The sequence below is a fragment of the Hyphobacterium sp. SN044 genome (assembly GCF_021864465.1).
GTDB lineage: Bacteria > Pseudomonadota > Alphaproteobacteria > Caulobacterales > Maricaulaceae > Hyphobacterium.
Genome location: NZ_JAKKUV010000002.1, coordinates 395065 through 451463, shown reverse-complemented (window position 1 = coordinate 451463; position 56399 = coordinate 395065). Strand labels below are relative to the sequence as shown.

Genomic DNA, 56399 nt, shown 5'->3' with positions numbered 1-56399 from the left:
GCCGCGCCGCGTTCTGGCGACAGGCGGCGGCCGCAAGAACCCGGCGATGATGGAGGCAATCGCAAACGCTGCGGGCTGCCCGGTCGAACCGGTCGAGGCGGCGGGATGGAACGGGGATCTGATGGAGGCGCAGGCCTTCGCCTGGCTTGCCGTCCGCTCTGTGCGCGGCGTGCCATTGTCGATCCCGACGACCACCGGCGTGCCGGAGCCGATGACCGGCGGCGAGATCGCGCGGGCCTGAGCTACTCCGTGGCGCGTTCCCGGAACACGATGGGCAGGCGCTCGTCGAGATAGTCCTCGATCCGCTTTTCCAGCTGCTCCATGTGATTGGTGAACATGTGCCCCGCGCCGGGTTCGATCTGGCGGCGGATGTCGATGCCCTTCTGGGCGCGCACCTTGCTCATCACGCGCTCCATGTCGTCGGCCGGGACGATGCGGTCGTCGCTGCCGTGGACGATCAGGCCGGAGGCCGGGCAGGGCGCGAGGAAGGTGAAGTCGTACATGTTGGTCGGCGGCGCGACCGAGATGAAGCCGGCCACTTCCGGGCGGCGCATCAGAAGCTGCATGCCGATCCATGCGCCGAAGGAATGCCCCGCGACCCAGGAGAAGGGTGCATTGCCGTTATAGGTCTGGATCCAGTCGAGCGCGGTCGCCGCGTCGGACAATTCGCCGAGGCCCTGATCATAGGTGCCTTCGCTGCGTCCTACGCCGCGGAAATTGAACCGCAGCGTCGCGAAGCCGCGCTTGCGGAAGATGTCGTACATCATCAGCGAGGAGACATTCTCCATATGCCCGCCACCCAGAGGGTGAGCATGGAGAATCAGCGCGATCGGCGGGGTCTCGCCCTTGCCGGGGCTGTACTTGCCTTCGATGCGGCCGGCCGGGCCGGGAATGATGACGTCAGGCATGCTGCAAAAGGTCCGATCTGTGATACCCTACCATTCCAGTCAGGTAAGCGGCTCATTCACTGCGCCAAGGTGCGCTAATCTGCCGCGTTAATTCTTGACTCCAATGGTCAGATAATTAGTTCCTGCGATGAAGCCAGCGGAACGCTGGTTGAGATGGCGGGCCTGATAGCACAGGCGACCCGGGCGATGCGAGCCTTTAGGGGAGGAATGTCATGAAGTTGAGCACCAAGGGCCGTTATGCGGTGATGGCGATGGCCGATCTGGCCTCTCGCGATGCCGAAGGTCCGGTCACGCTGGCCGACATTGCCTCGCGCCAGGCAATCTCGCTTTCCTATCTTGAACAATTGTTCGCCAAGCTGCGCCGCGGCAATGTCGTGGCGTCGGCCCGCGGCCCCGGCGGCGGCTACAGCCTGGCGCGTCCTGCCAATGAAATCCGGCTGTCGGACGTCATCAAGGCGGTCGAGGAAGACATCGATCCGCGCCGCTGCGCCGGCAATCCGAAGGGTTGCATGAAGACCGGCATGCGGTGCATCACGCACGACGTCTGGGACGAGCTGGGCCGTCACATCTTCCTGTTCTTCAATTCGATCACGCTGGAAGACGTGGTTGAGCATCGCGTCATGGGCGCCGCGAGCATGGCGTTCAGCGATCCGCGCATGCCGAAACCCTCGAAAGCTTCCGTCGCAGGCATGGCTGCGGAGTAGATTTTGCCCGTCTATCTCGATCATAACGCAACCTCGCCCATCCGGCCCGAGGCCCGGGACGCCATGCTGAAGGCGATGGCGATCGGCGGAAATCCGTCTTCCGTTCACGGGGCCGGGCGCTGTGCGCGCACCCTGCTGGAAAACGCGCGCTCGGCGATTGCAAAGGCGATCGGCACGCGGTCTCAAGATCTGACCTTCACCTCCGGCGGCACGGAATCGAACAATCTGGCGATTGCCGCGGCGCTGACCTGCCCGGACGTAAAGCGCATTCTCGTTTCGGTGCTGGAGCATGACGCGGCCTGGATGGGCGCACACGCGACCGGCTATCCGGTCGAAATCGTTCCGGCCCTTCCGAACGGCCAGATCGATTTGCGCTGGCTCGAACAGCGGCTGACGAACTGGGATCGCGATACCGAGGGCCGTCCCTTCGCCTGCCTGCAGGCCGTCACCAGCGAAACCGGCGTCATCCAGCCGATCGACGAGGCCGGCGCAATGATCCGCGCCGCCGAAGGCCTGCTTTTGGTCGATGCCGTGCAGACGCTCGGCAAGACCGGCTTCCATTTCGGTCGCTCCGGCGCGCATTACGCCTCGATCTCGGCGCACAAGGTCGGCGGCCCGCAGGGCGTCGGCGCGCTGATCGTGTCGTGTGATGCACCATGCGACCTGCCGCGCCGCGGCGGGGGTCAGGAGAAGGGCCGCCGTTCCGGCACAGAGAACGTTCCGGGCGCCTGCGGCTTCGCCGCTGCGGTCGAGGCCGCTGTACGTGACGAGGAACAATACACCGGGCTCGCCGCGTTGCGGGACAAGGCGGAAATCGCCATCCGTGCCGCCGCACCGCATGCGGTCGTCATCGGCGGCGATGTGCCGCGTACGCCCAACTGTCTGGCGATCGCCATTCCCGGCTGGGATGGCGGCATGCAGGTGATCGCGCTGGACCTCGCCGGGATTTGCATCAGCGCGGGCTCCGCGTGCTCGTCCGGCAAATCGACCGCGCCCCGCCCCTGGACAGCGATCGTCGGCGAAGACCTCGCGCGCTGCGGCATTCGCGTCAGTCTCGGTTGGAGCACGACCGAGGCCGACATCGATCAATTCATCAAGGCGTGGACGCGCGAATATGCGCGGGTCGCGCCCAGGCTGAAGGAGATTGCCTGATGGTTCAGGTCAAGGACTCCATCGCCCGGGAAACCGTCCGCGACGTCGAGGCGCTCGAATCCTCGAAGTACAAATACGGCTTCACCACGGACATCGAGCAGGAACGTGCGCCCAAAGGGCTGAGCGAAGAGGTGATCCGCTTCATTTCGGCCAAGAAGGAAGAGCCGGAGTGGATGCTGGACTGGCGTCTCGCCGCCTATCGCCGCTGGCTGCAGATGGAGGAGCCGACCTGGGCGAAGGTCCGCTACACGCCGGTCGATTACGACGACATCTATTATTACGCCGGGCCGAAGTCGGGCACGAAATACGAGTCGATCGACGACGTACCGCCGGAAATCCTCGCCGACTTCGAGAAGCTCGGCATTCCGCTGCGCGAGCAGGAAGTGCTTCTCGGCGTGAAGGGCGCGGCGGAGACCGCTGCGGATGCCCGTGAGACGCCGAAAGTCGCGGTCGATGCCGTGTTCGACAGCGTCTCGGTCGCCACGACGTTCAAGAAGGAACTGGCGAAGGCCGGCGTCATCTTCATGTCGATCTCCGAGGCGATCCGGGAGCACCCGGAACTCGTCCGGAAATATCTCGGCAGCGTCGTGCCGCAGAGCGACAATTTCTTCGCGACGCTGAACAGCGCCGTCTTCTCCGACGGCACCTTTGTCTACGTCCCGAAGGGCGTCCGCTGCCCGATGGAGCTGTCGACCTATTTCCGGATGAATGCCGAAGGCACGGGCCAGTTCGAGCGCACGCTGATCATCGCGGACGAGGGCAGCTACGTCTCCTATCTCGAGGGCTGTACCGCGCCGATGCGCGACGAGAACCAGCTGCACGCCGCCATCGTGGAACTGGTCGCGCTCGACGACGCGGAGATCAAGTACTCCACCGTCCAGAATTGGTGGCCGGGCGACGAGAACGGCAAGGGCGGAGTCTACAATTTCGTGACCAAGCGCGGCGATTGCCGCGGCCGCAATTCCAAGATCTCCTGGACCCAGGTCGAGACCGGCTCGGCGATCACCTGGAAATACCCGTCCTGCATCCTGCGCGGCGACAATTCTGTGGGTGAGTTCTACTCCATCGCCGTCACCAATGGCGCGCAGCAAGCCGATACCGGCACCAAGATGATCCATCTGGGACGCAATACGCGCTCGCGCATCATCTCCAAGGGCATTTCGGCGGGTAGGTCGGACAACACCTATCGCGGCCTCGTCTCGGTCCACGCCAAGGCGGAAGGCGCGCGCAACTTCACCCAGTGCGACAGCCTGCTGATCGGCGACCGCTGCGGCGCTCACACGGTTCCTTATGTCGAGTGCAAGACGCCCAAGGCGGTGCTGGAGCACGAGGCGACGACGACCAAGCTGTCAGAAGACCAGCTCTTTTACGCCCGCCAGCGCGGTCTCGACGAAGAGGCGGCGACCGCGCTCCTCGTGAACGGCTTCGTGCGCGAAGTGCTTCAGGAACTGCCGATGGAGTTTGCGGTCGAGGCCCAGAAACTCCTCGCCGTCAGCCTCGAGGGGAGTGTCGGGTGATGACCTACTGGTTCGCCCGCCTCGACCCGGCGAAGACGAACAGCGCCTTCGCGCCGATCGCGGCGGCTGGCTGGATCGTCACCTTCGCGCTGGCCGCTGCGCTCGCGATGTTCGTGGTGATCGTGCTCGACGCGGGCGGTTCGCCACTGATGCAATTCGTCGGCATCGCTGCCGGCGTCCTCATGGGCATCGGCGCTTTCATTCTGAGCGTGCGTGACAAGGTCGATCCGGAGCGTTCGCTCGCGGATTACAGGGGAAGGGCAGGGTCATGATTTCCATTTTCGCCGCGCTGGTGCTTCAAACCGCTTCCCTGCCGTCCTGCGCCGATCTGGAATACGGAGGCACGCATCAGGATTGTGTGCTGACCACAGCCGATGGCGCGACCGCGACCTTCACCTTCGAGCCTGGCGAGTGGGGCGAGAGCGGTATCCTGATCGTTACGAACGCCGAAGGTGACTGCCTGTGGACCGATGAGTTCGAGACCGAGAGCTTCTTCTATCCTCGCCTTGAAGACCTCGACGGCAACGGGTTCGACGACATTCTGGTCCCGCTGATCACCGGTAATGTGAACACCGAAATGCTGCTGATCATGGGCGGCGAGCGCGGCTATACCGTCGCCAGCCGCGAAATCAGCGGTCACACCTTCGAGGCCGTCGCGCCCGGCCTGTTCGTCGTTCAGGCACGGTCCAGCGCGATCGAGCACTATGCCAGCTTCTACGCCTGGGATGGCGAGGCGCTCGACCTCGAAGCGGCCGTCTCGATCACGTTCGACAGCGACGAGTCGGCGACCTGTACGCTTGCGACCGGCGCGGTCGGCCGCGGCGTGGACTTCTATTGCGCTGCCGTGATGAACCAAGCGGATTCAATCGAATAAGAGGCGCACAGACCGCCCGGAAAGACCTCCCCATGCCGATGCTTGAAATTTCGAATCTCCACGCTTCCGTCGATAATGGCGCAAAGCCCATCCTGAAGGGTCTGGACCTGTCCGTCCCGAAGGGCGAGGTGCACGCCATCATGGGCCCGAACGGCTCGGGCAAGTCGACCCTGTCCTACGTCCTGACCGGCCGCGACGGTTACGACGTCACAGAGGGCAAGGTCAGCTTCGAGGGCGAGGATATCGGCGATCTCGAACCGGAAGAGCGCGCCGCGCGCGGCCTCTACCTGTCTTTCCAGTATCCGGTCGAAATCCCCGGCGTGCCGACCCTCACCTTCATTCGCGAGTCGTTGAATGCCCAGCGCAAGGCGCGCGGCGAGGAGGAGGTTTCGGCCCCGGACTTCATGCGCCTGATCCGTGAAAAGGCAGCGATACTTAACGTTTCCATGGATATGTTGAAGCGGCCTGTGAATGTCGGCTTCTCCGGCGGCGAGAAGAAGCGGATGGAAATCCTGCAGGCGCTGGTGCTCGAACCGCGCTTCCTGATCCTCGACGAAACCGACTCCGGCCTCGACATCGACGCGCTGAAAGTCGTGTCCGAAGGCGTCAATGCGCTACGCTCGCCGGACCGCGCCATGCTGGTCATCACCCACTATCAGCGCCTGCTCGACTATATCGCGCCGGACAAGGTGCATGTGATGAGCGCAGGCCGCATCGTGGCTTCTGGCGGTCCGGAACTCGCCAAGGAGCTCGAGGCCGAGGGCTACGACAAATATGTGAGGGCGGCGTGACTTCAGTTTTCGACAGTCACCCCACCCTGACCCTCCCCTCAAGGGGAGGGAATGGCCTCGGCGTTTCTTCTCCCTCCCCTCGCGGGGGAGGGTTGGGGTGGGGGGTATTCGTATGACTCTCCCGTTGAAACTCACACCCGCCGAAACGGCCCTGCTGGACGCGCTCGACGGCGCGACCGGCTGGCGTGCGGCCACGCGCGCCGCGCTGGAAAACCGCGGTCTGCCGAACAAGCGCGACGAAGCCTGGAAATGGACCGATCTGCGCCGCCTGACCGGCAACATCACCGAGGCAGGCACGATCGCGATCACCGGAACGCGTGAACCCGATGCGAAGCTGCCGATCAGACATGCCCCAACCGATATTCTGCCGCGTCTTGCCGGCGCGCTCGGCGGTGAGGCCCGCATCTACACACTGAGCGAGGGCGAAAGCCTGTCGCTCGAAGTGACAGCATCTGTCGGCGTTGGTCACGCCATCTACGTGGTCGAAGTGCCGACGGGTGTCTCGGCGCAGGTGCGTGAACGACTGAGCGTCGCGGACGGCGGTTTCGCCAATATCGCGGTGCTCTACCGGATCGGTGAGGGCGCCTCGCTGGATCGTATCGTCTCGATAGGCGATTGCCCGGGAATCCTGGCCGTCTCCAGCGGGGTCGATCTGGGTGAGGGCGCGTCCCTGCGCCAGACGACACTGACCTTCGGCGGCAAGCTGGTGCGTCTCGAAACCCATCTCGCCCATCCCGGCGCCAAGGCCGAGGCGGTGATGGACGCAGTCTATCTGCTGGCGCCGAACCGCCATGCCGACCTGACGACGACAGCCACTATCTCCGGTCCGGAAGGAAACCTGTCCCAACTGACCAAGGGCGCGGTGGCCTCGCACGGCCACGGCGTCTTTCAGGGCAAGATCCATGTCGAACGCGAGGCGCAGCGCACCGACGCGCGCATGACGCACCGGGCCCTCATGCTGGGTGATCGCGCCGAAATTGACGCCAAGCCCGAGCTCGAAATCTACGCCGATGACGTGCAGTGCGCGCACGGCAACGCGCTCGGTGCGATCGACGAGACGGCGCTGTTCTACATGCGCCAGCGTGGCCTGCCCGAGGCACAGGCCCGGGCGATTCTGATCCGCAGCTTCCTTGCCGAACCCCTTGATCGGATTCGCGATCCGCAGATCCGTGACTCGCTGCTTGAAGACCTGGTGACGGGTCTGGAGGCGCTGTCGTGAACAGCTCTTTGATCCTTCACCCCACCCTGACCCTCCCCTTAAGGGGAGGGAATGGGTATGGCGTGTCTTCTCCCTCCCCCGTCGGGGGAGGGTTGGGGTGGGGGGCATTCCAATGAACGCGCCCGTCAAAGTTCCCACCCTCGATGTCGCCGCGATCCGGGAGCAATTCCCGATCCTGAAGCGCGAAGTGAACGGCCAGCCGCTCGTCTATCTCGACAGCGCCGCCTCGGCCCAGAAGCCGCGCGCGGTGATCGATGCGGTCAGCGGTGTCTACGAGCATAGCTACGCCAATGTGCATCGGGGGCTGCATACGCTCGCCAACGAGGCGACGGCGGCCTTCGAGGGGGCCCGAGAGAAGGTCGCGCGCTTCATCGGTGCGGACCGGCCCGAGCAGATCGTGCTGACTCGCGGCACGACCGAGGCGATCAATCTCGTCGCCTACAGCTTCGGCAGCACGCTGAAGCCCGGAGACGAGATCGTCCTCAGCCAGATGGAGCACCATTCCAACATCGTGCCCTGGCTCCTCCTCAAGGAGCGCGCGGGCGTCGAAGTGAAATGGGCTCCGGTCACCGATGCGGGCGAACTCGACTACGCCGCGCTTGAGGCGCTGATCGGGCCGAAGACGAAACTCGTCGCCATCACCCACATGTCGAACGTGCTCGGCACGGCCACCGACGCCAGCCGCATAACGGAACTGGCGCACGCCAGGGGCGCGGCTGTTCTGATCGATGGCTCCCAATCAGCGGTTCACATGGCCGTCGACGTGTCGGAGATCGGCTGCGATTTCTTCGCCCTGACCGGTCACAAGCTTTATGGCCCGACCGGGGCCGGGGCGCTCTACGCGTCAGGCGACTGGCTCGACCGGTTGCCGCCCTTCCTCGGCGGCGGCGAGATGATCGCCGATGTGTTCGAGGACGGCGTGACCTTTGCCGACGTGCCGCACAAGTTCGAGGCGGGAACGCCTTCCATCGCCGATGTCATCGGCCTAGGCGCGGCCATCGACTGGATGACCGGCCTCGACCGCACGGCGGTGATGGAGCACGAGAAGGCGCTGCTCGATCGCGCGACGCAGGGACTGTCCGCGATGGACGGTGTTCGCATCCTCGGCACGGCACAGGAAAAGGGAGCGATCCTGTCTTTCGCGGCCGACTGGGCGCACCCGCATGACATCGCGCAGATCCTCGATCGCTACGGCGTGGCGGTGAGGGCGGGCCACCACTGCGCCCAGCCGCTGATGCGGCGCATGGGCGTCAGCGCCAGCGCGCGCGCCAGCTTCGCTGTCTACAACACCCCTGAAGATGTTGACGCCTTTCTCAGCGCCTTGAACAAGGCGCGCGAGTTTCTCACCTAGATGAGTGCCATGACCGATACAGTGAAACGCGACGTGATCGACCTGTCCTCTCCGCCTTCGAGCGGCGGCAGCGAGCCTGTGCCCGCTGACGAGATGACCGTGGGCAGCGTTTCGGCCATCCCGCCCGAGGAAATCGAACGGATCACCACCGAAGTCGTCGCGGCGCTGAAAACCGTCTTCGACCCGGAAATCCCGGTCGATATCTACGAGCTCGGTCTGATCTACAAGGTCGATCTGGACGACGATTATTCGCTGAAGATCGAGATGACCCTGACCGCGCCCGGATGTCCGGTCGCCGGCGAAATGCCGGGATGGGTGAAGGACGCCGCCGAAACGGTCGAAGGCGTCACCCGCGCCGATGTGAACCTTGTCTTCGATCCCCCCTGGACCCCGGACCGCATGACGGACGAGGCCAGGCTCCAACTCAACATGCTCTAGGCGACACCATGACCCGCGAACGCCCCAAAGCCCTCAGCCTGACCGACTCGGCCGCTGACCGCGTCAAGGAACTCATGGCCGGCCGTGATGCCGGTTATCTCCGCGTCGGCGTGAAGAATGGCGGCTGCGCCGGCATGGAATACGTTATGGATTATGTCACGGAGCCTGACGCACTCGACGAACGCGTCGATGACAAGGGCGTCTCCATCGTGGTCGACGGCAAGTCGCTGCTTTTCCTGCTCGGTTCCGTTATCGATTACGAGACCACGACGCTGCATTCGAAATTCGTGTTCCGCAATCCGAACGAGACCGATGCTTGCGGGTGCGGCGAAAGCGTCACGCTGGTTCCGGCAAAGCTGGATAGCTGACACTTTTCCTCAGTTATTCGCTGACTGCCGGATTCCCTTTCGAAGGGCACGGGACTATCTGTGTCCGTCAGGCGCGCCGCGCGCCTCAAGGGACCGGCCATGAAGCTCTACATCTCCGAAACCTCGCCCTACGCCCGCAAATGCCGCGTGCTGCTGCGTGAGAAGGGCTTGACCTCTCGGATCGAGGAGATCGTTGCGCACCCGTTCGACAATGGCGCCGAGCTTCTGGAGAACAACCCGCTCGGCAAGGTGCCGGCCCTGACCCGCGAAGGCGCGACGACGCTCGTCAATTCGCCGCTGATCTGCGACTTCATCGATGCGCAGTCCGATCCGCGCTGGATCCCCAAATCCGGCCCGGCCCGTTGGCGGGTTCTGCGCTTCGAGGCGCTCGCAGACGGCATGATCGACCTGACCGTCGCGCGGCGGGTCGAGCTGACCAAGCCGGATGCCGAACCGTCCAAATTCTGGATCGAGCGCCAGGAAAATGGTGTCCGCCGTGCCCTGGATCAGCTCGAGTCCGAATCCGACAAATTCGGCGGTGCGGTCGATCTCGGGGCCGTGGCGATCGCCGTCGCGCTTGGATATCTCGATTTCCGCTATCCGGAGAGCCACTGGCGCACTGGGCGGCCTGGCCTTACCGCGCTCTTTGACCGCTGGTCGGAGCGGCCGTCCTTTCAGGAAACCGCGCCGCCGCTGGCCTCGTAGGCCTCAGCCCGCTTGCGCGCCCGGCTCGACAGCCAGGCCATCACCGGACCAATGAAGAAATAGACGCTGCCGGCGAACGGCGTGAACCTGGCCGGCAGCGCCAAGGCCAAGGCAATGGCGCACAGCGATATGGCGACGGAAGCGATGCCTTGCCGAACTTCCAGCCGGGTCATTTCCTTTTCCGCATCCGACAGTTCCAGAACGTCCGCCCGGTGTAGCGCATGGGCGTAGAGCAGCGCGAAAAGACCGAATACGGCGGCGTAGCCGGCGGCATAGATCGTCACCATCATGCCGGTCTGTTCAAACGTCATTACGGCTCCGATTTCATGTCCGGAAGCGTAACCGCGCGTGAAGAAGGTCACGAGGAAAGTCGCAAGGAATTTCAACGGATAGGCAAAAACCATGATCAGGAAGAGCACGGCCGAGTTCAGGAAGAGTGTGATCCCGTCCTCAAGATCGTAGCGGCGAAAGAAGGCGTGGTGCTTCGACCAGATCAACAGAACCAGCGCGAAACACATGCCGACCGCGATCACCTCGCGCCAAAGCGCCTGCAATTCGGCAAAGCTGGCCGGTACGGCGGAGGCGACGATCAACGTCAGCGATAATGCGAAGACGATGTCCGAGAGGTTTTCGAGGCGCGTGACGTCGCGGCCCCGCCACCGGAAGAAGCGCTCTCCGCGCAAACTGCGTTTCAGCGTGTGATCCGTGTCCAAAACGAGTCACTCCCCCTTGCGGGGGAGTGAAGCAGTCTTTCCCGGTCTGGTCGAGAGACGTCTAGGCAGCGTTGGCGACGTCGGCCGGATCTTCGGTCGTGACCCGGTTCCGGCCATTCTGTTTGGACTTGTAGAGATTGCTGTCGGCACGCTCGATCAGCGATTCGACGGACTCTCCGGCGCGGAACTGGGCGACCCCCATGGAAATGGTGATATTGCCCAGGTCCTCATTGGTCGACTTGCGCATCAGCTTCTTGGATTCGACCGTCTTGCGGATCTTCTCCGCGATCGCCGCGGCGTCGGCCAGCTTGGTCCTCGGCAGAACGATGCCGAATTCCTCGCCGCCATAGCGGGCGACGGTCTGGTGTTCCTCTGCGTGACGGGTCATGCAGCCAGCGACGAAGCGGATGATCTGGTCGCCCGTCTGGTGGCCCCAGGTGTCGTTGAAGCGCTTGAAGTGGTCGATATCGCAAAGAAGCAGGCACAGGGGCTGACCGTCGGCTTCGGTCTCGCGGCGGCCTTTGCGCAGCATCTCGTCGAATCGCTTGCGGTTGGCGATGCCGGTGAGGGCATCGGTCATCGCTTCTTCGCGCACGCGTTCCAGATTGCTGCGAAGCTGAGTCACCTCGCTCGATGTTTCGTGCAGCCGGCGTTCGAGATTGCGAGAGCGTTCCTGCATCTTCGCCGTGGCATCAATCAGCGTCTGCACCATCTGGCGCAGCGCCTCGGGGTCGGTCTCGCCGTCCAGATCGCCGGTCGCGCCCTGCAGCGTCTTGCCATAATCGATCTGGTCGCGATGGGCGGCGCGGAGAGATTCGCGCACTTCGCCCAATTCCTTGGACATCTGCCCGGAGCTGGCCATCACCGCGTCCTGAAGACGCTTCAGGCTGAAATATTTTTCGTAGAGCGTGTCGAGAAAGGGCTGGTCGAATGCCCGGCCTTCATCGATGTGCTTGTCGATCGCGTCACACAGCTCATTGTTGTGATCGCAGGCGTAGGAAGACCAGATCGCGTAGTTTTCCGCTGACGGAGGAATGTTGAATTCCTCCATATAATCCAGCGCTTTACGTGCCAGTGCCCAGCCTTCTGCCCGGTTCTGCAAACGTCCACTCACGGTGCCGTCCTTCTCTCCGCATCGACCCTTGCAGGCCGCCCCGTTGATGTGGAACGCTAGCGGCGAAGAGAAAAGATCAGGTAAACGGCCGGCCTGAATCGGTCAGGAATTGCGAAAGAAGGCCGGAACGTCGTTACCAAAGCCGAGAATTTTCCCGCCATCGCGATCATTCCGCGAAGATTTATCTCCGCGTGCGGGCCTTGAGTCCGCTTCGGTCGCGTCAGATTGGGTCTTGCGGCCACGTCCGCCGCGCTTGCGGCGGCCCTTGTTCTCCTCGGACCGGCCTTCCGGGGCCTTTTCAACGGACGGCTGAGCCGCCCTCTGTTCGGCCGGTTCGTCCTGCTCAGCCGGCTCGGACTTCGTATCCGGCCCGGACTTCGATTTTGTTTTCGCAAAATCCGCCAGTTCGATCTTCGATCCGATCAGGGCCTCGACCGCGGCGAGATTCTTGCCATCCTCAGGACCGGCGAGTGACACCGCTTCGCCCAGAAGTCCCGCCCGGCCGGTTCTGCCGATGCGGTGGACATAGTCGTCGGCATGATGGGGAATGTCGTAGTTGAAGACGTGGCTGACGGCGGGAATGTCGAGGCCACGGGCAGCAACGTCGCTGGCGACCAGGAAGCGGACTTCACCGGACTTGAACTTGTCCAGCGTTGCCGTACGGGTCGACTGGTCGAGGTCGCCGTGAATCGGTGCGGCCGAGAAACCGTGCTTTTGCAGCGACCGGGCCACGACATCGACGTCGCGCTTGCGGTTGCAGAAGATGATCCCGTTCTTCACGCCGTCCCGATCGAGGGCGGTGCGCAGCGCGTCGCGCTTCGCGCCGGGCGTGCGATCTTTCACTCGGATCAGCGTTTGCCGGACGGTCGTCGCAGTCGAGGCCGGGCGCGAGACTTCGACCCGCTCGGGATCCTTCAGGAAGCGATCGACAAGCCGCTGAATCTCCTTCGGCATGGTCGCCGAGAAAAAAAGCGTCTGCCGCTTCGGCGGCACCAGCGAGAAAATCCGCTCAATGTCGGGGATGAAACCCATGTCGAGCATGCGGTCGGCTTCATCGACCACCATGATCTGGACATCCGCGAGCAGGACCTTGCCGCGTTCGAACAGGTCCAGCAGCCGGCCCGGGGTCGCAACGACCACGTCAGCGCCGCGATTGAGCACCTGCTCCTGCGGTCCGAGCGCCACGCCACCGATCAGCAGCGCCATCGTCAGCTTGGTATTGACGGCGTATTTTTCGAAATTCTCCGCGACCTGCGCCGCGAGTTCGCGCGTCGGCGTGATGATCAGCGAGCGCGGCATGCGCGCCTTGGCGCGGCCTTTCGACAGGCGTTCGATCAGGGGCAGAGTGAAGGAAGCGGTCTTGCCCGTTCCCGTCTGGGCGATGCCCAGCACGTCGCGTCCCGATAGCGCAATCGGAATGGCTCCCGCCTGAATGGGCGTGGGTTCTGTGTATCCGGCCGCGTCGAGCGCGTTGAGAAGCGCGGGGCTCAGCCCCAGGTCTTTGAAACTCATTCCTACCTGACTTGATGCGTCAAACGGGAACGGCCGCCCCAGAATGGAGCGGCCGCCCGCGAGGTCGCGCGCACCATAATCGGCGCGCTTATTGAGTCAACGCACAGGCCTGCCTAATGGCGATAGCCGAACGGCGTTGTGTCTTCGATGTCGCGATAGCGTTCCGCCAGACGGGTCTGCCGCGACTCCATCTCGGTTTCCTGGCCATCGATGAAAACATGGGTCGGTGCGCTCATCACTTCGAGCGGGTCCCCGTCCCAGACGACAACGTCCGCGACATAGCCCGGCGCCAGAGCGCCATACTGGTCACCCACGCCATAGACTTCCGCTGGAGTCAGGGTGATCGCCCGGAAGGCGTCGTCCCACGGCACACCGTGCGCGACGGCATTACCGGCGTGCTGTGGCAGCAGGCGGGCATTGAAATACCCGTCCGCCGTCTCGGTCGTATAGGCGACCGTGACACCGGCGGCATCAAGGCGCGCCGGGGCTTCCAGCGTCGAACCGAGCGAGTCGAACGAGAAGGGCAGGTTGCGCACGGGGTCGATCAGGACCGGGATGTCCGCTTCGGCCAGCTCGCTCGCCACCATCCACGCTTCCGCGCCGCCTTGAATGATGAGGCGGACCGGAGCGTGTTCCTCTGCGAAGCGGATCGCCCGCAGTATGTCGGAAGCACGGTCGACAGACATCACCAGCGGCACACGGCCCCGCGTGACATCGACCAGCGCTGCGGCATCCAGACGGCTGAGTACATTGCCCTCCGATCCGCCGCTATACCGGCCGGGATAGGCCCGGGCATCGTCGAAAGCCGCCTCAAGGAAAAGCCAGGCCGCTTCGCGGGACCCGCCCGCGGTTGCCGCACCCGATTGGCTGAGGTCGGCAAAAACGAAGCTGCCGAATTCAAACAGGGAATCGTTCCGGCCGGAGGTATTGCCGAGCGCGCCCTGGCCCGCGAACAATTCCTCACCCGTCGAAGGGAAGACGGCAAAGCGGGTCAAACCTTCGATCCGGTTCGACGCGATGTAGGAATTGCGCGGATTGAACGCATCCGACACGTCGATCGCCACGGAGAAACCGGTTTCCGATGCCGACGCATCATTGGCCGAATCTTCCAGCGCGACCTCGATCAGGCCAAGCTGGGTGAAGGGGGCGAAAATGCCCGGGGTGATCCATCCGCCTTCGGCGTCGACCGTACGCGCGCCTTCGGGAATGGCGACATCGCCGCCGACCGCGACGACGACGCCGTCACGGATCAGAACGGTCCCGTTTTCGATCACACCCTGATCGGTGTTCGTGATGACACGGCCATTGGTGACGGCGATTTCCTGCGCGAGGGCAGGGCCGGTGGCTGCGAGGCCAAGGGCGAGAAGAGAAAGAAGGCGTTGCATCAGTCGTCTCCTTCACCGGGTTGGCCGAGTTCGAAATCGCTCACCGGCTGGCGGTCGGGGTCGCTGCGGTCATACATCAGGGCGCCGTCGATGAAGACCTGATCGGCGACCGCATAGGTCGAGTAGGGATTGGCGGACCAGATCACGACGTCGCCGCGCTTGCCGGCTTCAAGAGATCCGGTCTCGTCGAAAATACCAAGCGCGCGCGCCGGGTTGGACGTGAGCCAGGCAAACGCCTCTTCCTCGGAGATGTCGAGGCCCAGCCGCCGGCCATCGGAAAGCGCCTTGGCGACCTCCTGATTGAGCCGCTGGATGCCGAGCCCGTCGTCGGAGTGAATCATCGCGCAGGCACCCGCCGCGTGGATCAGGGCGAGGTTTTCACGGATCGGGTCATAGGCTTCCATCTTGAAGCCGCCCCAATCGGCCCAGACCGCTGCGCAGATGTCGTTGTCGCGCAAGAGGTCGGCGACCTGATAGCCTTCCACCGCGTGGTGGAACGTCGTCACCTGGTAGTCGAACTCGTGCATCATATCGATGACCTGGGCCATCTGATCGTCGCGGTAGCAATGCATCTGCACGAGGATTTCACCGTCGAGCACGCCCATCAGCGTGTCGAGCTCGAGGTCCCGGGTTGGCGGTGTGGCTTCTTCGCCTGCTTCCGCGTCTTCCCAGTATTCGTGCCAGCTGTCGCGATAGTCGCGCGCGCGGATCCAGGACGCCCGGTAACCGGCCATATTGCCCATGTCCGTCGCAGGCGAGGAGCCGCGATTGCCATAGACGCGCGACGGGTTTTCGCCGCACGCCATCTTCAGCGTGTAGGGCGCGTCAGGGAACTTCATGCCCTGGACCGTACGTGACGGCACATTGCGCAGGGTCACACCGCGGCCGCCGAACAGATTGCCCGAACCGGGCAGGACGTGAAGCGTGGTCACGCCGCCGGCGAGCGCGCGGGCAAAGCCCGGATCCTGCGGCCAGACGCTGTGCTCGGCCCAGACTTCGGCCGTATTCGGCTGGGTAAGCTCATTGCCGTCCGAATGCGCGGAAACGCTCGGTGAGGGATAGACGCCGAGGTGGGAGTGGATGTCGATAACGCCCGGCGTCACGAAGCGGCCAGACGCATCGATGACGGTCGCGTCCTCCGGTGCTTCGATATCGGTTCCGATCGCGGAAATGCGTCCGTCGACGATCAGCACGCTGCCGTTTTCGATCCGGCCGCCCACACCGTCGAAGATCGTGGCGTTGGTGATCAGCGTCGTGCCGCTCGGCAGCGGCGCATAGGTCGACGGATAAGGATCGAGATTGATCCGGACGATATCGCTGTCGCCGCTCTCGTCTGTGTTGGTACTGCCGGTCGCGGCCGCGTCGCCGTCATCGCTGCCTGAAGGCGTCTCTCCGCCCCGGTCGCACGATGCCAGCGCGACCGTTGCAGCCAGAATGGCTGCCCATCGCGTCATGTCGGAAATCATGTTGCTCCCACCCCAAGAATTGCGTCCGCGCCAAGTGTCGGCGCCACGGCATTCAACACATGACGGCGGGTCTACGTCAAACGTCGATCGAGGCCCCGAAATCCGGCGCGTGGGTCTGGATGTATTCGAAGCGCAGTTCGGGCTTGCGGCCCATCAGCGTCTCGACCAGCGCCTCGAAAGAGGGGCGTGCGGCGTCGTCGAACGTGATGCGGGCGAGTTGGCGCGTGGACGGGTCCATCGTCGTCGATTTCAGCTGCGGCGGCGTCATCTCGCCGAGGCCCTTGAAGCGGCCGATCTCGACCTTCCCGCTCTTGAAGACCTCCCGGGTCAGTTGTTCGCGGTGCGCGTCGTCCTTGGCGTAGACGGTCTTGCCGCCCTGGCTCAGGCGGTAGAGCGGCGGCTGCGCCATGAACAGGCGCCCGGACCGGATCAGGTCGGGCATGGAACGGTAGAAGAAGGTGATCAGCAGCGCGGCGATATGCGCCCCGTCGACATCGGCGTCGGTCATGATCACGACGCGCTCATAGCGCAGATCGTCGATATTGAAGCGGGCCCCGGTGCCGCAGCCGAGCGCCAGCGTCAGGTCCTGGATTTCCTGATTGGCGGCGATCTTGTCGAGACTGGCCGACGCGACGTTCAGGATCTTGCCGCGCAGCGGCAGGATGGCCTGCGTCTGTCGATCGCGGGCCTGTTTCGCGGAGCCGCCGGCCGAGTCGCCCTCGACGAGGAAAATCTCGGTATTGTCCGACCCCGCACGGCTGCAGTCGGCGAGCTTGCCGGGCAGGCGCAGCTTGCGCGACGCCGTCTGGCGTTTGACCTGCTTTTCCTTGCGCCGCTTCAGGCGATCCTCGGCCTGCTCGATACACCAGGCGAGCAGGCGCTCGGCCTCTTTCGGTGATCCGGCGAGCCAGTGATCGAACCGGTCGCGCACGGCCGTCTCGACCATGCGCGTCGCTTCCGGTGTCGCCAGCCGGTCCTTGGTCTGGCCCTGGAATTCCGGGTCGTGGACGAAGACGGAGACGAGCGCGCCGGCCGTGCCCATCACGTCGTCCGGCGTGATCAGCCCGCCCTTCTTGACGCCGGACAGTTCGGCATAGGCGCGAAGCCCTTTGGTCAGCGCATTCCGCAGACCCTGTTCATGCGTACCGCCTTGCGGAGTCGGGACGGTATTGCAGTAGGAATCGATGAAACCGTCGGCCTCCCCGAAACCGTTCGCCGACCAGGCGATCGCCCATTCGACCCCGCCATGGCCTTCCTCGCGTTCGATCTTGCCGGTAAAGCGGTCGGTCGTGACGAGCGCTTTCTTGGCGACGATCTCCGCCAGCCGGTCGGCAAGACCACCCGGGAAGGAGAACACGGCCTCAGGCGGCGTTTCCGTGCCTTCGACGAGCTCCGGCGCGCACTTCCAGCGAATCTCGACGCCTCGGCGCAGATAGGCCTTCGACCGCGCCATCTGGAACAGGCGGGCCGGGCGGAAATGTGCGCGTTCGCCGAAGATCTGCGTGTCCGGCACGAATCGGATCGAGGTGCCGCGCCGGTTCGGCGTCGGACCGACCGTCTCCAGCGGACCGAGCGGCAGCCCGCGTGAATATTTCTGGGCGTAGAGCGTCCGATCACGCGCCACTTCGACATCAAGCTCCGAGGCGAGGGCGTTCACCACCGAGATACCCACGCCATGGAGGCCGCCGGACGTCTTGTAGGCCTTGTCGGAGAACTTGCCGCCCGCGTGCAGCGTCGTCAGCACGACCTCAAGCGCCGACTTGTTCGGGAATTTCGGATGCGGATCGACCGGGATGCCCCGGCCGTTATCGACGACCGTCACCGATCCCTCGGAATCAAGCCGGATCTCGATCCGGTCCGCCCAGCCCGCGACAGCCTCGTCCATCGAGTTGTCGAGGATTTCGGCAAAGAGATGATGCAGGGCGCGTTCGTCGGTGCCGCCGATATACATGCCGGGGCGGCGTCGGACGGCTTCGAGGCCTTCAAGCACTTCGATCTGCGATGCGTCATAACCTCCGCCGAATCCGGAGGGAGCCGAGGGCGCCGCGGCAGCCGGCTTCACATCCTCCGTAGCGGCGGGCTTCGCCGACGCAGGCTTCGGTGCCTCCTCTCGCGGTTTCGGCGAGGCGGGCGCGGAGAACAGATCGGATTGCGATTCGGGGCGGCTCATGCCCCGAGTCATGCCAGAATCGAAGGGGTCTGTGCAGCCTTAGAGCAGCCAGAAGCGGCCGCGATTGAGCCGGCGTTCACACCCGTCGAGCTGGCCCTGATACCGCGCCGCATCGCGGGCGACCTCGTCGGCGGCCCGCATCAGCCAGCCCTTGCTGCGATAGGTACCGCGATTATAGCCCGTATGGCCCTCGTGATAGGCGAGGTAGAGGGCGCGGGCATCGTCGTGCCGGATGTTCGACAGTCGGCCGCTCATCTGGCCATACCAGCCGATGAAGTCGACGGCATCGCCGAAATCGTCGCGGTCCGCACCGCGATTGCCCGTCTCGTCCCGGTACCAGTCCCACGTGCCATCGAGCGCCTGGGCGTAGCCATAGGCCGAACTCGGCCGCGGGCCGGGAATGATCCCTAGAAGGCGGGTGCGGGCCGGGCGGGCATGGGCGTTGAAGCTCGACTCGCGTTTCAGGATCGCCAGCTGAATCGCCGGCGGGATACCCCAGCGCCGTTCGCTGCGGCGCAAATCGCGCCACCAGGACCGGTTGTCTTCAAGGATCAGGCAGGCATCGGTGACCTGTTCAGGCCGGTAATGCCCGCAGGCCGATACAAGCGTCGCCACAAACAGAAGAGGCAGGACAGCTTTGCGCATGTCCTGCCTCTAGTCTGAACACGGTTAATCGCCGGTAAGCGCCCTAGAAGACGAGGCGGAACAGCAACCGGATCGTGTGACGCGTGAACGAGTCGCGCAGGTCGGCGTCGTAGTCGAGCGTGAACGTCGAATAGTCCGAACCGGCATTCAGAGCGAAACCGACCACCGCACCGGTGCCCGGCAGATCCGCCGCACGGAAGGTGAAGGGATTGTTGTAGCCCACGAAGGACGCCGTGGTTTCGGATTCGACACCGCCGAAATCATTGCGGTAGCCGACGCGGAATTGCGGCTCCCACCAGCTGTCGCCGCCACCGAAGCGGCGTCCGACCGTGAAGCTGGCTGTGGAAGCGAACGTCGTGCTTGTGCGGTCCTCGACGGCGAGGTCGATGCCCGCGCCGCCACCGGTCTCGGTGTAGGCTTCTTCGAAAATGGTCAGATAGTCGACCGAGACGGCCGGGCGCGCATACCAGTCGCCCATCATGAAGTCGCGGCCGAAGCGGGCCGAGGCCGACCAGTGCCAGCCGGTCCATTCCGCGGTCGCGGTTTCGTCGAACGTGCCGATCAGGACGCGCCGCTCAGCCTCGAACCGGTTCACGCCGGCGCTGGTGTAGAACTCGCCGCCGAACGGTCCGAAGTCGATACCGCCATAGGCACCCAGCTGGGCGGTGAGGGCGGTCATCGGCTGGTCGAAGCCGTCGGATTCGGAAATGTCGCTCGCCGCACCGGCCATGTTCACGCCGAGGGCGTAGAACGGGCCTGCCGGACGATCCACGCCCATGGCGAGACCGAAGCCGTGACCGCGATAGCCCGGGCCGAAGGCATTGGCTGCACGATCGGCGAAGTAGGCGAATTCCTGCGCCCAGATGCCACCCGTATTGCGCGGGCTGCGACGGGCGGCGTCGAGACGGCCGGAGACGGCGCCAAGCGCGCTGTCATTGCTCGCCATCGCGAACTGCAACGCGCTGGCCGAGTATTCCGGCATCAGCTGGTTGTAGGCGTTGTAGAAATCCGTCGCCGTCGTGAGCGCAGCAAAGGCAGCGCCCAATGCGGCACGATCCGACCAGGTCTGGAACGCCGTGTTGTAGGCGACGGCCTGGTTGCCATGCATCCCGAGCTCGTCGGCCGTCTTGCGGCGCATCGTCAGGATCAGCGTGTTGGGATCGTTCGAATCGCGCGTCAGCGTCGACGCGTAGAGATACGGTGCATCGGTATTCTCGAGCGAGGACAGCGCCTCGTCGATCACCAGGCTGTTGGCGCGCAGGACAACATAGGTTGCGCCTTCACCGATCAGATTGCTCAGCGATGCGGTCACGCGAGAACCGGACTGGAAGGTCACGGTGCCGCTGGCATCCAGCAGTGGTTGATTGGTCGGCGCGGTATCGACCCGGAAGATCAAACGCGAACCATCGGCAAACGTGGCTTCGCGGATGTTGGCGGTTTCGCGGTTCAGAACCTCGAGCGAGCCGCCCGTCGCGTTGATGACGAGGTCGTTGTCTGCATCGTTCAGCGAGCTGGATACAGCTCCGGTACCAGAGATGCGAAGTTCGTCCGAACCGGTTCCGAAATAGAGATCGCCGCGAATGAAGCCTGCCGAAATGTCGATCAGGTCGTCGGCCGAACCCAGTAGAATGTCGCCGCGAACGCCGAGATCGCTTTCGTCGGTTTCACCTTCGGCGAGCATCTGACGGAAAGTGACCGACTGGGTGGCCCCGGAAACGTCGATTGCGATCGCCTGGACAACTTCTTCGGGCGAGTCGTTCCGGTCGACATTGGGAATAATGGATCCGTCGACGGAACGGAGCAGAGCCGAGATCGCGCCGGTGTTCTCGATCAGGCGCAGCGTATCCGACTGGTCGGTGATCGCGATCGAACTGCCGCCGCCGGTGGCCTGCGCCAGCATCGTGCCGGAGTTGCGCAGGGTCGGCGTGTTGGCGCCCGCCTCGATCAGCACGATACGGGCCGTCGCATCCCGGCCCTCGACACTCGCGTTCATCTGCGACTGGTTTTCAACCAGCGCGACCATGGAACCGTTGCCGAGCACGAGTGCGGTGGCAACGGCGCGATAGGCGCTCGACCGGATCGTGCCGGTGTTCAGAAGGCCGCCTTCGAGCGTCGTCGTGAACAGCTGGTTGCCGTCGTCATATCCTTCGATCCGAACGGATTGGGCATCCACGCCTTCGAACAGGCCAAAGGAAGAGATCGTGCCGTCGTTCACGAACCCGAAGTTGAAGGTCAGATCGTCGGTGTCGTCTTCATTGAGAAGCCCGGCCGAGACAGTGACCGCACTGAGCACGATATTGCTGGGATTTTCGCCATGCCGGCCGGAAATCCAGATCGCCGGCGCTTCGCCCCGGGTCGTGACCGTCGCTTCGGCGTCACCTGTCAGCACATCGCCGCCGCCGAGATAGACGCCGCCGCCGATGCTGGAGCCGATCTGGATCGCCGAACCGCCCTGGAGCGTGTCGTCGTCATCCAGGATGACGTTCTCGCCCGGACGGTTGGCGACGCGATAGCCCGACGCGTTGATGTTGCCGCGGATCAGGAAAAGGCCGTCGACGACTTCGCCGACGTGGACGCCGACCGAGCCTTCACCATTGATGACCATATTGCCGTCGGTCAGAAGGTCTCCGGTCACGCGGGCCCGCGATTCGATGCCGTAGGAGAAATCACCCGTCATCGTGATCCGGCCGTTACTGACCAGATCGCCGTTGATGCCCGCGAGGTTCCGGATGCCGGCGGACTGATTGCCAACGACGGTGATGCCGCCCGCGGACGTGTTGATCACATCGCCGTTGAAGGGGGAATTGCCGTCAACGAGAATGCCGACGCGGTTCGTTCCGGACGCGAGCGGACCATCGACATCACCGTCGCCATCGACATCTACGGCGACCGACTCTTCGGTCAGATTGATGCCGCCGGCGTTGGTCAGCGTGCCCGTGCGGCCGCCTTCGACGAGGATGCCAACCGCATTGTCGGCATTGGAAATGTTGATCCGGCCATTGTTCGTGATCGTGTTGTCGGAATCCAGGATGACGGCCGGTCCGCCTTGTCCGTCGGCAAGCGTGACCCGGCCGTTGGTGCCGATCACGATATTGTCGGCATTTCCGCCGTTTACCGTCGATGTACGGATCGGATCAGTGCGCTCGTCATCAACCGTCGTGTCCGCGAAGGCGGCACTGGTGGCGGCCAGGAAGGACGCGCCCAGCGCGCTGGTCAGCAACAAACGATTCCGCATAACGCCTCACTTGAACATAAATCGGCGGAAGAACACACAATCTCGAGGCTGCTGTCTAGCCGACAGAGCCGTTCGCGTCGAGGTTGGGAACATATGAAAACGGCCCGGCATGCAGCCGGGCCATTTCCGATTTCCACTGATACCGGGATCAGCTCTTGTAATACATATCGAACTCGACGGGATGCGGATGCATCTCGTAGCGCTGGATCTCTTCCATCTTCAGCTCGATATAGGCGTCGATCTGGTCGTCATCCATGACATTGCCTTTCTTGAGGAAGGCGCGGTCGGCATCGAGCGATTCCATGGCCTCACGCAGCGTGCGGCAGACCGTCGGGATGTCCTTCAGCTCTTCCGGCGGCAGGTCGTAGAGGTCCTTGTCCATCGCATCGCCCGGATGGATGCGGTTCTCGATACCGTCGAGACCGGCCATCAAGAGCGCGGCATAAGTCAGGTACGGATTGCCCGCCGGGTCCGGGAAACGCGTCTCGATACGCTTGGCCTTCGGGCCGGCACCGAACGGGATGCGGATCGAGGCCGAACGGTTGCGGGCCGAATAGGCCAGCAGGACCGGCGCTTCGAAACCCGGAACCAGGCGCTTGTAGCTGTTGGTCGTCGAGTTCGCGAAGGCGTTGATTGCGCGGGCGTGCTTGATGATGCCGCCGATATAGTAGAGGCAGGTTTCCGACAGGCCGGCATAGCGGTCGCCGGAGAAGGTGTTGTCGCCATCCTTCCAGATCGATTGGTGCACATGCATGCCGGTGCCGTTGTCGTTCCACAGCGGCTTGGCCATGAAGGTCGCGGTCTTGCCGTAGGCGTGGGCGACCTGGTGCACGATGTACTTATAGACCTGCATCCGGTCGGCCATCGTCGTCAGCGTCGCGAAGCGCATCCCGAGTTCGTGCTGGGCGGGTGCCACCTCGTGGTGATGCTTTTCCGGCATCAGACCGAGTTCGGTCATCACGGCCAGCATTTCCGAGCGCATGTCCTGACCGCTGTCGATCGGGGGAACCGGGAAATAGCCGCCCTTCGGACCCGGGCGGTGACCCAGATTGCCGCCTTCGAACATCGTTCCGGAATTCCACGGGCCTTCTTCGGAATCGATCTCGTAGCCGGTCGCGTTCTGGCCAGTCTTCCAGCGAACGTCGTCGAACACGAAGAATTCGGCTTCCGGTCCGATATAGACCGTATCGCCGGCGCCTGAGGCCTTGAGATAGGCCTCGGCCTTCTTGGCGGTCGTGCGCGGGTCGCGATTGTAGCTTTCGCCGGACATCGGATCGAGCACGTCGCAGAACATGAACATGGTCTTGTTCTGGAAGAAGGGGTCGACCGGCGCGTAGGACGTGTCCGGCATCAGCGTCATGTCGGACTCATTGATCGCCTTCCAGCCGGAAATCGAGGAGCCGTCGAACATCGTGCCGTCTTCGAGGAAGTCCTCGTCGATCATCGTCGCATCGAAGGTGACGTGCTGCAGCTTGCCCCGGGTATCGGTGAAGCGCAGATCGACGAGTTCGATTTCCTCGTCCTTGATACGTTTGAGAATGTCGTCAGCCATGTTTTACGGGCTCCGGGTGGGGTCTAGGGGTGGGTGGACTGTCGGGTGGGCGGGCGTGTCATAACGGAACGCGCGCCGGGTAGCATGGTTGCTACAGCGCGTTTTCGCCGGACTCGCCCGTCCGGATGCGAATGGCGGTTTCGACCGGCGTCACGAAAATCTTTCCGTCGCCGATGCGGCCGGTGTGCGCAGCGGTCTGGATGGCTTCCACGATCGCATCGACACGCGCATCGGGCGCGACCAGTTCGATCTTGATCTTGGGTAGGAAGTCGATGACGTATTCGGCACCGCGGTAAAGCTCGGAATGACCTTTCTGGCGGCCAAATCCCTTGGCCTCGACGATCGTCATGCCCTGGACGCCGATCTCCTGGAGTGCGTCTCTGACGTCATCCAGCTTGAACGGCTTTATAATGGCTTCGATCTTTTTCATCGGCCCCGCGCGGCAGCGTTTGACGCCAGGGCATCAACGGACGCACGATCCGAAGGGCCATGACGCAGTTGCAGCATTTATACAGATTTCCTGACGAATGACACCCGGCTCTGAAGAAATTTTTTCTATGGATGGCGTGTGCCGTGCTGATGCGTATGCATCCGGACACGGACGGTCAGGCTGGGCGCTGATGCAGGCCGCGGGTGCTGCCGTTGCCGATGAGGTACGCCGTCGCTGGAGTCCGCGCCAGACCGTGATTTTTGCCGGGCCCGGCAACAATGGCGGGGACGGTCTCGTGATCGCAAGCCGCCTGTCCGAAGCCGGCTGGCCGGTGCGCGTCGAACGCGTTTTTTCCGAAAGGGAATGGACAGGCGATGCGGATGTTGCGGCGCAGCATTGGGCGGGTCCTCTATCCCCTGCCACACGCGATTCGCTCATCGGCGCGGAACTGATCGTCGACGCGATTTTCGGAACCGGGCTGACCCGCCCGCCTGAAGGGCCGGCGGCAAACCTGATCGAAGCAATCAATTCGAGCGGCGTCCCGGTCGTTGCGGTCGATATCCCCAGCGGCCTGAACGGCGACCGGGCCGGGCCCGAAGGCGTGGCGGTCGAGGCCGATCTGACGGTGACCTTCCACCGCCTGCGTCCGGCGCATCTCCTTCAACCGTCACGGCAATTCTGCGGCGAGGTCGTCCGTGCCGACATCGGCATCCCGGCGCACGCGCCGCCCGAAGGCGACATCGTCGCGCGCTGGAACCATCCCGCTCTCTGGCCGGCCTGGCCCCACTCCGGCATGCCCGATACCCACAAGCATCGCAGGGGAAGGCTGGCTGTCCTGTCCGGTCCGGCGAAGGCCACAGGCGCAGCCCGGATGGCCGCGGAAGCGGGGCTTCGCGCCGGGGCCGGGCTCGTGACCCTGCTGACGCCGCCGGGCGCGGCCCTGGTCAATGCCAGCCATCTGACCGAGGTGATGATCCGGTCGTTCAAGGATGTTGAGGATTTCCTGACCGGACTGGACGCGATCCGGGCCACCGCCGCGGTGCTTGGCCCGGCGGCGGGCATGACGGACGCGCTGAAACAGATCGTCATCGCGGCGCTGTCGCGGCCGCTTCCCGTCGTACTCGACGGAGATGCCCTGTCGGTGTTCGAAGACGATCCTGGTCATCTTCTGGGGCATCTTCGTCATCATGACGTCATCACGCCCCACGCCGGCGAGTTCGAGTGTCTGTTTCCCGGTCTGACCGGCAGCTCGCTCAACAAGATCGAAGCCGCGCGTTCCGCCGCCGACAAGGCCGGGTGCGTCGTCGTCTACAAGGGGGCGGATAGCGTCATCGCTGTCCCCGGTGAAATCCCGAGGATAAACACCCACGCCTCGCCGGCACTGGCGACGGCCGGGACGGGCGACACGCTCGCGGGCCTGATCGGCGGACTGCTGGCGCAGGGCGCGCCGGCTTTTGACGCCGCTTCGGCGGCGGTCTGGCTGCACGGCGAGGCGGGACTTCGGCTCGGGCCCGGACTGGTCGCGGGCGAGCTGGCCGATGCCATGCCCGCCGTGGTTCAGGACCTGACGCGCCGCCGCCGCATCGCAGCCGCGCGTGCCGCCTTGATCGACGGGTGAGGGCGTGCCAATCCGGTTCCCGACCACAGCGCGGAAAGCCCGATGAGCGACAAGCCCCCCAAACTGACGCCTTTTGAGCAGGACGCGCTCGATTTCCACCGTCTGCCAACGCCGGGCAAGCTGTCGCTCGCGCCGACCAAGCCGATGGCGACCCAGCGCGACCTGTCGCTGGCCTACTCGCCGGGCGTCGCGGTGCCGGTGAAGGCGATCGCGGAGAATGAGGACGCCGCCTACGACTACACGTCGAAGGGCAATATGGTCGCCGTCGTGTCGAACGGCACGGCGATCCTCGGCCTTGGCAATCTCGGCGCGATGGCCTCGAAGCCGGTGATGGAAGGCAAGGCGGTGCTGTTCAAGCGCTTCGCCGATATCGACGCCTTCGACATCGAGGTGAAATACACCGACCCCGACCAGTTCGTGGAATGCGTCGCGGGGTTCGGCGCGACCTTCGGCGGCATCAATCTCGAAGACATCAAGAGCCCGGAATGCTTCGAGATCGAGCGCCGCCTGCGTGAGATGCTCGATATCCCGGTCTTCCATGACGACCAGCACGGCACGGCGATCATCGCCGCGGCCGGCCTGATCAATGCCTGCGAGATTTCCGGCAAGAAGCTGTCCGACCTCAACGTCGTTCTGGTTGGCGCGGGTGCCGCGGGCCTGTCGGTGATCGAACTGCTGCAGTCGATGGGCGTCGACAAGGACAAGACGGTGGTCGTCGACAAGGAGGGCGTGGTCCACACCGGCCGCAATGATCTCTTCGAGCGCTTGCGCAATCAGGCTGTGAAGACCCAGATGCGCACGCTGGAAGAGGCGGTGAGGGGGGCGGACTGCCTGATCGGCCTGTCGGCCGGCGGCATCGTCACCCAGTCCATGGTCCAGTCCATGGCTCCGGACCCGATCATCTTCGCCATGGCGAACCCGACCCCGGAAATCCTGCCCGAGCTGATCAAGGAGGTGCGCGGCGATGCCATCGTCGCCACCGGGCGGTCGGATTATCCCAACCAGGTCAACAACGTCCTCGGCTTTCCTTACATCTTCCGCGGCGCGCTCGACGTGCGCGCCCGCACCATCAACGAGGAGATGAAGATCGCCTGCGCCCGGGCGCTGGCCGATCTCGCCCGCGAGGATGTGCCGGACGAGGTCTCCGACGCCTATACCGGCTCGCGGCTGCAGTTCGGCCCGGAATACATCATCCCGACCCCCTTCGACCCGCGCCTGATCTCGCGCGTGCCGCCCTATGTCGCCAAGGCGGCGGTGGAGTCGGGCGTCGCCCGCATCGTGCCGCAGGACACGGAAAGCTATCGCCAGTCGCTGGCCCGCCGCGTCGATCCGACCGCGGCGCTGCAGCAGCGCGTCGCCTCGGTGCTGCGCGGGGCGCAGAAGACGATCGTCTTCGCCGAGGGCGAGGCCCCCTCGGTGATCCGAGCCGCGCACGCTTTCCAGAGCCAGGGGCTGGGCAAGGCCATCCTCGTCGCGCGTGAAGACATTGCCGAAGCCAACATGAAGGAACTCGGTCTTCCGTCGGGCGAGCTTGAAATCGTCAATGCGCGGCTGTCGGACCACAATTACGACTACGCCAAATTCCTCTACGAGCGGCTGCAGCGGAAGGGCTATCTCAAGCGCGACGTCCAGCGCCTGGTGAACACCAACCGGAATGTCTTCTCCGCCTGCATGGTCAAGCTCGGCCACGCCGACGGCATGATCACCGGCGTGACCCGGCACACCAATGTCGCCCTGACCGATGTCCGCCTCGTGATCGACCCGGTCGAGGGCGGCCGGCTGGTCGGCATCAACACGGCGATTTCCCGCGGCCGGACGCTGCTGATTGGCGATGTGCTCGGCGCGGAATTCCCCACCTCGGCGGAACTGGCCGACATCGCGGTGGAAATGGCCGCGACCGCCCGCCGCTTCGGCCTGACCCCGCGCGTCGCCTTCCTGTCCTACTCCTCATTCGGCAATCCGCCGGGCGAACGGACCGAGAAGATGGCCGGTGCGGTGAAAATCCTGGACGCGCGCGGGGTCGATTTCGAATACGAGGGCGAGATGGCCGCCGACGTGGCGCTCAATCCCGACCATCACGAACTCTACCCCTTCTCGCGCCTGACCGAGCCGGCCAACGTGCTGGTCATGCCGGCGGTGCATTCCGCCTCGATCGCCACGCGACTTCTGAAGGCCGCCGGGGCTGCAACCGTGATCGGCCCGGTCATCGTGGGCCTCGAAAAGCCGGTCCAGATCGCCCGCCTCGGGTCCTCGGTATCCGACATTGTGAACCTCGCCGGCCTCGCCGCCTTCGATCCGTCAGCGGCGGCGCTTTAGGCAAAGAGGGAATCTTTGCGTCAGTTTATCTTCATCGGGATCGGATTGCTCTTAACATTCGTGCTTCTGCCCGTCGTGTTGTTCCTGATGGTCACAGGGCTGATCGCGCTCAACGCCTATCAACACCAAGTCTCGCTGGCGGATATTCTTCATCTCTCCGTCTATCCGATCGCGACGATTCTTTTGGCAGTCGTGTGTTTCTGGTTTGGACGCGACAGAATGTAGTCGTCTCGCCGGCCTCGCCGCCTTTGTGCCCGGCGCGGCGGAACTTTAGGCAAACAAGCTCGTCTGCCCCGGATTTATTCCGGGGCCTGTCCTGGTTTCCGGGTTGACCGCGATCTGGACAGGTCCCGGCACAAGGCCGGGACAGGATGCTTCAAGGATGTTGACGCTCCCCGGTTTCGCGGAGCGAAGACCGGGGTCCAGACACTATCAGACATGGATCCCGGATCGGCTTCGCCGTCCGGGAAACGTCGGTTGGGGTTTTACCGGGGTCCCCATGAAAATGGGGACCCGAAGCACGTACCTGGTTTCGGATTCCCGCTTTCGCGGGAACCCCAGAGAGAGTGAGGGAACGCTCACCCCACCCCGCTCCCGTCTTGCTATCGCAAGCCGCTCGCGTCCCTCCCCTTCGAGGGGAGGGAAGGCAAGCCGGCGATGAAGAAAAACCCCCGCATACCCGCCATTCCCCAGCGTCTGACCGCAACGTGATGCGCGCGTGAGCGAACGGGCCTATATGGTCGAGTCTGACACGCGAGGGATGAACATGGCAGGACGCTCAAGCCGGGACATGACCGAAGGCCCGGTCTTCGGACACATCCTGCGCATGGTCATCCCGATGAGTTTCGGCATCGTCGCCATGATGCTGACCGGCATCGTCGACGCCTACTGGGTCGGCATGCTGGGTACGCCGCAGCAGGCGGCGGTGCAGATGAGCTTCCCGGTCTCCATGCTGGTGATGAGCGTCGCCATCGGCCTTGGCGCGGGTGCGGTGTCTGCCGTCTCCCGCGCGGCGGGGAAGAAGGATTTCTCGCAGGTCCGGCGCATCGCCACCGACGCACTGACCCTCGCCATCCTGATGGTCGGGGCGGTGTCGATCGTCGGGATTCTGCTGGTCGAGCCGATGTTCCGCCTGATCGGCGCGACCGAAACGATGATGCCGCACGTCACCGACTACATGACGACCTGGTTTGCCGGCATCGTGCTGATCGTCGGCCCGATGGTTGCCAGCAATGTGCTGCGCGCCATCGGCAATGCGACCGTCCCGGCGCTCATGATGATCCTGGCGGCGGTCGTGAACATGATCCTCGACCCCTTCTTCATCTTCGCCGAAATCCCTTTCATCGGTCTGACGGGCCTCGGCTGGGGCGTGTCCGGCGCGGCGCTGGCGACGGTGGCGGCGAATGCCTTCACCTTCCTCCTCGTCGGCTGGTATCTCGCCTTCCGGGAAAAGCTGATCGACTTTTCCTGGCCCGGCTTCGGCGAGGTCTGGCACCATTGGGGCGAGATCGCGCGCGTCGGTCTGCCGGCAGCCGCGTCCAATACCTTCAACCCGCTGTCGCTGGTCATCGTGATGGGCGGTCTGGGCATGGCGCAATTCGGCGACCCGGCGGTCGCCGGCGTTGGCGTCGGCGGGCGACTGGAAGCCTTCGGCATCGTGCCGCTTTTCGCGCTATCCGCCTCGATCGGCGCGGTGACGGGCCAGAATGGCGGCGCGGAAATCACCGAGCGCGTGCGCCGCGCCTTCCTGACCAGTTTCGCCTTCTGCCTCGCCTGGGGTCTGGGCGTGGCGCTGGTCCTCAATGTCTTCTCCAGTCCGCTGGCGGCCGCCTTCCTGCCGAGCGAGGCGGGGCAGGGCGTCGCGCGTCTCTACTGGATGCTGGTGACGCTGACCGTCGCCGGATACGGCATCACGATTGCCGCCAGTGCCGGGTTCAACGGGCTCGGACGGCCCTCCTACGGCGTGATGATCACGTCGAGCCGCGCGGTCATGGTCGTCGTGTTCGCGATTGCGGGGGCCTGGATCGCCGGCGGCCCGCTCGGCGTCATCGCCGGCATGGCGCTGGCCAATATCGTCTCCGGTCTCGGCACGGCAGCCTACACGCTGACCCGCGCGCCGATGACGGCCAAGGCGGGCCGGGCCCGCCGGGCCGCGCCTGCCGCCGAACCGGTCAGCGCCGCGTCAGAATAGCGCCGAGTTCTGCCTTGCCGCCCAGCGAGGGATGTGGCCAGGGCTTGAGATCGCCCTCGGGCCAGATCCAGCGGTTTTCCGGAAACAGCGTGTGCATCACGCCGGGCGGACAGCCATAGGGCGGGCCGCCGCGCTCTTCCTTCTGCATGAACAGCGCGAACAACTGGCCGCCGGGGCGGAGCCAGCGCAGCAGGGCGGCTTCGTAGGTTTCGCGCAGGCGCGGATGGATGGCGCAAAGGAAGGTCTGCTCATAGACCGCGTCGACCGGCTCGGAAGGCGTCCAGTCGAGGATGTCGCCGGTGAACAGCACGGCGGTCAGATTGCATTCGTCGAGATGCTTGCGCTGCCAGTTGATCGCGGTTTCCGACAGATCGGCGGCATGGGTCTTGAGGCCCATTTCCGCGAAACCGGCCACTTCCGGCGCGCGGCCGCAGCCCGGCACCACGATGCTCTCGATGTCGTTGAAGGCGCCCGACTCTTTCCAGTGCAGGAAGGCCGGGTGCATCTGGCCACGCTCCCACGGCGCGTCGTTATCGGCGAAGCGCGCCTCCCAGTCGACGCCGCTGCGTTCTTCTTCCAGCTCGGCCATGGTCAGCGTCCTTTCACCCTTCGCGCGCGGGAAAAGGACTGCTATCACCCCGGTCCGGTCCGGCCAAGCGCCTGGCCATCCCACATGATGCGGATGTGGCGGAACTGGTAGACGCGCTGGATTTAGGTTCCAGTGGAGCAATCCGTGGAGGTTCGAGTCCTCTCATCCGCACCAGACTTCGCGAGGCGTTCATGACCGACGCCAGTCTCGATGCCGAATTTCCGCTTGTGCGGACGCGCCGCCGCATTCTGAAGGTCAATCACGCCGGAGAGTGCGGCGCGATCGCGATTTACCGCGCTCAGCGCTGGTTTTCTTCTCTCTGGGATGAAGACCTGAACGGGTTTCTTGCCGAAGCGGAAGAGCACGAGATCGGTCACCGGGACCGTTTTCGCCGTGCCATGCGCGAACGCGGCGTGTCGCCGTGTCCCGGGACGGCGCTTTGGGTTGCCGGCGGTTACATCCTCGGACTGGTCAGTGTTTGCGGCGGCAAGCGCGGTGTCTATGCTTGCACAGCGGCGGTCGAGCGAGCCGTCCACGGACATCTGGACGAACAGATCGAATTCCTGGCCGACCGCGACGATGCGCTTACGGACGTGATCCGTGAGATCCGGATTGAAGAGGCCGCCCACATGAATGAGGGCGAAGCGGGCTATAACCCGAACTGCCAGTCGGCAAAGGGTTTCACCGGATTCGTCACCGTCATCGTCGAAGCGCTCATCGGGCTGGCGACCTTCGGAGATTCGCACCGGCTTCGCCGCGCACTGCGCCGCACCTGCTGATGCCGTTGCGCGCGGGCAGGACGCGTGACATAACGCGCGCTTCCTGACGCCCGGGGCGGCGCGCCGCCCCCGCCAACGCTTGACCGGATACCGACTGATGAACGTTACCGAGACGTCTTCCGAAGGCTTGAGCCGCACGTTCGAGATCGTGGTCCCCGCAAAGGACCTGCAGGCTCGCCTGGACGCCAAGATCGAAGAAATCCGCCCGCAGGTCCGCCTGAAGGGTTTCCGCCCGGGCAAGGTGCCCTCCAGCCACATCAAGAAGGTGTTCGGCGATTCCATCCTCGGCGACGTGCTCGAGGAAATGATGCCGAAGGCGGTTCAGGACACGATGCAGGAGCGTGGCCTGGAACTGGCCACCCAGCCGAAGATCGAGGTCAAGTCCGACCCGGCCGAAGTGCGCAAGGGCGGCAAGGATTTCGAATTCGAAGTCTCCGTCGAGGTGATGCCGGCCTTCGAACCGGCCGACCCGGCGAAGATGAAGGTCACGCGCCCGGTCGCCGAGATCGCGGACGCGCAGGTCGAGGAGGCGCTCGGAGAGCTCGCCTCCCAGAACAAGTCGTTCAAGCCGAAGACCGCCAAGACCGCCAAGGCGGAAGAGGGCGACCTCGTCGTCATCGATTTCGTCGGCAAGATCGACGGCGAAGCCTTTGAAGGCGGTTCCGCGACCGACGCCCGCGTCGTGATCGGCGACGGTGCCTTCATCCCGGGCTTCGAAGAGCAGCTGACCGGCGCCAAGGCCGGCGAAGAGCGCGAGCTGAAAGTCACCTTCCCGAAGGAATACGGGGCCAAGCACCTCGCCGGAAAGGAAGCCGTCTTCGAGACGACCGTGAAGTCGATCGAAGCCCCGGCCGAAACCAAGATCGACGACGAGCTGGCGAAGAATTTCGGTCTCGAAGACCTCGCCGCCCTGAAGGACGCGCTGAAGAAGCGTTTCGAGCGCGAGCACAACGCCCAGTCCCGTCTGCGCGCCAAGCGCGACCTGCTGGACCAGCTCGACGCGGCCCACACCTTCGACCTGCCGCCCTCCATGGTCGAGCAGGAATTCGCCACCATCTGGCAGGAAGTCTCCCACGCGATCGAGCACGGTCACCTGGAAGACGAGGACAAGGACAAGTCCGAAGACCAGCTGAAGGAAGAATACCGGGCGATCGCGGAGCGCCGCGTCCGCCTCGGCCTCGTCCTCGCCAAGATCGGTCAGGGCGCCAACGTCCAGGTCACGCAGGAGGAAGTCTCTCGCGCGATCAACCAGGAAGCCCAGAAATATCCGGGCCAGGAGCGCCAGGTTGTCGAGTTCTTCCAGAAGAACCCGAACGCCGTCGCTCAGATCCGCGCGCCGATCTATGAAGAGAAGGTCGTCGACTACATTCTGGAACTGGCTGACGTCTCCGAGAAGAAGGTGAGCCGCGAGGCCCTCTTTGACGACGAGGACGACGCTCCCGCGAAGCCGGCGAAGAAGCCTGCTGCCAAGAAGGCTCCAGCCAAGAAGGCGGCGGCGAAGAAGAAGTCCTGATCTCTTTCGGGACAGCGCGAATTCACGAGCGGGGCGGCCAGTGGCCGCCCCGTTTCGATTCCGGCCATGACCTCCGGTGGATTTGCCTTACTGGTTAACAGAGCCGCGCATGCCTTGCGCCTTCGGAAACGCCTCGCGATATTGGCGACGCCTTTCCAAGTGAATCGGTCTGGCGGGTCCTCCGCCGTGCAGATTCGCCAGCGTTCAGCCGGGAGACTTTCGATGCGTGATCCTCAGGATGTGATGATGAACCTCGTGCCGATGGTGGTCGAGCAGTCGAGCCGCGGCGAGCGCGCCTACGACATTTTCTCCCGCCTGCTGAAGGAGCGGATCATCTTCCTGACCGGTCCGTTCGAGGATGGCATGGCGTCGCTGATCTGCGCCCAGCTCCTCTTCCTGGAGTCGGAGAACCCGAAAAAAGAGATCTCGATGTACATCAACTCGCCGGGTGGCCACGTCCATTCCGGCCTCGCGATCTACGACACGATGCAATACATCCGCAGCCCTGTGTCGACGGTCTGCATGGGCATGGCGGCGTCGATGGGTTCGGTGATTCTCACCGCCGGTGCGTCCGGCCGGCGCATCGCGCTGCCGAATGCGCGCATCATGGTGCACCAGCCGTCAGGCGGCTTCCGCGGTCAGGCCTCGGACATCGAGCGTCACGCCGAGGACATCATCAAGACCAAGCGCCGGCTGAACGAAATCTACGTGCATCACACCGGCCAGACCTATGAAGAGGTGGAGCGCAAGCTCGACCGGGATACCTTCATGTCGGCCGAGGAAGCCAAGGAATGGGGCCTGATCGACGACGTGTTCACGCGGCGTGACGCGTCCGAGGACAGCAAGGACTAACAGCACCCAGCGGTGCTGCGTGCTTGATTGCCCCGGACACGATGTGATCGAATAAGTGTGCTGCGGAAACCTTTCGCCAACCTTCGGCACCGATCTTGCGAGATCGGACGGTAGCAGCGAAGCAGGTGCCCACCCTGACGGGCACGGACGGGAGCGGTCATGAGCAAGACATCGAGCGGCGGCGGCAGCGACGCGAAAAACACGCTCTATTGCTCGTTTTGCGGCAAGAGCCAGCACGAGGTTCGCAAGCTGATTGCGGGCCCGACGGTCTTCATCTGCGATGAATGCGTCGAGCTGTGCATGGACATCATCCGCGAAGAGAACAAGACCTCGCTGGTGAAGTCCAAGGAAGGCGTGCCGACCCCGCAGGAAATCTTCGCCGTCCTTAACGACTACGTGATTGGCCAGGAACAAGCCAAGCGCGTGCTGTCGGTCGCGGTGCACAACCACTACAAGCGCCTGAACCACGGCAACCAGAACGGCGATGTCGAGCTTTCGAAGTCGAACATCCTGCTGGTCGGTCCGACCGGTTGCGGCAAGACGCTGCTGGCCCAGACGCTGGCGCGCATCATCGACGTGCCCTTCACGATGGCCGACGCCACGACGCTGACCGAAGCCGGTTATGTCGGTGAGGACGTCGAGAACATCATCCTGAAACTGCTGCAGGCCGCCGACTACAATGTCGAGCGCGCCCAGCGCGGCATCGTCTATATCGACGAGGTCGACAAGATTTCGCGCAAGTCGGACAACCCGTCCATCACCCGCGACGTTTCGGGCGAGGGCGTCCAGCAGGCGCTTCTGAAGATCATGGAAGGCACGGTCGCTTCCGTCCCGCCCCAGGGCGGCCGCAAGCATCCCCAGCAGGAATTCCTGCAGGTGGATACGACCAACATCCTGTTCATCGTCGGCGGCGCCTTCGCCGGCCTCGAGCGGATCATCTCCCAGCGCGGCAAGGGCTCGGCCATGGGCTTTGGTGCCGATGTGCGCGAGATCGACGACCGCCGCACGGGCGACGTCCTGCGCGAAGTCGAGCCGGACGATCTCGTCCGCTTCGGCCTGATCCCGGAATTCATCGGCCGTCTGCCGGTCATCGCCACGCTAGAGGATCTCGACGAGTCGGCGCTGATCGAAATCCTGACCGAGCCGAAAAACGCGCTCGTGAAGCAGTATCAGCGCCTGTTCGACATGGAAGGCGTCGGCCTGACCTTTACCGACGACGCCATGGCGGCCGTCGCCCGCAAGGCGATCACCCGCAAGACCGGCGCGCGCGGCCTGCGCTCGATCATGGAGGGCATTCTGCTCGACACCATGTTCGACCTGCCGGGCATGGAGGGTGTGGAAGAGGTCGTGGTCAATGCCGAGGTCGTCGAAGGCAAGGCCAAGCCGCTCTACATCTATGCCGAGCGCAAGAACACCGAAGAGGCCGCCAGCGCCAAGAAGGGCGCCTGACGCGCGCTTCCGGCCTGATCGCAGGCAGCAATTCGCAGCGGCGCGCGCCTTGACGCGCGCCGTTTGCGTATCCAACTGACTCCTCGACGGGCGGACCTGCCGCCCCTGCAATGGATGACCGCCCCGGCGCCTCGAATCGCGTCAGTGTGATGTTCGGCGATCCGGCCTTGTGCCGGCCCCGCGGCGGCCATGGAGACGAAAGAGACCATGTCAGAAACCAAGACGCTTCCTGTCCTGCCGCTGCGCGACATCGTGGTTTTCCCCCACATGATCGTGCCGCTCTTCGTCGGCCGCGAGAAATCCGTCCGCGCGCTGGAAGAAGTGATGCGGGGCGACAAGCAGATCCTGCTCGCGACCCAGAAGAATGCGGGCGATGACGACCCCAGGACCGACGCCATCCACGAAACCGGCGTGATCGCCTCCGTGCTGCAGCTGCTGAAACTGCCGGACGGTACGGTCAAGGTGCTGGTCGAAGGCGGCCGCCGCGTGAAGCTGGTCCGTTTCACCGAGGCCGAGGCCTATTTCGAGGCCGAGGCGGAAATCCTCGCCGACGACACCGGCGACAGCGCCGAGACCGAGGCGCTGATGCGCGCCGCGTCGGAGAAATTCGACGACTACGTCAAGCTGAACAAGAAAGTGCCGCCCGAGGCGCAGACCGCGATCGGCCAGATCACCGAACCGGCCAAGCTGGCCGATTCCATTTCCGCGCACCTCGCCGTGAAGATCGGCGAGAAGCAGGAATTGCTGGAAGAGTTGAGCGTCGCGCGCCGCCTGGAGCGCATTCTGGGCCTGATGGAGGGCGAGATTTCCGTCCTCCAGGTCGAGCGCAAGATCCGATCGCGCGTGAAGCGCCAGATGGAGAAGACCCAGCGCGAATATTACCTCAACGAGCAGATGAAGGCGATCCAGCGCGAGCTGGGCGAGGGCGAGGAGTCGCGCGAGGAAGTCGCCGAACTCGAGCGCCGTATCGCCGACGCCAAGCTGCCGAAGGAGGCGCGCGCCAAGGTCGACGCCGAGTTCAAGAAACTCAAGCAGATGAGCCCGATGTCGGCCGAAGCCACGGTCGTGCGGAATTATCTCGACTGGATCCTGGCGCTGCCCTGGAACAAGAAGAAGCGCCTGAAGTCCGACCTGAAGGCGGCCGAAGAGATCCTCGACGAGGACCATTACGGCCTCGAGAAGGTCAAGGAACGCATTCTCGAATACCTCGCGGTCCAGTCGCGCTCGAAGAAGCTGAAGGGCCCGATCCTGTGCCTTGTCGGCCCGCCGGGTGTCGGCAAGACCTCGCTCGGCCGTTCGATCGCGCGCTCCACGGGCCGTGAATTCGTGCGCATGTCGCTCGGCGGCGTGCGTGACGAGGCCGAGATCCGCGGCCACCGCCGGACCTATATCGGCTCCATGCCGGGCCGCATCATCCAGTCGCTGAAGAAAGCCAAGTCGGCCAATCCGCTCTTCCTGCTCGACGAGATCGACAAGCTCGGCGCGGACTATCGCGGCGACCCGTCCTCGGCGCTCCTGGAAGTGCTCGACCCGGAGCAGAACTCCACCTTCGCCGACCACTATCTGGAGCTGGATTACGACCTTTCCTCGATCATGTTCGTCACCACGGCGAACACGCTCAACATGCCTCAGCCGCTCCTCGACCGGATGGAGATCATCCGGATCGCGGGCTACACCGAGGACGAGAAGGTCGAGATCGCCAAGCGCCACCTGATCCCGAAACAGCGCAAGGACCATGTGCTGAAGGATGAGGAGTGGACGGTCGAGGAAAGCGCCATTCGCGGCCTGATCCGCTACTACACCCGCGAGGCGGGCGTGCGGAACCTGGAACGCGAGATCGCCAATCTGGCCCGCAAATCGGTCCGCAAGATCGAGAGCGGCGAGACGAAATCCGTCACCATCACCGGCGACAATCTCAATGATTTCGCCGGCGTGAAGAAATACCGTTTCGGCGAGACCGAGGGCGAGGACAAGATCGGTGTCGTCACCGGCCTGGCCTGGACCGAGGTTGGCGGCGATCTTCTCACCATCGAGGCCGTGAAGATGGCCGGTCGCGGCAAGATGACCGTGACGGGCAATCTGCGCGACGTGATGAAGGAATCCATCTCCGCGGCGAACAGCTTCGTTCAGGCCCGGGCCCCCTCGCTCGGCGTGAAGCCGACCGTGTTCCGCGCCACGGACATCCACGTCCACGTGCCGGAGGGCGCGACGCCGAAGGACGGCCCGTCCGCCGGCGTGGCGATGATGACCGCCATCGTCTCGGTGCTGACGCAGAACCCGGTGCGCAAGGATGTCGCCATGACCGGCGAGATCACGCTGCGCGGCCGTGTCCTGCCGATCGGGGGACTGAAGGAAAAACTGCTCGCGGCCCTGCGCGGCGGCGTGAAGACCGTCCTGATCCCGTCGGAGAACGAGAAGGACCTTCAGGAAATCCCCGACAATGTGAAGGAGGGGCTGAAGATCATCCCCGTCTCCACGGTCGAGGACGTGCTGAAGAACGCGCTCTCGAAGCCGGTCGAGGCGATCGAATGGACCGAGGCCGACGAAGCCGCGCTCGCCGCGATTTCCGAACGCCCCGCGGGCGAGGGCCAGCCGGTCGCGCACTGACCGCGGCATTCGCCGATTGACCCCAAGGCCGCCGAACCTCATGCTGCACCGCATGATCACTTCGGCGGCCTTTTTCTATTACGCGTTTTTTGGCGTCCCTGACGGGGGCGGCTCATTCGCGTTGCGCTAGGAAATCTGCCAACGACGACTGAAAGCCCCCGGAAGCCCCGGGGGTTTTTTTATGGCCTGAAAGGGGACGAACATGGACAGGCAGAGCATCGAGGCGCTGCGCGCCGATATCGACGCGACGGACCGCGAGATATTGCGTCTCGGCGCGCATCGTGCCGCGCTCGGCAGCCGGATTGCCCGGGCCAAGGCCGAGGCGGGAGAGCCGGTGCGCGACCCGGTGCGGGAACGCCAGGTGCTGAAAGCCGCGATCGAGGCGGGCGAGGCGATCGGGCTCGACGGTTCGGCGGTCGAACGCCTCTACCAGACGCTGATCGACCTCTCGCTAAAGGGTCAGCGCGCCGAGCTCGATGCCCGCGCCGTGGGGACGGGCGGGGAGGCAAGCGTCGCCTATCTCGGCGGGCCGGGTAGCTATTCCCATTTCGCCGCGCAGACCCATTTCGCCGGCCGCCATTCCGCCGTCGCCCCGGTCGTGAAGCGCGATTTCAGCTCCATCGTGAAGGCGGTGGAGGAGGGCGAGGCGGACTACGCCTTCCTGCCGATCGAGAACACGACGACGGGCAGTATCAATGAGGTTTACGACCTGCTGCTCGACACCGCGCTGACGCTGGTGGGCGAGCACCACTACCGTGTGCGTCACTGCCTCGTCGGGCGTGCGGCGAACCCCGACACGGTCACAACCGTCTACGGCCACCCGCAGGCTTTGGCGCAGTGCCGCCGCTTCCTGGCGAAAATGCCCGGCGTGACCCAGCGCTTCGCCTCGTCCTCCACCCGCGCGCTGGAGCACGCGATGGAGGAGGGGCCGTCCGTTGGCGCCATCGCCGGAGCCGACGCCGCGCGCCTGTTCGGCCTCAACGTGATTGCCGAGGAGGATGTCGCCGACAGTGCGGAGAACTACACCCGCTTCGTCGCCCTGGCGCGCGAAGCCGTGGCGCCCGCGCCGAACCTGCCGTGCAAGACCTCAATCGTGTTCGCCACTGCCCACCGGCCCGGCGCGCTGGTCGATGTGCTCGCCGCCTTCCGCGACGAGGGGATCAATCTCGCCCGGCTTGAAAGCCGGCCGGTGCGCCGCGCGCCGTGGGAGGAGATGTTCTTCCTCGATCTCGAAGGCCACCAGTCCAGTCCGGCCTGTCTCCGGGCTCTCCAAGCGATCGAAGGCCACGCCCGGCGCCTGCGCGTGCTGGGCTGCTACGGCGCCGACCGGCTGGCGCCGACATCGGTGCTTCACGAAGCGGAGGCCGCGCGCTAAACGAAGCGGGACGGGCGGTTAGCTCAGCTGGGAGAGCATCTCGTTTACACCGAGAGGGTCGGGGGTTCGAACCCCTCACCGCCCACCAGCCTTCGCTCGCAGATGCGAGCTTCGGCCAGGCGAGCCGACGCCTGTACTTGAGCGTAGGCTGTCCCGCCGTAGCTTCAGCGAAGGCGGACCGTTTCGGCACGTCCGGGTTTGCCTTCCCGCTCCGGTTGAAATCGCGCTAAACTCTCGCACCAAACGCTGAGCCGTGTTGGAGTTTTGACGCTATGATTTTACGGCCGCTGGGATATGGCGCTCTTTTGCTCGCGGTCTACTCAGGCATCGGCTGGGCTGCCTACACACTTCGCTCGGATCTGAGTGTGGCGGGGACCATTTTTCTGGTCCTGTTTTCCTATCTCGCCACCGCTCCCATGATCCTGAAACGCGTCTAGGACGATGCTCGCGCAATGACACCCGCCCCGCTCATCGGTTCGCGCACCATCGTCGATCAGCTCGGCCGGACGGTCTACGAGCTGTCGGTCTTCATGCCCTATGTGCGAGATGTGGAAAATCCGGATAGCGACTGGGTTTGCGAGCTTTCCCTGACTGGACCGAACCAGAATTTCAACCGCCGCAAGGTTCATGGTGTCGATGCGCTCCAGGCGCTGCAGCTGGCACTCAAATTCCTCGGTTCGACCCTCAGACACGAGAACGAGAAGGGCGACGGTCAGCTCAGGCTTTACCAGGATGATCGTCCCGGCGAGTTCGACCTGCCGGAATTCGGTGATTCATTGAGCGCGGCGATCGAGTGGAAGGTGAAGACGTGAGGGCGGAAAAAACAGCGGAGGAGGGCGGAGCGTCCGTCGCCAAGCTTGTCTCCTACACCCTTTCGGTGGCCTGTTTTATAGCGTCGGCTGTGATGATGTTCAGCGTCCCGAAGGAGCGTTTTGGCTCCTTGCTGTTGGGTGGTGTGCTGATCGTGGCGTTGTCGGTGCTCACCCAGATATTCAAGCGTCGGGAAGGGGTCGTGATCGGACTCCTGATCGCCATTCTGATCGTCGCCGTTACGACAATAATCCTGACAAGCAATCGGGCTTGGCTGAGCATGGCGAGCTTTGGCTGATCGCCAGACGGTGACCGCCGCTTTGTGCACAGTGACGAGCGCGGCAGCGTGATCGCCGAGACGGACGGCACGGGCAATGCGCTCTACCAGAACAACTATGACACGGACGGCAATCCCGGCGCGGCGAATGCCGGACGGTTCGGTTAGCGCTCCACCTCCACCCCCGTAATCCGCACCGCCGGGTTCAGCCATTGCGCGATGAAGCCCTCGGGCGCGTCCGCGTCGCCCGCCGGGGCGGACCAGATCGCCTCGGCGACGTCCATGCCCTCCGTCACATAGCCGAAAACCGCGAAGCCTTCCCCGTCCGGGTGGCGGCCATCGAGCCCGGCATCGAGGATGAAGCTGTCGTTTATGACGATGAAGAATTCGGTCGAGGCCGTGCCCGGCTCATCGCGTGCCATCGAGATCGCGCCGCGCCGGTGGGTGAGGCCGGTTTCGTCCGTACGCTCATGTGCGATCGGCTCCGCACCGGGCAAGCCGTCAAAATCGACCCCACCCTGGATCACGTCGATCCGCGCCTCGGGCCGGTCATTGTCCGCCCGGACGGTGCGGTAGAAGCGCCCGCCGTCGAAATGCCCGGCCTCGGCATGGGCGATGAAATTCGCCACCGTCAGCGGTGCCCGGTCCGGGTAGAGCTTCACCGTGATGTCACCCGCCTCGGTGGCGATCACGGCGGTGACGGTGCGCTCGGGCGAATCCCCGGTGCAGGCAGCGAGAATGAGCGCGGCACAAAGGCTCAGGATACGGATCATGGCGGCGGCCTCCCTACGCCTATTGGGTAACGCCTGCCCGCGAAGTGCAAGAGGCGCTGCAAAGCGGTGCAAACCCGCTTGACCGGCCCCGCCGCCTCCCTTAGACACCGTGCTCCGTTCGAAGAACGGACCACGAATGGCCCTAGCGGGTGTAGCTCAGTTGGTTAGAGCGCCGGCCTGTCACGCCGGAGGCCGCGGGTTCAAGTCCCGTCACTCGCGCCATTCCCTTCCCTGAAATCAGATGTTTGGCGGCGCCTTTGCGTACCGCTCCGACCCCAAATCGGATCGGCGCGACGAATTCCCTCGCGTGTCCACCGCGACTGAAGCAAGACAGAACCCTATGGACCCTCGGGGTCCTCGATCACGGTCATTGTGCCGCTTTCCTTGTGAATAACCACAAAGACCACGCTACCGTCAGGAAACGTCAGCTGGATCACGGTGATCGTCTCGTTGTCGATGACAACGGTTGAATTTGGAATGCCGCCGTCAGAAGCGTACTGGCTCTGCAGTATCTCGCTTTGCGACATCTGCGAGATCGGGATGAACGCTCCGGTGATCACCTCGTTTCCACGGATGACGAGTTGAACGAGTCCGGTTCCCGGCGCGAACACGTCAACGACACGCAGACGTTCAACGGAAGCGCGTTGCTCGGGTGCGCCAATCCGGGGCTGCTCCGGAAATTCGCGCATTCCAACACCTTGAGCGAAGGCGCCTGCCGGAATCGTGACGGTTGCGAGTGCAAACAGGATTGTGCGGATCATCGGATCCCCCCTGAATTGCCCATAGCACAACCAAGGATTTTATTCGCGGGCCGGTGCGATGTAAAGAAATACCGGGCGGGGTGAGACTTGCTGAATGATTTTGCCAACACGCGCTCAGCATGAGGCATCGGGGATGAGTGTCAGGCAGAGCGAGGCCGGTTTGACGTTTCACTTCACCTGGTAGCGCCCCTCAAATCCCGCCCGAGCCGCGTCCGCCGAGAATGCCGCGCAGCACGTCGCCGCCGCGATTGAGCGGATCGCGCCGGAAGCTGCGCTCTTCCTCGCCGACATAGTGAAACACGCCGTCGAGGGCCTTGGTCACGGCGAAGTCGGTGACTTCGTCGCGCAGGCTGGCGGAGGCGGTCTGGCCGCGGCCGCGTCCGAGGAATTGCCCAAGACCGGAGCCTGATCCCGACCGGTCGATGGCTGACGCGGCGCTGTCGAGTGCGGAATAGGCCCCGGACTGCGTCAGCGTTTGCTGCATCGGCGGGCGCAGGACACGGGCGAGGGGAGTGGAGGTCTCGCGCTCGAGATAATCCGTCGCGGCCGTATCGCCGCCGGTCAGGATGCCGAGCCCGTCCGACAGGGTGAGATTGTTGATCGCGTTCACGACCAGATCGCGTGCCTGAGGCATCACGCTTTCCGCAGCGCGGTTCATCCGCAGTTCGACATCGTCGAGCGGCCCGGACAGGCCGATCGGGCGCAGGCGTTGCTGCGTGGTGCGCAGAATGCCGGGCAGGGGGATGCGAACCAGCGAGTCGCCGAAGAAACCGTCGCGCCGGCCGAGCCGCGTCGTCGCGGCGCGCGTTCCGGCGATCAGCATCTGGCGTATCCCGGCGGCATTGTCGAACTGCGCGAAGGCGGCCGGTGCCACGGCGGTCATGGCGAGTGCGGTAAGGATCTGGCGGCGGGTCGGCATGGGTAAACTCCCTGTCTCGGCGGGCACGATATGCCAGAAACCCGGCTGGCGCGACGTGAATGCTCCCGCAAACGAAACGGCCGCCCCGAAGGGCGGCCGCTCGCAGTTCAGGCTTGGCTCGTTCTGCTAGCCAGCACCGGGCAGGACGTATTGCACCGTCGCACCCGGCCCCAGCGGCAGGTTGAGGAACACCCACAGCACCGTCATGGCGATGCCGGTGATCAGCAGCCAGATGGAGTAGGGGATCATCGACGCCGTCAGCGATCCGAGGCCGAAGCTCGGCACCCAGCGCTGCGCGAAGACGAGGATCAGCGGGAAATACACCATCAGCGGCGTGATGATGTTGGTGCCGCTGTCGCCAACGCGGTAGGCCGCCGTCGCCATTTCCGGGCTGACGCCGAGCAGCATCAGCATCGGGACGAGGACGGGAGCCAGAAGCGCCCATTTCGCGCTCGCCGAGCCAACGAACAGGTTCAGGATTGCCGCGAACAGCACGATCAGACCCAGCACGATCGGCAGGGGCAGGCCGGAATTCTCGATCCCGTTGGCCCCGTTGACCGCGAAGATCAGCCCGAGCTGCGACTGGTTGAACAGTTCGACGAAATACGCGGCGAAGAAGGCGAGGACGAGGTAATAGCCCATGTCCTTCATGGCGCCGGCCATCATGTCGACGATGTCGCGGTGGTTGTTGATCGTCCCCGCGGCACGGCCATAGGCGATGCCCGCGAAGATGAAGAGCAGCATGAAGCCCGCCACCAGCGACGAGAAGAAGGGCACCAGGCGCTGCGTGGCGCTGAGGTCGGTGTCCGGGCTGAACAACGGGGCATTGCCGCCATAGAGAGAGGCGGACCCGCCCGTCACCAGCGCCAGCACGTCGACGGTCATGAAAATCCAGATCAGCGAGATGATCAGAACCGCAATCCCGGCGTGGGCGAGGCCCTTTTTCTGCCCCGGTGTCAGGTCGGCGCTGGCATCGTCGTCCGGATTGGTCGATCCGACGACCGCGCCGCCCTTCCACTTGCCGAGGCGCGGTTCGATGATCTTGTCGGTCACAAACCAGATAACCGGGGTGAAGAGGATCGTCATCGCCGCGATGAAATACCAGTTGCCGGCGATGTTCATCACCCAGGTCGGGTCGAGCGCCAGCACGGCTTCCTCGGTGATGCCGAAGAGCAGGGCGTCGAGCTGGCCGGGCAGGAGGTTGGCCGAGAAGCCGCCCGACACGCCCGCGAAGGCGGCGGTGATTCCGGCGATCGGGTGGCGGCCCGCGGCGGCGAAGATCACCGCGGCCAGCGGGATCAGCACCACATAGGCCGCGTCCGCGGCGAGATTGCCCATCATGGCGACCAGCGCGACGGCCGGCGTCAGCAGGAATTTCGGAACGTCGCGGACGGCGGCCCGCATCGCGGTGCCGAACAGGCCTGCGCGTTCCGCGACACCGGCACCCAGCATCACGACGAGCACATAGCCCAGCGGATGGAAGCCGGTGAAGATTTCCGGCATCTCGACAAGCAGGTGCCGGATCGAATCGGGACTGAATACGCTGATCGCATCCACGACCGCCGGATTACCGGACTCGTCGAGACGGGTCGGGTGATCCACGGCCAGATTGGCCAGGTCGGCAACCACCGAGATGATTGCCATCGCTATGATCAGATAGAAGAAAATGAAGACCGGGTCGGGCAGGCGGTTCCCCGCGCGCTCGATCAGACCCAGAATTCCCTTCTGATGTTCGGCAGGCGCCGCTTCGGGCGTCTTGTCGGACATGGTGTAACTCCCCTTGGATTGAGGGTGGGAGTGTCAGCAGACGGAAGGCCCGAGGGCAAGCAAAACCGGTTCAGTTAAGAATGGTTCGCAGAACAAGGACTTGGCGTCTGAATGGCTGCTTAAAAAGCCGTCATTGCGCCTTGCGGCGCGGGAGTCATCGCTCTAGCTTCCGGCCCGACTGAGCGGGGGCTGGTCGCGGGATTCGCTTCCCGGCACAGCTTTTCCGTCACAAACCGGTTCGGCCACTCCTGACGAGGACTCCCGAGCGATGGACGCATTGCTTCTGGAATACCTGCCCATCCTGATCTTTCTCGGCATTGCGGCCGCGATGGGGATCGGGTTCATGCTGGCGGCCTTCGTGTTCGCCCCGTCCGATCCGGACCCCGAAAAAGTCTCGACCTACGAATGCGGTTTCAACGCGTTCGACGATGCCCGCATGAAATTCGACGTGCGATTCTATCTGGTCGCGATCCTGTTCATCATCTTCGACCTTGAAGTGGCTTTCCTCTTCCCCTGGGCGGTGACGCTCGGCGAGACCGGGGTCTTCGCCTTCTGGTCGATGATGGTTTTCCTTGGCGTTCTCACCGTGGGCTTTGTCTACGAGTGGAAAAAAGGCGCGCTGGAGTGGGAGTAGGCAATATGGCTGACACATCCCGGATACCCGCGCTCGCTGGCGCCCGCGCCGCGACGCCGCACTACGACCCCAAGAAGCACGACCCGTTCTTCGACGGCGTGTCAGACGCGCTGGCCGACAAGGGCTTCGTCGTCGCCGGGGTCGATGACCTGATCACCTGGGCGCGCACCGGCTCGCTGATGTGGATGACCTTCGGTCTCGCCTGCTGCGCGGTCGAGATGATGCAGGCGTCCATGCCGCGCTACGACGTCGAGCGCTTCGGTTTTGCGCCGCGCGCCTCGCCGCGTCAGTCCGACGTGATGATCGTCGCCGGCACGCTCACCAACAAGATGGCTCCGGCGCTGCGCAAGGTCTACGACCAGATGCCGGAGCCGCGCTACGTCATCTCGATGGGCAGCTGCGCCAATGGCGGCGGCTATTACCATTATTCCTATGCGGTGGTGCGCGGCTGCGACCGGATCGTGCCGGTCGATGTCTACGTGCCGGGCTGCCCGCCGACCGCCGAAGCGCTGGTCTACGGCATCCTGCAGCTGCAGAAGAAAATCCGCCGGGAAGGGAGCATCGAACGATGAGTGCGGCCCTGAAGGATCTCGGCGATCACATTGCCGCCGTGCAGGAGACCGCGGTGCGCGACACCGTGGTTGCGCATGGCGAGCTGACGATCACCATCCACCGCGACCGGATCGTCGACATGCTCCGCTTCCTGCGCGACGACCCGACCTGCCGTTTCACCACGCTGATCGATATCTGCGGCGTCGACTGGCCGGGCGACGCCGAGCGCTTCGAGGTCGTCTATCACCTCCTGTCGATGCATTTGAACCACCGCATCCGGGTGAAGCTGTCGACCGACGAGGACACGCCGGTCGACAGCGTCGTCGAGGTCTTCCCGGTCGCCGGCTGGTTCGAGCGCGAGGCGTTTGACATGTTCGGCATCGCCTTTGACGGCAATCCGGACCTGCGCCGTCTCCTCACCGACTACGGTTTCGAAGGTCATCCGCTGCGCAAGGACTTCCCGCTCTCCGGCTATGTCGAGGTGCGGTGGGACGAGGAACAGAAGCGCGTCGTCTACGAACCGGTCGAGCTGGTCCAGGACTATCGCGATTTCGACTTCATGAGCCCGTGGGAAGGCGCGAAATACGTGCTGCCGGGTGATGAGAAATCCAAGGGCGAGGGCGCGTAGATGGCCGTGACCGAAACCCCCGAAGATCGCAAGTTCACGATCAATTTCGGCCCGCAGCACCCGGCCGCGCACGGTGTTTTGCGCCTCGTGCTGGAGCTGGATGGCGAGATCGTCGAGCGCGTCGATCCGCATATCGGCCTTCTGCACCGGGGCACCGAAAAGCTGCTCGAGCACAAGACCTATCTCCAAGGCATCGGCTATTTCGACCGCCTCGACTATGTCGCGCCGATGAACCAGGAGCATGCCTTCTGCATGGCGATCGAGCGCCTGGCGGGCATCCCGGTTCCGAAGCGCGCGCAATATATCCGCACGCTCTACAACGAGATCGGCCGCATTCTCTCCCACCTCCTCAACGTGACGACCCAGGCGATGGACGTCGGCGCGCTGACCCCGCCGTTGTGGGGGTTCGAGGAGCGCGAGAAGCTGATGATCTTCTACGAACGCGCCTCCGGTTCGCGCATGCACGCGCACTATTACCGGCCCGGCGGCGTTCACCAGGACCTGCCGCCGCAGCTGATCGAGGACATCGGTACGTGGTGCGACAACTTCCCGAAGGCGCTGGACGACATCGACACGCTTCTGACGGAAAACCGCATCTTCAAGCAGCGCAATGTCGATATCGGCGTGGTGTCGAAAGAAGACGCGCTCGCCTGGGGCTTCTCCGGCGTGATGGTGCGCGGCTCGGGCATGGCCTGGGATCTGCGCCGCGCCCAGCCCTACGACGTCTATGACGAGCTCGAATTCAAGATCCCGGTCGGCAAGAATGGCGATTGCTGGGACCGTTATCTCTGCCGCATGGAAGAGATGCGCGAGTCCTGCAAGATCATGAAGCAATGCGTCGAATGGCTCGCCAAGCCGGAAAATGCCGGCCCGGTCCTGCCGGAGAATTCCAAGTTCGCGCCGCCGCGCCGCGGTGAGATGAAGCGCTCGATGGAAGCGCTGATCCACCACTTCAAGCTCTACACCGAGGGCTTCCACGTGCCGGAAGGCGAGACCTATGCCGCCGTCGAAGCGCCGAAGGGCGAATTCGGCGTCTATCTGATCTCCGACGGCACCAACAAGCCGTACCGGGTGAAGATCCGCGCGCCGGGCTTCCCGCACCTCGCGGCGATGGACCATCTCAATCGCGGCCACATGCTCGCCGACGTCTCGGCGATCCTCGGCTCGCTCGACATCGTGTTCGGGGAAATCGACCGGTGATCGAATTCCTCGCGGCCATAACGCTCCTTGTGAGTCCGGACGACGGCGTTCCGCCGTCCCCCGAGGCGGTCGTGCAGGCCGCGCTCGATGCGCACAATGCGCACGATCTCGACGCCTTCCTCGCGACGATGGCCGAAGACGTCACCTTCCTGTCGCTGGACGGCCAGGTGCTGGTCGAGGGCCGCGAGACGGTTGCGGAAATCTGGGGCGCGCGCTTCGCCGAGCGCCCGGACCTCGTCGCCGACATCACGCACCGCACGGTGATCGGCAACCGCGTGATTGACGAGGAGCAGCTTTGCCTCGACGGACGCGACAACCCTTGTGTCGAACTGGTCGCGATCTACACGGTCGAGGATGGCCTCATCCGGACCATGCATGTCATCCAGCCGGTCCCCGCGTCCGGCAATTCTGAGAATGGAGCCGCGCAATGAGTGTGCGCCGCCTTGCCGACCAGCAGCCCGACAGCTTCACCTTCACGAAGGCGAGCGAAAAGCTGGTGACATTCTGGTTGAACAAATACCCGGAAGCCAAGAAGGCGTCTGCGGTAATCCCGATGCTGTGGATCGCGCAGAAGCAGGAGGGCTGGGTCTCGGAGCCGGCCATCCAGCACATCGCCGAACGCCTGAACATGCCGCGCATCCGCGTCTACGAGGTCGCGACCTTCTACACCATGTTCAACCTCGCTCCGGCGGGGGAGCACTTCATCCAGGTCTGCGGCACGACGCCGTGCTGGCTGCGCGGTGCGGACGACCTGAAGAAGGTCTGCGAGAAGCGCATCGGCAAGAAGGGCGTCGTCTCGAAGGATGGGAAGTTCTCCTGGAACGAGGTCGAATGCCTCGGCGCGTGCGCCAATGCGCCGATGGTCCAGATCTCGAATAAGGACGGCGACGAATATTACGAGGATCTGACGGCGGAAAGCCTGACCGCGCTCCTCGACAATCTCGAAGCGGGCAAGGCGATCACACCCGGACCGCAGAATGGCCGCGACTGTTCCGCGCCGGAAGGCGAGGCGAAGACACTGACCGAGAAGTCGCTCTATGACGGCTCGGCGGCGAAGAAGCTCAAGCTGCCGAATACGGCCAAGGCGGAGGCGTAGTCATGCGGATCCTCCAGCCCGTCGTCCTGCTCGCCTCGCTCGGACTAGCCGGCTACTGGCTCTACGAGTTCATCACCACCGGAACCCCGGAAGTCCTTCTCGCGATGGCGACGATGGTGACCGCGATCTTCGGCGGAATCGTCCTGCCGCGCGTTGGTAAATCCTCAGGGAAGACGCCCGAATGACCCAGCTTCTGCAGGACAAGGACCGCATCTTCACCAACCTCTATGGCCGGCATGATTTCGGCCTGGAAGGCGCGAAGCAGCGCGGCGCGTGGAACGGCACGAAGGACATGCTGGACCAGGGCCGCGACTGGATCATCGAGAACGTGAAGGCCTCCGGCCTGCGCGGCCGCGGCGGTGCGGGTTTCCCGACCGGCCTGAAATGGTCCTTCATGCCGAAGGAAGTCGGCGCGCGTCCGCACTATCTCGTTGTGAACGCCGACGAATCCGAGCCGGGTACCTGCAAGGATCGGGAGATCATGCGGAACGACCCGCACCTCCTGATCGAAGGCTGCCTGATCGCCTCCTTCGCGATGCAGGCGCACGCCTGCTACATCTATATCCGCGGCGAGTACGTCCACGAGCGCAACCGCCTCGAAGCCGCGATCAAGCAGGCCTATGAGGCCAAGCTGATCGGCAAGGACAATGTCCACGGCTGGGATTTCGACCTCTACGTCCATCACGGCGCCGGGGCCTATATCTGCGGCGAGGAAACCGCGCTTCTCGAAAGCCTTGAAGGCAAGAAGGGCCAGCCGCGCCTGAAGCCGCCATTCCCGGCCAATGCCGGCCTTTATGGCTGCCCGACGACGGTGAACAATGTCGAATCGATCGCGGTCGCGCCGACCATTCTGCGCCGCGGCGCGGAGTGGTTCGCGGGCTTTGGCCGCAAGGGCAATACCGGCACGAAAATCTTCTCGATCTCCGGCCATGTGAACAAGCCGTGCAATGTCGAGGAGGCGATGTCGATCCCGCTGAAGACGCTGATCGAGACCCATGCGGGCGGCGTGCGCGGCGGCTGGGACAATCTCAAGGCCATCATCCCCGGCGGTTCGTCGGTGCCGCTGATCCCGAAGGACATCTGCGACGACGTGCTGATGGATTTCGACGCGCTGCGCGACGTGAAATCCGGCCTCGGCACCGCCGCCGTCATCGTCATGGACAAGTCCACTGACGTGGTGAAGGCGATCGCCCGGATCAGCTATTTCTACAAGCACGAGAGCTGTGGCCAGTGCACGCCCTGCCGTGAGGGCACGGGCTGGATGTGGCGCGTTCTGGAGCGGATGGCGCGCGGCGAAAGCTCGACGGAAGAGATCGACCTCCTTCTCGACGTGGCAAGCCAGGTTGAAGGTCACACCATCTGCGCGCTCGGCGACGCGGCGGCCTGGCCGGTCCAGGGCCTGATCCGGCATTTCCGCCACGAGATCGAGGATCGCATCAACGCCTATCGCGCCGGCAAGCCGGTCGCCGTTTCGGCCGTGGCAGCGGAGTAGGGGATGATCATCAAAGTTGAGATGCGCTTCCCTTCGATTGGACAAGCGGGAAACGTTTGCGGAGCGATGGAGTTCGATTGGCCTGCTTCGATGCCATTTTTGCAGGACACTGAGCTACCTGAAACCTGCAATGCGATAGAAGTGTACAATCGAGAAACGCGTGAATTTCGGGCTCTTTGCGCGTCGAATGATTTTGACGATTCGGATACCGAAGGTTGGTGGGACAAAGCGGGCGTAGTGGTCGGACTTAGCGAGGCCGATCAGCAAACGATGTTGGAATTTGCCAAGATCGCATTGTCTAGCTCACGTGATCTCTCGATCCGAATTGTCGCTCGTGTCGCGGATGAAAAACTTTCAGGTAGCGTTCGGACAGAAGCGGATCTGGGATTTGACGATGTCATTTATGGAAACGTCGCACACGACGGCACCATCCCTCTGACTGATATACGCTTTCTGTTGCACGACCCTGCCAATTCGGAGCATTTGGCATGAGCGAAGACCTTCGCAAAATCATCGTCGATGGCGAGGAGATCGAGGTTCCGAACTCCTACACGCTGTTGCAGGCCGCCGAGGCGGCGGGCCGGGAAATCCCGCGCTTCTGCTATCACGAGCGCCTGTCCGTCGCCGGCAATTGCCGCATGTGCCTGGTCGAGCTGGTCGGGGCGCCGAAACCGGCTGCGTCCTGCGCCATGAATGTGCGCGACATGCGCGGCGGGCCGAATGGCGAGCCGCCGGCCATGAACACGCTGTCGCCGATGGTGAAGAAGGCGCGGGAAGGGGTGATGGAGTTCCTCCTGATCAACCACCCGCTCGACTGCCCGATCTGCGACCAGGGCGGCGAATGCGACCTGCAGGACCAGTCCCTGATGTATGGCCGCCCGCAGACCCGCTTCGCCGAGAACAAGCGCGCCGTCGAAGACAAGTATATGGGCCCGCTGATCAACACGATCATGACCCGCTGCATCCAGTGCACGCGCTGCGTCCGCTTCGTGACCGAAGTCGCCGGCTCGCCGGAAATCGGCATGATCAATCGCGGCGAGGATGCCGAGATCACGACCTATCTGGAAAGCGCGGTCGGGTCGGAACTGTCGGGCAATGTCATCGACCTCTGCCCGGTCGGCGCGCTGACCTCGAAGCCCTACGCCTACAACGCCCGTCCGTGGGAGCTGAAGAAGACCGAGACCATCGACGTGATGGACGCGATGGGTGCCTGGACGCGCGTTGACGTGCGCGGCACGGCGGTTCTGCGCATCCTTCCGCGCGTCAATGACGACATCAACGAGGAGTGGCTGTCCGACAAGTCCCGCTTCGTGTGGGACGGGCTGCAGCGCCAGCGCCTCGACAAGCCCTACGCCCGCGTGAAGGGCAAGCTGTCGGCCATCGGCTGGGACGAAGCCCTGAAAATCGCCGCCGACAAGCTGTCGGGCGATGCGAAGAAGATCGGCGTCATCGCCGGCGATCTCTGCGCGCTCGAAGACCTGAAGGCCGCGAAAGACCTTTTCACCTCGCTCGGCGTGACCTCGATCGACGGCCGTCAGGACGGCGCGAAGATCGGCGGCGGCGCGCGCGAGGCATACCTGTTCAACTCGACCATCGCCGGCATTGACGAGGCCGACGCCATCCTGCTGGTCGGCACCAATCCGCGCCTCGAAGCGCCGGTGCTGAACGCGCGCATCCGCCGCGCCTGGCTGGAACGCGGCGTGAAGGTTGGCGTGATCGGCGAGAATGCCGACCTGACCTATCCCTACGAGCATCTCGGCGCGGGCGGCAAGGCGCTGGTGGAGCTGGGCGGCAAGCGCTCCGGCTTCATCAAGACGCTGAAAGACGCGAAGAAGCCGATGATCGTCCTCGGCATGGGCGCGCTCACCCGCGCCGATGGCGGCAAGGTGCTGCGCGCGGCGGGCGAACTGGCCGCCAAGGTCGGTGCGGTTGTCGAGGGCTGGAACGGTTTCAACGTGCTGCACACGGCGGCATCGCGTGTCGGTGCGCTCGATCTCGGCTTCCTGCCGGGCAAGGGCGGCAAGGACACGGCCGGCATCCTCAAGGCCGCCAATAAGGGCGAGATGGACACCGTCGTGCTTCTGGGCGCGGACGAGATCGACACCGCCTCGCTCGGCGAGAGCTTCGTCATCTATATCGGCCATCATGGCGACGCCGGGGCGCACCGCGCCGACCTGATCCTGCCGGCTCCGGCCTGGACCGAGAAATACGGCATGTGGGTCAATACCGAGGGTCGGGTTCAGATGAATGACCGCGCGCTCTTCCCGAAGGGCGAGGCGAAAGAAGACTGGGCCATCTTCCGCGCCCTGTCCGCCAAGCTCGGCCGCACGCTGCCCTATGACAATCTCGACCAGCTGCGCGCCAAGATGATCGCCGACCACCCGGTTCTGGGCGGTCTCGACCATGCGCCGGGTTCCGCCAGCGCGGGGGCGTTCGACGTCGCGAAGATCGGCGAGGCGGGCGAGGTCACCGACAAGCCCTTCGTGTCGCCGGTCAAGGACTTCTACCTGACGAACGCCGTGGCGCGCGCCTCGAAGACGATGGCCGAATGCTCGGCGCTGAAGAACGCCCCCGCGGCGCAGGCAGCGGAGTAGGGCATGGCCGGCAAACCAAAAGTCACCTCGCAAGGGATGGGCGCAGGCATCGCCCTAGGCGTCGGCGTCGGAACCGCAATCGGTGTCGCAATGGGCAATATCGCCATGGGCGTCGCCATCGGTGCCGCCATGGGTGTGGCCTTTGGCGTTGCATTCTCGCAGGCCGGGCGCGATGACGCGGGCAACAGCGATTCAGACTCGGGTTCGAACGCAGGATCAGACACCGGCGGGGACAGGAACTGACGACATGTGGACCTACTGGCTCAACCCCGAGAATCCCGGCGCCGGCTTCTGGATCGCCGATACGCTGTCGGCGATTCTCGCCTTCATGATCGTGCTGCTCCTGTCGCTGGCCTTCCTCCTCCTGATGGACCGGAAGGTCTGGGCGGCGGTGCAGATGCGCAAGGGCCCGAACGTGGTCGGCGCCTTCGGCCTGCTTCAGTCCTTCGCCGACTTCCTGAAATTCGTGTTCAAGGAAATCATCGTCCCGGCGGGCGCGGACCGCGTTCTCTTCCTGCTTGCGCCGCTGATCACCTTTATCCTTGCCTTCATCGGCTGGGCGGTGGTTCCGGTCGCGCCGGGCTGGGTGATCGCCGACCTCAATGTCGGCATCCTCTACCTGCTCGCGATCTCCTCGCTCGGCGTCTACGGCATTATCATCGGCGGCTGGGCCTCGAACTCGAAATACCCCTTCATGGGCTCGCTGCGCTCTGCGGCACAGATGGTGTCCTACGAAGTCTCGATCGGCTTCGTGATCGTCACCGTCCTCCTGTTCGCAGGGTCGATGAATCTCAGTGACATCGTGAGCATGCAGGCGGGCGGGTTCTGGAACTGGAACCTCCTGGCCGCGCACACGCTGCCTTGGCCGATGTTCCTGGTGATGATCCCGATGACGGGCGTCTTCTTCATCTCGGCGCTGGCGGAAACCAACCGTCCGCCCTTCGACCTGCCGGAAGCGGAATCCGAACTCGTCGCGGGCTACCAGGTCGAGTACTCCTCGACGCCCTACCTGCTCTTCATGATCGGGGAATACCTCAACATCGTGCTGATGTGCGCGATGACGACCATCCTCTTCTTCGGCGGCTGGCTGCCCCCGATCGAAATCGCGCCCTTCACCTGGATCCCGCCGGTCTTCTGGTTCGCGATCAAGGTGGTGTTCTTCTTCTTCATGTTCGCCATGGTGAAGGCCCTCGTTCCCCGGTACCGCTACGACCAGCTGATGCGTCTGGGCTGGAAAATCTTCCTGCCGACCTCGCTCGGTGCTGTCGTCCTCGTCGGGGCCTACATCGCTTACGGAGCCAACTGAGATGGGACGTATCGAACAGACCATCCGCGGCGCGCTGCTCCTCGATTTCTGGGGCGCTTTCGTGCTCGGCATGCGGTATTTCTTCCGCCCGAAGCCGACGGTGAACTATCCCTTCGAGAAGGGTCCGCTCAGCCCGCGCTTCCGTGGCCAGCACGCGCTGCGCCGCTATGCCAATGGCGAAGAGCGCTGCATCGCCTGCAAGCTCTGCGAGGCGGTCTGCCCGGCGCAGGCGATCACGATCGAATCCGAACCGCGCGCCGACGGCTCGCGCCGCACCACGCGCTACGACATCGACATGGTGAAGTGCATCTATTGCGGCTATTGCCAGGAGGCGTGCCCGGTCGATGCCATCGTGGAAGGTCCGAACTTCGAGTTCGCGACCGAGACCCGCGAGGAACTCTACTACGACAAGGCGAAACTCCTTGAGAATGGCGATCGGTGGGAACGCGAGATCGCCCGCAATCTGGAACTGGACGCGCCTTACCGCTAAGCGCGGGCGCGGGGACGTAAGGAACAGGCGAAACCATGCTGCAGGTGATTGCCTTTTATGCGCTGGCGACGGTGGCGGTCTTGTCCGCCTTTCTCGTCGTGGCTGCGCGCAACCCGGTCCACTCGGTGATGTGGCTCATCACGGCCTTCTTCTCGTCGGCCGGCCTGTTCGTGCTGCTCGGGGCCGAGTTCCTCGCCATGCTGCTGGTCGTCGTCTATGTCGGCGCGGTAGCGGTGCTGTTCCTGTTCGTCGTGATGATGCTCGACGTCGACTTCGCCTCGCTGAAGCAGGGCTTCCTCAGCTATCTGCCGCTCGGCGGTCTCGTGGCGCTGATCCTGGCGGGCGAGGCCATCATGGTCGGCACCTTCTGGGCGGAGACGCATACGCCTGCGGCCTCGGATGTTACGGCGATGCCGGCGAACATGAACAACGTCCAGGCGCTCGGCCATCTGCTCTATGATGAATACGTCTACTTCTTCCAGGCCGCCGGCATGGTGCTGCTGGTCGCGATGATCGGTGCCATCGTCCTGACGCTGCGCCACCGCCCGCATGTGAAGCGACAGCAGGCGCACATCCAGGTCGGCCGTGACCGCAAGACCGCGGTCGAGCTGCAGGACATCAAGCCGGGCGAGGGGATTGGCTAATGCTTGAGATCGGTCTCGCCCATTATCTTGGCGTCGCGGCGCTCCTGTTCACGATCGGCGTGTTCGGGATCTTCGTGAACCGCAAGAACGTCATCATCCTGATGATGTCGATCGAGCTTCTGCTGCTCGCGGTGAACATCAACCTCGTGGCGTTCTCCTCCTATCTCGGCGACCTCGCCGGACAGGTCTTCGCCATGTTCGTCCTGACCGTCGCCGCCGCCGAGGCCGCGATCGGACTCGCCATCCTCGTCGTCTTCTTCCGCAACCGCGGCGATATCGCCGTGGAAGACGTCAACATGATGAAGGGCTGACCGAACGATGCCGCTTATTATCGTATTCGGACCTCTGGTCGGCGCGATCATTGCCGGTCTGTTCGGGCGCTTCATCGGCGACCGCGCGGCGATGACGATCACGACGGGTCTGCTGATCCTGTCGGCCATCCTGTCGGTCTTCGTCTTCTACGACGTGGCCTTCCAGAACAATGAACGCCTGATCGAGCTCGCCACCTGGATGCGGATCGGCGAATTCGAGGCGACCTGGTCGATCCGGCTCGACACGCTGACGGCGGTGATGTTCGTCGTCGTGACCAGCGTGTCCTCGCTCGTTCACGTCTATTCCTGGGGCTACATGTCCCACGACCCGCACCGGTCGCGTTTCTTCGCCTACCTGTCGCTCTTCACCTTCGCGATGCTGTCGCTGGTCAGCGCGAACGACTTCCTGCAACTCTTCTTCGGTTGGGAAGGCGTGGGACTGGCCTCGTATCTCCTGATCGGCTTCTGGTACAAGAAGAAGTCGGCCAATGACGCGGCCATCAAGGCCTTCGTGACCAACCGCGTCGGCGATTTCGGCTTCGCGCTCGGCATCATGGCGGTCTTCGCCATCTTCGGCACGATCCAGTTCGACGAAGTCTTCGCCCTG

56 protein-coding genes and 3 tRNA genes (2 of these 59 only partly in view) are annotated in these 56399 nt (G+C 64.1%); 43 read left to right on the top strand and 16 right to left on the bottom strand.

The window, feature by feature from the left end:
* Positions 1 to 241, top strand: the end of a protein-coding gene (locus L5876_RS05135) for an anhydro-N-acetylmuramic acid kinase (RefSeq protein WP_236955020.1). 866 nt of this gene lie to the left of the window's left edge; 241 of the gene's 1107 nt are visible here — the last part of the coding sequence; its start codon lies off the left edge, out of view; the stop codon is at positions 239 to 241.
* 1 nt (position 242) lies between these two features.
* Here the strand turns inward: L5876_RS05135 and L5876_RS05130 are convergent, their stop codons facing one another.
* Complete coding sequence (locus tag L5876_RS05130) at positions 243 to 908, bottom strand: alpha/beta hydrolase (RefSeq protein WP_236955019.1); 666 nt, start codon at positions 906 to 908, stop codon at positions 243 to 245.
* Between the two features lie 212 nt (positions 909 to 1120).
* On the opposite strand from L5876_RS05130, the gene L5876_RS05125 reads away from it, so the two are divergent.
* From L5876_RS05125 to L5876_RS05075, 11 genes are all read left to right on the top strand, one after another.
* Positions 1121 to 1612 (top strand): Rrf2 family transcriptional regulator, encoded by a 492-nt coding sequence (locus L5876_RS05125; protein WP_236955018.1) that lies wholly within the window; start codon positions 1121 to 1123, stop codon positions 1610 to 1612.
* 3 nt (positions 1613 to 1615) lie between these two features.
* Positions 1616 to 2764, top strand: coding sequence for a cysteine desulfurase family protein (locus L5876_RS05120; RefSeq protein WP_236955017.1), 1149 nt, complete (start codon positions 1616 to 1618; stop codon positions 2762 to 2764).
* Complete coding sequence (gene sufB / locus L5876_RS05115; protein WP_236955016.1) at positions 2764 to 4281, top strand: Fe-S cluster assembly protein SufB; 1518 nt, start codon at positions 2764 to 2766, stop codon at positions 4279 to 4281. The genes L5876_RS05120 and sufB overlap by 1 nt, the downstream gene beginning before the upstream one ends.
* Positions 4281 to 4553, top strand: a complete 273-nt coding sequence (locus L5876_RS05110) for a hypothetical protein (protein WP_236955015.1) — start codon at positions 4281 to 4283, stop codon at positions 4551 to 4553. The genes sufB and L5876_RS05110 overlap by 1 nt, the downstream gene beginning before the upstream one ends.
* A complete protein-coding gene (locus tag L5876_RS05105; RefSeq protein ID WP_236955014.1) occupies positions 4550 to 5155 on the top strand; it encodes a hypothetical protein in 606 nt (201 codons plus the stop codon). The genes L5876_RS05110 and L5876_RS05105 overlap by 4 nt, the downstream gene beginning before the upstream one ends.
* A gap of 38 nt (positions 5156 to 5193) precedes the next feature.
* Entirely contained in the window at positions 5194 to 5946 is a 753-nt protein-coding gene (gene sufC, locus L5876_RS05100) for a Fe-S cluster assembly ATPase SufC (protein WP_369281012.1), read from the top strand.
* A 124-nt stretch (positions 5947 to 6070) separates the two neighbouring features.
* Positions 6071 to 7165 carry a SufD family Fe-S cluster assembly protein gene (locus L5876_RS05095; protein ID WP_236955012.1) on the top strand — a complete coding sequence of 365 codons (1095 nt, stop codon included), beginning with the start codon at positions 6071 to 6073 and terminating at the stop codon, positions 7163 to 7165.
* A 112-nt stretch (positions 7166 to 7277) separates the two neighbouring features.
* On the top strand, positions 7278 to 8516 hold the full coding sequence (locus L5876_RS05090) for an aminotransferase class V-fold PLP-dependent enzyme (RefSeq protein ID WP_236955011.1): 1239 nt from the start codon (positions 7278 to 7280) through the stop codon (positions 8514 to 8516).
* A 9-nt stretch (positions 8517 to 8525) separates the two neighbouring features.
* Positions 8526 to 8954, top strand: coding sequence for an SUF system Fe-S cluster assembly protein (locus tag L5876_RS05085; RefSeq protein WP_236955010.1), 429 nt, complete (start codon positions 8526 to 8528; stop codon positions 8952 to 8954).
* Positions 8955 to 8962: 8 nt separating this feature from the next.
* On the top strand, positions 8963 to 9322 hold the full coding sequence (locus L5876_RS05080; protein WP_236955009.1) for an iron-sulfur cluster assembly accessory protein: 360 nt from the start codon (positions 8963 to 8965) through the stop codon (positions 9320 to 9322).
* Positions 9323 to 9421: 99 nt separating this feature from the next.
* Positions 9422 to 10027 carry a glutathione S-transferase N-terminal domain-containing protein gene (locus tag L5876_RS05075; protein WP_236955008.1) on the top strand — a complete coding sequence of 202 codons (606 nt, stop codon included), beginning with the start codon at positions 9422 to 9424 and terminating at the stop codon, positions 10025 to 10027.
* Here the strand turns inward: L5876_RS05075 and L5876_RS05070 are convergent.
* From L5876_RS05070 to L5876_RS05025, 10 genes are all read right to left on the bottom strand, one after another.
* Positions 9997 to 10740 (bottom strand): TMEM175 family protein, encoded by a 744-nt coding sequence (locus L5876_RS05070; RefSeq protein WP_236955007.1) that lies wholly within the window; start codon positions 10738 to 10740, stop codon positions 9997 to 9999. The two genes, L5876_RS05075 and L5876_RS05070, sit on opposite strands and share 31 nt — an antisense overlap.
* Positions 10741 to 10801: 61 nt before the next feature.
* Entirely contained in the window at positions 10802 to 11854 is a 1053-nt protein-coding gene (locus L5876_RS05065) for a GGDEF domain-containing protein (protein WP_236955006.1), read from the bottom strand.
* Positions 11855 to 11956: 102 nt separating this feature from the next.
* Positions 11957 to 13366 (bottom strand): DEAD/DEAH box helicase, encoded by a 1410-nt coding sequence (locus L5876_RS05060; RefSeq protein WP_236955005.1) that lies wholly within the window; start codon positions 13364 to 13366, stop codon positions 11957 to 11959.
* Positions 13367 to 13479: 113 nt separating this feature from the next.
* Entirely contained in the window at positions 13480 to 14751 is a 1272-nt protein-coding gene (locus tag L5876_RS05055; RefSeq protein ID WP_236955004.1) for an amidohydrolase family protein, read from the bottom strand.
* A complete protein-coding gene (locus L5876_RS05050) occupies positions 14751 to 16205 on the bottom strand; it encodes an amidohydrolase (RefSeq protein WP_236955003.1) in 1455 nt (484 codons plus the stop codon). The genes L5876_RS05055 and L5876_RS05050 overlap by 1 nt, the downstream gene beginning before the upstream one ends.
* 88 nt (positions 16206 to 16293) lie before the next feature.
* Positions 16294 to 18387, bottom strand: coding sequence for a DNA topoisomerase IV subunit B (gene parE / locus L5876_RS05045; RefSeq protein WP_236955002.1), 2094 nt, complete (start codon positions 18385 to 18387; stop codon positions 16294 to 16296).
* Positions 18388 to 18426: 39 nt separating this feature from the next.
* Positions 18427 to 19032, bottom strand: a complete 606-nt coding sequence (locus tag L5876_RS05040) for a hypothetical protein (protein ID WP_236955001.1) — start codon at positions 19030 to 19032, stop codon at positions 18427 to 18429.
* Between the two features lie 43 nt (positions 19033 to 19075).
* Positions 19076 to 22267, bottom strand: coding sequence for an autotransporter outer membrane beta-barrel domain-containing protein (locus L5876_RS05035; RefSeq protein WP_236955000.1), 3192 nt, complete (start codon positions 22265 to 22267; stop codon positions 19076 to 19078).
* 148 nt (positions 22268 to 22415) lie between these two features.
* A complete protein-coding gene (glnA, locus tag L5876_RS05030; protein ID WP_236954999.1) occupies positions 22416 to 23819 on the bottom strand; it encodes a type I glutamate--ammonia ligase in 1404 nt (467 codons plus the stop codon).
* A 91-nt stretch (positions 23820 to 23910) separates the two neighbouring features.
* A complete protein-coding gene (locus L5876_RS05025) occupies positions 23911 to 24249 on the bottom strand; it encodes a P-II family nitrogen regulator (RefSeq protein WP_039709861.1) in 339 nt (112 codons plus the stop codon).
* A gap of 97 nt (positions 24250 to 24346) precedes the next feature.
* Here L5876_RS05025 and L5876_RS05020 point away from each other — a divergent pair, with 97 nt between their 5' ends.
* The 4 genes from L5876_RS05020 to L5876_RS05005 all read left to right on the top strand — a co-directional run bounded on the left by L5876_RS05020 (position 24347) and on the right by L5876_RS05005 (position 30374).
* A complete protein-coding gene (locus tag L5876_RS05020; RefSeq protein ID WP_336886686.1) occupies positions 24347 to 25867 on the top strand; it encodes an NAD(P)H-hydrate dehydratase in 1521 nt (506 codons plus the stop codon).
* Between the two features lie 42 nt (positions 25868 to 25909).
* On the top strand, positions 25910 to 28183 hold the full coding sequence (locus L5876_RS05015; RefSeq protein WP_236954997.1) for an NADP-dependent malic enzyme: 2274 nt from the start codon (positions 25910 to 25912) through the stop codon (positions 28181 to 28183).
* 15 nt (positions 28184 to 28198) lie between these two features.
* Complete coding sequence (locus tag L5876_RS05010; RefSeq protein WP_236954996.1) at positions 28199 to 28408, top strand: hypothetical protein; 210 nt, start codon at positions 28199 to 28201, stop codon at positions 28406 to 28408.
* Positions 28409 to 28949: 541 nt separating this feature from the next.
* Positions 28950 to 30374, top strand: coding sequence for an MATE family efflux transporter (locus tag L5876_RS05005; RefSeq protein WP_236954995.1), 1425 nt, complete (start codon positions 28950 to 28952; stop codon positions 30372 to 30374).
* On the opposite strand, the gene L5876_RS05000 is transcribed toward L5876_RS05005, so the two are convergent.
* The gene (locus L5876_RS05000; RefSeq protein ID WP_236954994.1) at positions 30355 to 30963 is read right to left on the bottom strand and encodes a methyltransferase domain-containing protein; all 609 of its coding nucleotides are present in this window, start codon (positions 30961 to 30963) and stop codon (positions 30355 to 30357) included. The genes L5876_RS05005 and L5876_RS05000 overlap by 20 nt on opposite strands.
* 89 nt (positions 30964 to 31052) lie before the next feature.
* On the opposite strand from L5876_RS05000, the gene L5876_RS04995 reads away from it, so the two are divergent.
* The 10 genes from L5876_RS04995 (at position 31053) to L5876_RS04950 (ending at position 40646) form a co-directional block, all read left to right on the top strand.
* Positions 31053 to 31137, top strand: a tRNA-Leu gene (locus tag L5876_RS04995).
* Between the two features lie 17 nt (positions 31138 to 31154).
* Positions 31155 to 31742 carry a demethoxyubiquinone hydroxylase family protein gene (locus tag L5876_RS04990; RefSeq protein ID WP_236954993.1) on the top strand — a complete coding sequence of 196 codons (588 nt, stop codon included), beginning with the start codon at positions 31155 to 31157 and terminating at the stop codon, positions 31740 to 31742.
* Positions 31743 to 31839: 97 nt separating this feature from the next.
* Positions 31840 to 33255, top strand: coding sequence for a trigger factor (gene tig / locus L5876_RS04985; RefSeq protein ID WP_236954992.1), 1416 nt, complete (start codon positions 31840 to 31842; stop codon positions 33253 to 33255).
* A 222-nt stretch (positions 33256 to 33477) separates the two neighbouring features.
* Positions 33478 to 34107 carry an ATP-dependent Clp protease proteolytic subunit gene (locus L5876_RS04980; protein WP_236954991.1) on the top strand — a complete coding sequence of 210 codons (630 nt, stop codon included), beginning with the start codon at positions 33478 to 33480 and terminating at the stop codon, positions 34105 to 34107.
* A 159-nt stretch (positions 34108 to 34266) separates the two neighbouring features.
* Entirely contained in the window at positions 34267 to 35556 is a 1290-nt protein-coding gene (gene clpX, locus L5876_RS04975) for an ATP-dependent Clp protease ATP-binding subunit ClpX (protein ID WP_236954990.1), read from the top strand.
* 207 nt (positions 35557 to 35763) lie between these two features.
* Entirely contained in the window at positions 35764 to 38163 is a 2400-nt protein-coding gene (lon, locus tag L5876_RS04970) for an endopeptidase La (RefSeq protein WP_236954989.1), read from the top strand.
* A 202-nt stretch (positions 38164 to 38365) separates the two neighbouring features.
* On the top strand, positions 38366 to 39538 hold the full coding sequence (gene pheA / locus L5876_RS04965) for a prephenate dehydratase (RefSeq protein ID WP_236954988.1): 1173 nt from the start codon (positions 38366 to 38368) through the stop codon (positions 39536 to 39538).
* A gap of 12 nt (positions 39539 to 39550) precedes the next feature.
* Positions 39551 to 39626: transfer RNA gene (locus tag L5876_RS04960), tRNA-Val, on the top strand.
* A gap of 364 nt (positions 39627 to 39990) precedes the next feature.
* Entirely contained in the window at positions 39991 to 40350 is a 360-nt protein-coding gene (locus L5876_RS04955; RefSeq protein ID WP_236954987.1) for a hypothetical protein, read from the top strand.
* Positions 40332 to 40646, top strand: coding sequence for a hypothetical protein (locus tag L5876_RS04950; RefSeq protein WP_236954986.1), 315 nt, complete (start codon positions 40332 to 40334; stop codon positions 40644 to 40646). The genes L5876_RS04955 and L5876_RS04950 overlap by 19 nt, the downstream gene beginning before the upstream one ends.
* A gap of 143 nt (positions 40647 to 40789) precedes the next feature.
* Here the strand turns inward: L5876_RS04950 and L5876_RS04945 are convergent, their stop codons facing one another.
* Positions 40790 to 41398 carry a peptidylprolyl isomerase gene (locus L5876_RS04945; protein WP_236954985.1) on the bottom strand — a complete coding sequence of 203 codons (609 nt, stop codon included), beginning with the start codon at positions 41396 to 41398 and terminating at the stop codon, positions 40790 to 40792.
* 145 nt (positions 41399 to 41543) lie between these two features.
* Here L5876_RS04945 and L5876_RS04940 point away from each other — a divergent pair.
* Positions 41544 to 41620, top strand: a tRNA-Asp gene (locus L5876_RS04940).
* Positions 41621 to 41736: 116 nt separating this feature from the next.
* Here L5876_RS04940 and L5876_RS04935 read toward each other — a convergent pair.
* The 3 genes from L5876_RS04935 to L5876_RS04925 form a co-directional block, all read right to left on the bottom strand.
* Entirely contained in the window at positions 41737 to 42159 is a 423-nt protein-coding gene (locus L5876_RS04935) for a hypothetical protein (protein WP_236954984.1), read from the bottom strand.
* Positions 42160 to 42349: 190 nt separating this feature from the next.
* Entirely contained in the window at positions 42350 to 43078 is a 729-nt protein-coding gene (locus L5876_RS04930) for a DUF4197 domain-containing protein (RefSeq protein WP_236954983.1), read from the bottom strand.
* Positions 43079 to 43204: 126 nt separating this feature from the next.
* A complete protein-coding gene (locus L5876_RS04925; RefSeq protein WP_236954982.1) occupies positions 43205 to 44845 on the bottom strand; it encodes an AbgT family transporter in 1641 nt (546 codons plus the stop codon).
* Between the two features lie 268 nt (positions 44846 to 45113).
* On the opposite strand from L5876_RS04925, the gene L5876_RS04920 reads away from it, so the two are divergent.
* The 16 genes in view from L5876_RS04920 to nuoL are tightly spaced (at most 35 nt apart) and all read left to right on the top strand, a layout consistent with a single transcriptional unit that may run on beyond the window.
* Entirely contained in the window at positions 45114 to 45479 is a 366-nt protein-coding gene (locus L5876_RS04920; protein ID WP_039710907.1) for an NADH-quinone oxidoreductase subunit A, read from the top strand.
* A gap of 5 nt (positions 45480 to 45484) precedes the next feature.
* Entirely contained in the window at positions 45485 to 46051 is a 567-nt protein-coding gene (locus L5876_RS04915) for an NADH-quinone oxidoreductase subunit B family protein (protein WP_039710906.1), read from the top strand.
* Positions 46048 to 46659: an NADH-quinone oxidoreductase subunit C gene (locus L5876_RS04910; protein WP_236954981.1), complete on the top strand. Its 612-nt coding sequence runs from the start codon at positions 46048 to 46050 to the stop codon at positions 46657 to 46659. The genes L5876_RS04915 and L5876_RS04910 overlap by 4 nt, the downstream gene beginning before the upstream one ends.
* Positions 46660 to 47859, top strand: a complete 1200-nt coding sequence (locus L5876_RS04905; RefSeq protein ID WP_236954980.1) for an NADH-quinone oxidoreductase subunit D — start codon at positions 46660 to 46662, stop codon at positions 47857 to 47859.
* Positions 47856 to 48290 carry an SgcJ/EcaC family oxidoreductase gene (locus tag L5876_RS04900; protein WP_236954979.1) on the top strand — a complete coding sequence of 145 codons (435 nt, stop codon included), beginning with the start codon at positions 47856 to 47858 and terminating at the stop codon, positions 48288 to 48290. Before L5876_RS04905 ends, L5876_RS04900 begins: the two co-directional genes overlap by 4 nt.
* Positions 48287 to 48955, top strand: coding sequence for an NADH-quinone oxidoreductase subunit NuoE (gene nuoE / locus L5876_RS04895; protein WP_236954978.1), 669 nt, complete (start codon positions 48287 to 48289; stop codon positions 48953 to 48955). Before L5876_RS04900 ends, nuoE begins: the two co-directional genes overlap by 4 nt.
* A gap of 2 nt (positions 48956 to 48957) precedes the next feature.
* On the top strand, positions 48958 to 49140 hold the full coding sequence (locus L5876_RS04890) for a hypothetical protein (protein WP_236954977.1): 183 nt from the start codon (positions 48958 to 48960) through the stop codon (positions 49138 to 49140).
* Positions 49137 to 50447, top strand: a complete 1311-nt coding sequence (gene nuoF, locus L5876_RS04885; RefSeq protein WP_236954976.1) for an NADH-quinone oxidoreductase subunit NuoF — start codon at positions 49137 to 49139, stop codon at positions 50445 to 50447. The genes L5876_RS04890 and nuoF overlap by 4 nt, the downstream gene beginning before the upstream one ends.
* A gap of 3 nt (positions 50448 to 50450) precedes the next feature.
* Entirely contained in the window at positions 50451 to 50939 is a 489-nt protein-coding gene (locus L5876_RS04880) for a hypothetical protein (RefSeq protein WP_236954975.1), read from the top strand.
* On the top strand, positions 50936 to 53041 hold the full coding sequence (nuoG, locus tag L5876_RS04875; protein WP_236954974.1) for an NADH-quinone oxidoreductase subunit NuoG: 2106 nt from the start codon (positions 50936 to 50938) through the stop codon (positions 53039 to 53041). The genes L5876_RS04880 and nuoG overlap by 4 nt, the downstream gene beginning before the upstream one ends.
* Before the next feature lie 3 nt (positions 53042 to 53044).
* A complete protein-coding gene (locus tag L5876_RS04870) occupies positions 53045 to 53284 on the top strand; it encodes a hypothetical protein (protein ID WP_052289270.1) in 240 nt (79 codons plus the stop codon).
* 4 nt (positions 53285 to 53288) lie between these two features.
* A complete protein-coding gene (gene nuoH, locus L5876_RS04865) occupies positions 53289 to 54347 on the top strand; it encodes an NADH-quinone oxidoreductase subunit NuoH (protein WP_236954973.1) in 1059 nt (352 codons plus the stop codon).
* Position 54348: 1 nt separating this feature from the next.
* Complete coding sequence (nuoI, locus tag L5876_RS04860) at positions 54349 to 54837, top strand: NADH-quinone oxidoreductase subunit NuoI (protein ID WP_236954972.1); 489 nt, start codon at positions 54349 to 54351, stop codon at positions 54835 to 54837.
* A 35-nt stretch (positions 54838 to 54872) separates the two neighbouring features.
* A complete protein-coding gene (locus L5876_RS04855; protein WP_236954971.1) occupies positions 54873 to 55481 on the top strand; it encodes an NADH-quinone oxidoreductase subunit J in 609 nt (202 codons plus the stop codon).
* Positions 55481 to 55792, top strand: a complete 312-nt coding sequence (nuoK, locus tag L5876_RS04850) for an NADH-quinone oxidoreductase subunit NuoK (RefSeq protein WP_039710897.1) — start codon at positions 55481 to 55483, stop codon at positions 55790 to 55792. Before L5876_RS04855 ends, nuoK begins: the two co-directional genes overlap by 1 nt.
* Before the next feature lie 7 nt (positions 55793 to 55799).
* On the top strand, positions 55800 to 56399 hold the 5' portion of the coding sequence (nuoL, locus tag L5876_RS04845) for an NADH-quinone oxidoreductase subunit L (RefSeq protein ID WP_236954970.1). 1548 nt of this gene lie beyond the right edge of the window; 600 of the gene's 2148 nt are visible here — the first part of the coding sequence; its start codon is at positions 55800 to 55802; its stop codon lies off the right edge, out of view.

Coding starts and splice junctions, on each gene's coding strand:
- L5876_RS05130 (WP_236955019.1), bottom strand. CDS start 908: ATGCCTGACGTCATCATTCCCGGCCCGGCCGGCCGCATCGAAGGCAAG.
- L5876_RS05125 (WP_236955018.1), top strand. CDS start 1,121: ATGAAGTTGAGCACCAAGGGCCGTTATGCGGTGATGGCGATGGCCGAT.
- sufB (WP_236955016.1), top strand. CDS start 2,764: ATGGTTCAGGTCAAGGACTCCATCGCCCGGGAAACCGTCCGCGACGTC.
- L5876_RS05110 (WP_236955015.1), top strand. CDS start 4,281: ATGACCTACTGGTTCGCCCGCCTCGACCCGGCGAAGACGAACAGCGCC.
- L5876_RS05105 (WP_236955014.1), top strand. CDS start 4,550: ATGATTTCCATTTTCGCCGCGCTGGTGCTTCAAACCGCTTCCCTGCCG.
- sufC (WP_369281012.1), top strand. CDS start 5,194: ATGCTTGAAATTTCGAATCTCCACGCTTCCGTCGATAATGGCGCAAAG.
- L5876_RS05090 (WP_236955011.1), top strand. CDS start 7,278: ATGAACGCGCCCGTCAAAGTTCCCACCCTCGATGTCGCCGCGATCCGG.
- L5876_RS05085 (WP_236955010.1), top strand. CDS start 8,526: ATGACCGATACAGTGAAACGCGACGTGATCGACCTGTCCTCTCCGCCT.
- L5876_RS05080 (WP_236955009.1), top strand. CDS start 8,963: ATGACCCGCGAACGCCCCAAAGCCCTCAGCCTGACCGACTCGGCCGCT.
- L5876_RS05075 (WP_236955008.1), top strand. CDS start 9,422: ATGAAGCTCTACATCTCCGAAACCTCGCCCTACGCCCGCAAATGCCGC.
- L5876_RS05060 (WP_236955005.1), bottom strand. CDS start 13,366: ATGAGTTTCAAAGACCTGGGGCTGAGCCCCGCGCTTCTCAACGCGCTC.
- L5876_RS05055 (WP_236955004.1), bottom strand. CDS start 14,751: ATGCAACGCCTTCTTTCTCTTCTCGCCCTTGGCCTCGCAGCCACCGGC.
- L5876_RS05050 (WP_236955003.1), bottom strand. CDS start 16,205: ATGACGCGATGGGCAGCCATTCTGGCTGCAACGGTCGCGCTGGCATCG.
- parE (WP_236955002.1), bottom strand. CDS start 18,387: ATGAGCCGCCCCGAATCGCAATCCGATCTGTTCTCCGCGCCCGCCTCG.
- L5876_RS05040 (WP_236955001.1), bottom strand. CDS start 19,032: ATGCGCAAAGCTGTCCTGCCTCTTCTGTTTGTGGCGACGCTTGTATCG.
- L5876_RS05035 (WP_236955000.1), bottom strand. CDS start 22,267: ATGCGGAATCGTTTGTTGCTGACCAGCGCGCTGGGCGCGTCCTTCCTG.
- glnA (WP_236954999.1), bottom strand. CDS start 23,819: ATGGCTGACGACATTCTCAAACGTATCAAGGACGAGGAAATCGAACTC.
- L5876_RS05025 (WP_039709861.1), bottom strand. CDS start 24,249: ATGAAAAAGATCGAAGCCATTATAAAGCCGTTCAAGCTGGATGACGTC.
- L5876_RS05020 (WP_336886686.1), top strand. CDS start 24,347: ATGACACCCGGCTCTGAAGAAATTTTTTCTATGGATGGCGTGTGCCGT.
- L5876_RS05015 (WP_236954997.1), top strand. CDS start 25,910: ATGAGCGACAAGCCCCCCAAACTGACGCCTTTTGAGCAGGACGCGCTC.
- L5876_RS05005 (WP_236954995.1), top strand. CDS start 28,950: ATGGCAGGACGCTCAAGCCGGGACATGACCGAAGGCCCGGTCTTCGGA.
- L5876_RS05000 (WP_236954994.1), bottom strand. CDS start 30,963: ATGGCCGAGCTGGAAGAAGAACGCAGCGGCGTCGACTGGGAGGCGCGC.
- L5876_RS04990 (WP_236954993.1), top strand. CDS start 31,155: ATGACCGACGCCAGTCTCGATGCCGAATTTCCGCTTGTGCGGACGCGC.
- tig (WP_236954992.1), top strand. CDS start 31,840: ATGAACGTTACCGAGACGTCTTCCGAAGGCTTGAGCCGCACGTTCGAG.
- L5876_RS04980 (WP_236954991.1), top strand. CDS start 33,478: ATGCGTGATCCTCAGGATGTGATGATGAACCTCGTGCCGATGGTGGTC.
- clpX (WP_236954990.1), top strand. CDS start 34,267: ATGAGCAAGACATCGAGCGGCGGCGGCAGCGACGCGAAAAACACGCTC.
- lon (WP_236954989.1), top strand. CDS start 35,764: ATGTCAGAAACCAAGACGCTTCCTGTCCTGCCGCTGCGCGACATCGTG.
- pheA (WP_236954988.1), top strand. CDS start 38,366: ATGGACAGGCAGAGCATCGAGGCGCTGCGCGCCGATATCGACGCGACG.
- L5876_RS04955 (WP_236954987.1), top strand. CDS start 39,991: ATGACACCCGCCCCGCTCATCGGTTCGCGCACCATCGTCGATCAGCTC.
- L5876_RS04945 (WP_236954985.1), bottom strand. CDS start 41,398: ATGATCCGTATCCTGAGCCTTTGTGCCGCGCTCATTCTCGCTGCCTGC.
- L5876_RS04935 (WP_236954984.1), bottom strand. CDS start 42,159: ATGATCCGCACAATCCTGTTTGCACTCGCAACCGTCACGATTCCGGCA.
- L5876_RS04930 (WP_236954983.1), bottom strand. CDS start 43,078: ATGCCGACCCGCCGCCAGATCCTTACCGCACTCGCCATGACCGCCGTG.
- L5876_RS04925 (WP_236954982.1), bottom strand. CDS start 44,845: ATGTCCGACAAGACGCCCGAAGCGGCGCCTGCCGAACATCAGAAGGGA.
- L5876_RS04920 (WP_039710907.1), top strand. CDS start 45,114: ATGGACGCATTGCTTCTGGAATACCTGCCCATCCTGATCTTTCTCGGC.
- L5876_RS04915 (WP_039710906.1), top strand. CDS start 45,485: ATGGCTGACACATCCCGGATACCCGCGCTCGCTGGCGCCCGCGCCGCG.
- L5876_RS04910 (WP_236954981.1), top strand. CDS start 46,048: ATGAGTGCGGCCCTGAAGGATCTCGGCGATCACATTGCCGCCGTGCAG.
- L5876_RS04905 (WP_236954980.1), top strand. CDS start 46,660: ATGGCCGTGACCGAAACCCCCGAAGATCGCAAGTTCACGATCAATTTC.
- nuoE (WP_236954978.1), top strand. CDS start 48,287: ATGAGTGTGCGCCGCCTTGCCGACCAGCAGCCCGACAGCTTCACCTTC.
- L5876_RS04890 (WP_236954977.1), top strand. CDS start 48,958: ATGCGGATCCTCCAGCCCGTCGTCCTGCTCGCCTCGCTCGGACTAGCC.
- nuoF (WP_236954976.1), top strand. CDS start 49,137: ATGACCCAGCTTCTGCAGGACAAGGACCGCATCTTCACCAACCTCTAT.
- L5876_RS04880 (WP_236954975.1), top strand. CDS start 50,451: ATGATCATCAAAGTTGAGATGCGCTTCCCTTCGATTGGACAAGCGGGA.
- nuoG (WP_236954974.1), top strand. CDS start 50,936: ATGAGCGAAGACCTTCGCAAAATCATCGTCGATGGCGAGGAGATCGAG.
- L5876_RS04870 (WP_052289270.1), top strand. CDS start 53,045: ATGGCCGGCAAACCAAAAGTCACCTCGCAAGGGATGGGCGCAGGCATC.
- nuoH (WP_236954973.1), top strand. CDS start 53,289: ATGTGGACCTACTGGCTCAACCCCGAGAATCCCGGCGCCGGCTTCTGG.
- nuoI (WP_236954972.1), top strand. CDS start 54,349: ATGGGACGTATCGAACAGACCATCCGCGGCGCGCTGCTCCTCGATTTC.
- L5876_RS04855 (WP_236954971.1), top strand. CDS start 54,873: ATGCTGCAGGTGATTGCCTTTTATGCGCTGGCGACGGTGGCGGTCTTG.
- nuoK (WP_039710897.1), top strand. CDS start 55,481: ATGCTTGAGATCGGTCTCGCCCATTATCTTGGCGTCGCGGCGCTCCTG.